General features: G+C 40.2%; 56 protein-coding genes and 2 tRNA genes (1 of these 58 running past the window's edge). 18 read left to right on the forward strand and 40 right to left on the reverse strand.

The annotated features are described in order from the left end of the window. Positions 1 to 74 precede the first annotated feature (74 nt). Positions 75 to 1,712, forward strand: coding sequence for a methyl-accepting chemotaxis protein (locus QL984_RS11945; protein WP_028834934.1), 1,638 nt, complete (start codon positions 75 to 77; stop codon positions 1,710 to 1,712). 80 nt (positions 1,713 to 1,792) lie between these two features. On the opposite strand, the gene QL984_RS11950 is transcribed toward QL984_RS11945, so the two are convergent. From QL984_RS11950 to QL984_RS11960, 3 genes are all read right to left on the reverse strand, one after another. Then, positions 1,793 to 3,328 (reverse strand): leucyl aminopeptidase family protein, encoded by a 1,536-nt coding sequence (locus tag QL984_RS11950; protein ID WP_290172803.1) that lies wholly within the window; start codon positions 3,326 to 3,328, stop codon positions 1,793 to 1,795. Between the two features lie 110 nt (positions 3,329 to 3,438). Beyond that, positions 3,439 to 4,494, reverse strand: a complete 1,056-nt coding sequence (gene dinB / locus QL984_RS11955) for a DNA polymerase IV (RefSeq protein WP_290172804.1) — start codon at positions 4,492 to 4,494, stop codon at positions 3,439 to 3,441. A gap of 72 nt (positions 4,495 to 4,566) precedes the next feature. Next, positions 4,567 to 4,743, reverse strand: a complete 177-nt coding sequence (locus tag QL984_RS11960) for a hypothetical protein (RefSeq protein ID WP_013464196.1) — start codon at positions 4,741 to 4,743, stop codon at positions 4,567 to 4,569. 316 nt (positions 4,744 to 5,059) lie between these two features. On the opposite strand from QL984_RS11960, the gene QL984_RS11965 reads away from it, so the two are divergent. The 3 genes from QL984_RS11965 (at position 5,060) to QL984_RS11975 (ending at position 7,612) form a co-directional block, all read left to right on the forward strand. Beyond that, the gene (locus QL984_RS11965) at positions 5,060 to 5,491 is read left to right on the forward strand and encodes a thioesterase family protein (protein ID WP_028834338.1); all 432 of its coding nucleotides are present in this window, start codon (positions 5,060 to 5,062) and stop codon (positions 5,489 to 5,491) included. Positions 5,492 to 5,503: 12 nt separating this feature from the next. Then, a complete protein-coding gene (locus QL984_RS11970) occupies positions 5,504 to 6,556 on the forward strand; it encodes an aldo/keto reductase (protein WP_290172805.1) in 1,053 nt (350 codons plus the stop codon). A 123-nt stretch (positions 6,557 to 6,679) separates the two neighbouring features. Then, positions 6,680 to 7,612 carry a hypothetical protein gene (locus tag QL984_RS11975; RefSeq protein ID WP_058154244.1) on the forward strand — a complete coding sequence of 311 codons (933 nt, stop codon included), beginning with the start codon at positions 6,680 to 6,682 and terminating at the stop codon, positions 7,610 to 7,612. Here the strand turns inward: QL984_RS11975 and QL984_RS11980 are convergent. The 3 genes from QL984_RS11980 to QL984_RS11990 form a co-directional block, all read right to left on the reverse strand. Further along, complete coding sequence (locus tag QL984_RS11980; protein WP_064662481.1) at positions 7,545 to 8,165, reverse strand: fumarylacetoacetate hydrolase family protein; 621 nt, start codon at positions 8,163 to 8,165, stop codon at positions 7,545 to 7,547. The genes QL984_RS11975 and QL984_RS11980 overlap by 68 nt on opposite strands. A 231-nt stretch (positions 8,166 to 8,396) precedes the next feature. Then, positions 8,397 to 10,913, reverse strand: a complete 2,517-nt coding sequence (locus tag QL984_RS11985; protein WP_290172807.1) for an exo 1,3/1,4-beta-D-glucan glucohydrolase — start codon at positions 10,911 to 10,913, stop codon at positions 8,397 to 8,399. A 16-nt stretch (positions 10,914 to 10,929) separates the two neighbouring features. Next, complete coding sequence (locus QL984_RS11990) at positions 10,930 to 12,195, reverse strand: sugar MFS transporter (protein ID WP_013464191.1); 1,266 nt, start codon at positions 12,193 to 12,195, stop codon at positions 10,930 to 10,932. Between the two features lie 251 nt (positions 12,196 to 12,446). Between QL984_RS11990 and QL984_RS11995 the strand changes: the two genes are divergently transcribed. Genes QL984_RS11995 through QL984_RS12005 form a run of 3 tightly spaced genes read left to right on the forward strand, consistent with a single transcriptional unit; the run spans position 12,447 to position 16,138 of the window. Continuing rightward, the gene (locus QL984_RS11995) at positions 12,447 to 13,781 is read left to right on the forward strand and encodes a GH1 family beta-glucosidase (protein ID WP_058154240.1); all 1,335 of its coding nucleotides are present in this window, start codon (positions 12,447 to 12,449) and stop codon (positions 13,779 to 13,781) included. A 15-nt stretch (positions 13,782 to 13,796) separates the two neighbouring features. After that, positions 13,797 to 15,125, forward strand: a complete 1,329-nt coding sequence (locus QL984_RS12000) for a glycoside-pentoside-hexuronide (GPH):cation symporter (RefSeq protein WP_058154239.1) — start codon at positions 13,797 to 13,799, stop codon at positions 15,123 to 15,125. A gap of 11 nt (positions 15,126 to 15,136) precedes the next feature. After that, the gene (locus tag QL984_RS12005; protein WP_138686742.1) at positions 15,137 to 16,138 is read left to right on the forward strand and encodes a LacI family DNA-binding transcriptional regulator; all 1,002 of its coding nucleotides are present in this window, start codon (positions 15,137 to 15,139) and stop codon (positions 16,136 to 16,138) included. Between the two features lie 32 nt (positions 16,139 to 16,170). On the opposite strand, the gene QL984_RS12010 is transcribed toward QL984_RS12005, so the two are convergent. Genes QL984_RS12010 through QL984_RS12030 form a run of 5 tightly spaced genes read right to left on the reverse strand, consistent with a single transcriptional unit; the run spans position 16,171 to position 21,691 of the window. Next, positions 16,171 to 18,132: a response regulator gene (locus tag QL984_RS12010; RefSeq protein ID WP_013464187.1), complete on the reverse strand. Its 1,962-nt coding sequence runs from the start codon at positions 18,130 to 18,132 to the stop codon at positions 16,171 to 16,173. A 25-nt stretch (positions 18,133 to 18,157) separates the two neighbouring features. Then, entirely contained in the window at positions 18,158 to 18,619 is a 462-nt protein-coding gene (locus QL984_RS12015) for a response regulator (protein ID WP_010390893.1), read from the reverse strand. A gap of 1 nt (position 18,620) precedes the next feature. Next, positions 18,621 to 20,105, reverse strand: coding sequence for a sensor histidine kinase (locus QL984_RS12020; RefSeq protein ID WP_013464186.1), 1,485 nt, complete (start codon positions 20,103 to 20,105; stop codon positions 18,621 to 18,623). Between the two features lie 18 nt (positions 20,106 to 20,123). Next, entirely contained in the window at positions 20,124 to 20,333 is a 210-nt protein-coding gene (locus QL984_RS12025) for a histidine kinase (protein WP_290172808.1), read from the reverse strand. 17 nt (positions 20,334 to 20,350) lie between these two features. Beyond that, the gene (locus QL984_RS12030) at positions 20,351 to 21,691 is read right to left on the reverse strand and encodes a sigma-54 dependent transcriptional regulator (protein WP_138686744.1); all 1,341 of its coding nucleotides are present in this window, start codon (positions 21,689 to 21,691) and stop codon (positions 20,351 to 20,353) included. A gap of 227 nt (positions 21,692 to 21,918) precedes the next feature. Here QL984_RS12030 and QL984_RS12035 point away from each other — a divergent pair, with 227 nt between their 5' ends. Next, entirely contained in the window at positions 21,919 to 22,434 is a 516-nt protein-coding gene (locus QL984_RS12035; RefSeq protein ID WP_024601537.1) for an NUDIX hydrolase, read from the forward strand. 28 nt (positions 22,435 to 22,462) lie between these two features. Here the strand turns inward: QL984_RS12035 and QL984_RS12040 are convergent, their stop codons facing one another. The 3 genes from QL984_RS12040 to QL984_RS12050 all read right to left on the reverse strand — a co-directional run bounded on the left by QL984_RS12040 (position 22,463) and on the right by QL984_RS12050 (position 24,639). Then, complete coding sequence (locus tag QL984_RS12040; RefSeq protein ID WP_138686745.1) at positions 22,463 to 22,969, reverse strand: YgjV family protein; 507 nt, start codon at positions 22,967 to 22,969, stop codon at positions 22,463 to 22,465. 62 nt (positions 22,970 to 23,031) lie between these two features. Then, positions 23,032 to 23,598 carry a Crp/Fnr family transcriptional regulator gene (locus tag QL984_RS12045; RefSeq protein WP_013464182.1) on the reverse strand — a complete coding sequence of 189 codons (567 nt, stop codon included), beginning with the start codon at positions 23,596 to 23,598 and terminating at the stop codon, positions 23,032 to 23,034. Between the two features lie 6 nt (positions 23,599 to 23,604). Beyond that, complete coding sequence (locus QL984_RS12050; protein ID WP_290172809.1) at positions 23,605 to 24,639, reverse strand: nitronate monooxygenase; 1,035 nt, start codon at positions 24,637 to 24,639, stop codon at positions 23,605 to 23,607. Positions 24,640 to 24,839: 200 nt separating this feature from the next. Here QL984_RS12050 and QL984_RS12055 point away from each other — a divergent pair, with 200 nt between their 5' ends. Then, positions 24,840 to 26,216 (forward strand): NAD-dependent succinate-semialdehyde dehydrogenase, encoded by a 1,377-nt coding sequence (locus tag QL984_RS12055; protein WP_013464180.1) that lies wholly within the window; start codon positions 24,840 to 24,842, stop codon positions 26,214 to 26,216. Positions 26,217 to 26,287: 71 nt separating this feature from the next. Here QL984_RS12055 and QL984_RS12060 read toward each other — a convergent pair whose 3' ends face one another. The 4 genes from QL984_RS12060 to QL984_RS12075 all read right to left on the reverse strand — a co-directional run bounded on the left by QL984_RS12060 (position 26,288) and on the right by QL984_RS12075 (position 28,739). Beyond that, positions 26,288 to 26,824 carry a DUF924 family protein gene (locus QL984_RS12060; RefSeq protein WP_013464179.1) on the reverse strand — a complete coding sequence of 179 codons (537 nt, stop codon included), beginning with the start codon at positions 26,822 to 26,824 and terminating at the stop codon, positions 26,288 to 26,290. Between the two features lie 132 nt (positions 26,825 to 26,956). Further along, positions 26,957 to 28,036 carry an endonuclease/exonuclease/phosphatase family protein gene (locus tag QL984_RS12065; RefSeq protein WP_290172810.1) on the reverse strand — a complete coding sequence of 360 codons (1,080 nt, stop codon included), beginning with the start codon at positions 28,034 to 28,036 and terminating at the stop codon, positions 26,957 to 26,959. Further along, positions 28,037 to 28,417, reverse strand: a complete 381-nt coding sequence (locus tag QL984_RS12070) for a hypothetical protein (protein ID WP_290172811.1) — start codon at positions 28,415 to 28,417, stop codon at positions 28,037 to 28,039. It abuts the gene before it with no gap. 73 nt (positions 28,418 to 28,490) lie between these two features. Then, positions 28,491 to 28,739, reverse strand: coding sequence for a TIGR03643 family protein (locus QL984_RS12075; RefSeq protein ID WP_013464176.1), 249 nt, complete (start codon positions 28,737 to 28,739; stop codon positions 28,491 to 28,493). Positions 28,740 to 28,882: 143 nt separating this feature from the next. Here QL984_RS12075 and QL984_RS12080 point away from each other — a divergent pair, with 143 nt between their 5' ends. Together QL984_RS12080 and QL984_RS12085 are read left to right on the forward strand one after the other, a co-directional pair. Then, positions 28,883 to 29,539 (forward strand): YoaK family protein, encoded by a 657-nt coding sequence (locus QL984_RS12080; RefSeq protein WP_290172812.1) that lies wholly within the window; start codon positions 28,883 to 28,885, stop codon positions 29,537 to 29,539. A 56-nt stretch (positions 29,540 to 29,595) separates the two neighbouring features. Further along, positions 29,596 to 31,665 carry a TonB-dependent receptor gene (locus QL984_RS12085; RefSeq protein ID WP_036956079.1) on the forward strand — a complete coding sequence of 690 codons (2,070 nt, stop codon included), beginning with the start codon at positions 29,596 to 29,598 and terminating at the stop codon, positions 31,663 to 31,665. 58 nt (positions 31,666 to 31,723) lie between these two features. Here QL984_RS12085 and QL984_RS12090 read toward each other — a convergent pair whose 3' ends face one another. The 5 genes from QL984_RS12090 to QL984_RS12110 form a co-directional block, all read right to left on the reverse strand. Beyond that, positions 31,724 to 32,863 (reverse strand): Na/Pi symporter, encoded by a 1,140-nt coding sequence (locus QL984_RS12090; RefSeq protein ID WP_013464173.1) that lies wholly within the window; start codon positions 32,861 to 32,863, stop codon positions 31,724 to 31,726. A 402-nt stretch (positions 32,864 to 33,265) separates the two neighbouring features. Further along, entirely contained in the window at positions 33,266 to 34,258 is a 993-nt protein-coding gene (locus QL984_RS12095) for a fatty acid desaturase (protein ID WP_036956077.1), read from the reverse strand. Positions 34,259 to 34,423: 165 nt separating this feature from the next. After that, on the reverse strand, positions 34,424 to 35,233 hold the full coding sequence (locus QL984_RS12100) for a transporter substrate-binding domain-containing protein (protein ID WP_036949852.1): 810 nt from the start codon (positions 35,231 to 35,233) through the stop codon (positions 34,424 to 34,426). Position 35,234: 1 nt separating this feature from the next. Beyond that, the gene (locus tag QL984_RS12105) at positions 35,235 to 36,515 is read right to left on the reverse strand and encodes a GGDEF domain-containing protein (RefSeq protein ID WP_128583177.1); all 1,281 of its coding nucleotides are present in this window, start codon (positions 36,513 to 36,515) and stop codon (positions 35,235 to 35,237) included. Positions 36,516 to 36,896: 381 nt separating this feature from the next. Next, positions 36,897 to 36,981, reverse strand: a tRNA-Leu gene (locus QL984_RS12110). A 271-nt stretch (positions 36,982 to 37,252) separates the two neighbouring features. Between QL984_RS12110 and QL984_RS12115 the strand changes: the two genes are divergently transcribed. Continuing rightward, complete coding sequence (locus tag QL984_RS12115; RefSeq protein ID WP_290172813.1) at positions 37,253 to 37,750, forward strand: RDD family protein; 498 nt, start codon at positions 37,253 to 37,255, stop codon at positions 37,748 to 37,750. Positions 37,751 to 37,864: 114 nt separating this feature from the next. Here the strand turns inward: QL984_RS12115 and lptG are convergent, their stop codons facing one another. Together lptG and lptF are read right to left on the reverse strand one after the other, a co-directional pair. Beyond that, positions 37,865 to 38,932, reverse strand: a complete 1,068-nt coding sequence (gene lptG, locus QL984_RS12120; protein ID WP_016900139.1) for an LPS export ABC transporter permease LptG — start codon at positions 38,930 to 38,932, stop codon at positions 37,865 to 37,867. Then, on the reverse strand, positions 38,929 to 40,041 hold the full coding sequence (lptF, locus tag QL984_RS12125) for an LPS export ABC transporter permease LptF (RefSeq protein ID WP_290172821.1): 1,113 nt from the start codon (positions 40,039 to 40,041) through the stop codon (positions 38,929 to 38,931). Before lptF ends, lptG begins: the two co-directional genes overlap by 4 nt. A 307-nt stretch (positions 40,042 to 40,348) precedes the next feature. On the opposite strand from lptF, the gene pepA reads away from it, so the two are divergent. From pepA to QL984_RS12140, 3 genes are all read left to right on the forward strand, one after another. Further along, the gene (gene pepA, locus QL984_RS12130; protein WP_290172814.1) at positions 40,349 to 41,860 is read left to right on the forward strand and encodes a leucyl aminopeptidase; all 1,512 of its coding nucleotides are present in this window, start codon (positions 40,349 to 40,351) and stop codon (positions 41,858 to 41,860) included. A gap of 172 nt (positions 41,861 to 42,032) precedes the next feature. After that, positions 42,033 to 42,479: a DNA polymerase III subunit chi gene (locus QL984_RS12135; RefSeq protein WP_013464165.1), complete on the forward strand. Its 447-nt coding sequence runs from the start codon at positions 42,033 to 42,035 to the stop codon at positions 42,477 to 42,479. Positions 42,480 to 42,537: 58 nt separating this feature from the next. After that, positions 42,538 to 45,390, forward strand: a complete 2,853-nt coding sequence (locus QL984_RS12140; protein ID WP_290172815.1) for a valine--tRNA ligase — start codon at positions 42,538 to 42,540, stop codon at positions 45,388 to 45,390. A 122-nt stretch (positions 45,391 to 45,512) separates the two neighbouring features. On the opposite strand, the gene QL984_RS12145 is transcribed toward QL984_RS12140, so the two are convergent. Continuing rightward, positions 45,513 to 46,802, reverse strand: a complete 1,290-nt coding sequence (locus tag QL984_RS12145; RefSeq protein ID WP_013464163.1) for an outer membrane protein transport protein — start codon at positions 46,800 to 46,802, stop codon at positions 45,513 to 45,515. A 282-nt stretch (positions 46,803 to 47,084) separates the two neighbouring features. Here QL984_RS12145 and QL984_RS12150 point away from each other — a divergent pair, with 282 nt between their 5' ends. Next, positions 47,085 to 47,405, forward strand: a complete 321-nt coding sequence (locus tag QL984_RS12150; RefSeq protein WP_081745107.1) for a hypothetical protein — start codon at positions 47,085 to 47,087, stop codon at positions 47,403 to 47,405. Here the strand turns inward: QL984_RS12150 and QL984_RS12155 are convergent. Both QL984_RS12155 and QL984_RS12160 read right to left on the reverse strand, forming a co-directional pair. Then, positions 47,365 to 48,582 carry an HD domain-containing phosphohydrolase gene (locus QL984_RS12155; protein ID WP_013464161.1) on the reverse strand — a complete coding sequence of 406 codons (1,218 nt, stop codon included), beginning with the start codon at positions 48,580 to 48,582 and terminating at the stop codon, positions 47,365 to 47,367. The two genes, QL984_RS12150 and QL984_RS12155, sit on opposite strands and share 41 nt — an antisense overlap. A gap of 284 nt (positions 48,583 to 48,866) precedes the next feature. Further along, a tRNA-Arg gene (locus tag QL984_RS12160) sits at positions 48,867 to 48,941 on the reverse strand. A gap of 237 nt (positions 48,942 to 49,178) precedes the next feature. Between QL984_RS12160 and QL984_RS12165 the strand changes: the two genes are divergently transcribed. Then, a complete protein-coding gene (locus tag QL984_RS12165) occupies positions 49,179 to 49,361 on the forward strand; it encodes a hypothetical protein (protein ID WP_008110377.1) in 183 nt (60 codons plus the stop codon). Here QL984_RS12165 and QL984_RS12170 read toward each other — a convergent pair. The 3 genes from QL984_RS12170 to QL984_RS12180 are packed head-to-tail and all read right to left on the reverse strand — an operon-like array spanning position 49,358 to position 51,070. Then, on the reverse strand, positions 49,358 to 50,161 hold the full coding sequence (locus tag QL984_RS12170) for a phosphotransferase (RefSeq protein WP_290172816.1): 804 nt from the start codon (positions 50,159 to 50,161) through the stop codon (positions 49,358 to 49,360). The genes QL984_RS12165 and QL984_RS12170 overlap by 4 nt on opposite strands. Positions 50,162 to 50,164: 3 nt before the next feature. Beyond that, positions 50,165 to 50,788: a nicotinamide riboside transporter PnuC gene (pnuC, locus tag QL984_RS12175; RefSeq protein WP_290172822.1), complete on the reverse strand. Its 624-nt coding sequence runs from the start codon at positions 50,786 to 50,788 to the stop codon at positions 50,165 to 50,167. Between the two features lie 30 nt (positions 50,789 to 50,818). Next, positions 50,819 to 51,070, reverse strand: a complete 252-nt coding sequence (locus QL984_RS12180) for a hypothetical protein (protein WP_008110382.1) — start codon at positions 51,068 to 51,070, stop codon at positions 50,819 to 50,821. A 100-nt stretch (positions 51,071 to 51,170) separates the two neighbouring features. On the opposite strand from QL984_RS12180, the gene QL984_RS12185 reads away from it, so the two are divergent. After that, entirely contained in the window at positions 51,171 to 51,410 is a 240-nt protein-coding gene (locus QL984_RS12185) for a DUF2960 domain-containing protein (RefSeq protein WP_290172817.1), read from the forward strand. Between the two features lie 70 nt (positions 51,411 to 51,480). On the opposite strand, the gene alr is transcribed toward QL984_RS12185, so the two are convergent. The 9 genes from alr to rpsF all read right to left on the reverse strand — a co-directional run. Then, the gene (gene alr, locus QL984_RS12190) at positions 51,481 to 52,560 is read right to left on the reverse strand and encodes an alanine racemase (RefSeq protein WP_290172818.1); all 1,080 of its coding nucleotides are present in this window, start codon (positions 52,558 to 52,560) and stop codon (positions 51,481 to 51,483) included. Then, on the reverse strand, positions 52,560 to 53,939 hold the full coding sequence (dnaB, locus tag QL984_RS12195) for a replicative DNA helicase (protein ID WP_016900130.1): 1,380 nt from the start codon (positions 53,937 to 53,939) through the stop codon (positions 52,560 to 52,562). The genes alr and dnaB overlap by 1 nt, the downstream gene beginning before the upstream one ends. A 112-nt stretch (positions 53,940 to 54,051) precedes the next feature. Continuing rightward, a complete protein-coding gene (locus QL984_RS12200) occupies positions 54,052 to 54,990 on the reverse strand; it encodes a DUF4097 family beta strand repeat-containing protein (RefSeq protein WP_290172819.1) in 939 nt (312 codons plus the stop codon). Positions 54,991 to 54,999: 9 nt separating this feature from the next. Next, the gene (locus QL984_RS12205; protein ID WP_290172820.1) at positions 55,000 to 55,479 is read right to left on the reverse strand and encodes a hypothetical protein; all 480 of its coding nucleotides are present in this window, start codon (positions 55,477 to 55,479) and stop codon (positions 55,000 to 55,002) included. Beyond that, positions 55,472 to 56,023, reverse strand: coding sequence for an RNA polymerase sigma factor (locus QL984_RS12210; RefSeq protein ID WP_016900127.1), 552 nt, complete (start codon positions 56,021 to 56,023; stop codon positions 55,472 to 55,474). Before QL984_RS12210 ends, QL984_RS12205 begins: the two co-directional genes overlap by 8 nt. A 223-nt stretch (positions 56,024 to 56,246) precedes the next feature. After that, complete coding sequence (gene rplI, locus QL984_RS12215) at positions 56,247 to 56,699, reverse strand: 50S ribosomal protein L9 (RefSeq protein WP_008110407.1); 453 nt, start codon at positions 56,697 to 56,699, stop codon at positions 56,247 to 56,249. Positions 56,700 to 56,735: 36 nt separating this feature from the next. Continuing rightward, complete coding sequence (rpsR, locus tag QL984_RS12220) at positions 56,736 to 56,963, reverse strand: 30S ribosomal protein S18 (RefSeq protein ID WP_002962753.1); 228 nt, start codon at positions 56,961 to 56,963, stop codon at positions 56,736 to 56,738. Between the two features lie 12 nt (positions 56,964 to 56,975). Continuing rightward, the gene (priB, locus tag QL984_RS12225) at positions 56,976 to 57,293 is read right to left on the reverse strand and encodes a primosomal replication protein N (protein ID WP_008466122.1); all 318 of its coding nucleotides are present in this window, start codon (positions 57,291 to 57,293) and stop codon (positions 56,976 to 56,978) included. Between the two features lie 43 nt (positions 57,294 to 57,336). Next, positions 57,337 to 57,671: the 3' portion of a 30S ribosomal protein S6 gene (rpsF, locus tag QL984_RS12230; protein ID WP_008110420.1), read on the reverse strand. It continues 7 nt past the right edge of the window; 335 of the gene's 342 nt are visible here — the last part of the coding sequence; its start codon lies beyond the right edge, outside the window — the gene reads right to left on this strand; it ends in the stop codon at positions 57,337 to 57,339.

Genomic DNA, 57,671 nt, shown 5'->3' on the forward strand with positions numbered 1-57,671 from the left:
AATAAAACCGTATTAGCCTATATTTTAACTATGCTTATTTAAGAGAAATAATGCTCTAATACGGGAACATGCATATGCCAAACCTCCGTCGTTTTACTATATTTCAACGTTTAGCCATTTTAGTAGGGATTGTAATTTTTGGTTTAATTGTATTGAGTATTTCGAGTTTAAGTAATCAATATAAATCGCTTAAAAATGAGCAATATCTAAAAACTAAAAATGTGGTGGAAACTGCTTATAGCATCATTACACACTACGCAGCGCTTGAACAAAGTCAAACACTCACTCGTGCACAAGCACAATCTCAAGCGATGGCCTCAATACGCTCATTGCGTTACGATGATACTAACTATTTTTGGATCAACAATTATCAGCCAGCCATGGTAATGCACCCAATTAAACCAGCCCTTGAAGGGAAAGATTTAACGAATAATAAAGACCCTGATGGCACCCCTTTGTTTGTTGAAATGGTTGATGTTGTTAAAAAATCCGGCGAAGGCTATGTGCCTTACAAGTGGCCAAAACCCGGCAGCGACAAACCCGTAGATAAAATTGCGTATGTAAAAGGCTTTAATCAATGGCAATGGATCATCGGCTCGGGCGTTTACCTTGATACCATAGACAACACCTTTTCGCAGCAACGTACTATTATCGTTATCAATGTAATGATTATGATCGTCGTTGTCGTACTTTTTAGCTACTTTATTGGTCGCAGTATTTTAACGCCGACTCGTTTAGCAGCAGAAATGATGAAAGATATATCTCAAGGTGAGGGGGATTTAACCCGTACTCTCAACGAAAATGGCAATGATGAAATATCTCAGCTTTCGAGATCATTTAATTTGTTTGTATCCAAAATTAGGGAGTCTTTGGTGCTGGTTGCCAAAAGCGCAAACGATGTAAACGAGCATGCCCATGCTGTAGATGATTCTAGCAAAACCAGCCAGTCGTTTATTGAGCTTCAAAACGACAGTAGCACCCAAGTAGCCGCGGCAATGGAGCAAATGACTCATCAAATTCATGATGTTAGCCGTAATGCCGAAGCTGCTGAGCAAGCCGCAAATGATGCTGCTAGTAATGCATCAACGGGTAAAAATGTAGTGTCGAAAACCATTACCGCCATTGAAACCCTCTCTAGTAATATAGAAACCGTGAGCAAAGTGACCGCCGACCTTGCTCAAGAGAGTAATAATATTGGCTCAGTACTTGATGTTATTAGAAGCATTGCTGAACAAACCAATCTGTTAGCGCTAAACGCAGCTATTGAAGCTGCAAGAGCAGGTGAACATGGAAGAGGCTTTGCCGTTGTAGCCGACGAAGTAAGAACACTTGCCAGCCGGACAGGTAAAAGCACTGATGAGATTCAAGCTATGATCGCTAAGCTGCAAGAAGGGGCTAAAGCTGCAGTTGAAGCGGTAAAATCTAGCCAAGAGATTTCTATTTCTACGGTTGAACAAGCCTCTTCAGCTAATGAATCACTTGATGAAATAGACAGGCTGGTATCGGTGATCACCGATATGAACGGCCAAATTGCTCGCGCCACAGAGCAGCAAACATCAGCCGCAGACGAGGTGAATTTAAGAATTAATGATTTATCACAATCTACAGAGCAATCATTGGGTAACACCAAAGATTTAACTCGCGCTAGCGACAAACTCAAACAAAGCAGTGTTGAGTTATCAAGCGTGGTATCGCGCTTTAAGCTTAGTTAACCTGAACTCCGGATAATAAATATCTTCCACCAATTAAAAAGCCCTGATTTTCAGGGCTTTTTAGGATTATTTATAGAAAATTATAAACAATAGCGGGCAAATAAACTGCTAACTGCCGCTGCAGTTGGTTTACCATGTTGCCAGTCGCCGCCTTCAACGCCACTACCAGCAATATCCATATGTACATAAGGAAGTGGTAAAGTAGATTCATTACCATGCTTATCTAATCCACCTACCACAGCTAAAAATGCCATAGGGAATTGATGGCCGCGCGCTGTGACAGAAGAAGCTGCATTATTACTAGAAAGCACATCGTCAGCTAAAGTGCGTGGTTTTATAAAATCATAATCTTCACGGCGTGAACGCGACACTTCAGCACCGTCAGCCCATAAATCACCACAATCGGCTAGTTGGCGTGAAATATTAGCACTACGCGCGGGCCCATTCTCAACATATGCGCCATAAGGCCCCATCGCGCGCGCAGCGTGCCCTGTCAAGGTTGCCACTGTAAACAACGTTGGATTTATTTCATTTTTAGCTAAATCTTTCATTTCACTAAGTAAATCACCCATCGCTAGACGCCCCTCGGCATCAGTGTTACCAATGCGCACTCGCACACCTTCACGGCTAGTAATAATTTCATCAGGAACAAAACAATCTGAACCAATTGAGTTGCGTACAACCGCTAAAAAGGCAATCACTTTAACCCCTTTAGGCTGATAATTGGCTACTGCTTTCATAAATCCAGCAACCGAGGCCGCACCGCCTTTATCGCGGCTCATGCCCGCCATAAAACCACCGACTTTTAAATCTGCACCGCCCGTGTCATAGACTAAACCTTTACCAACAAACATCAGTGTTCGGGTTACTTCGCCCTCAGGCACGTATTCAAGTTTAACAACGCGTGGATGATGACGCTCTACCGCATACGATGCGCGAGCAACGGTACTTAGCATGGGGTAATGCTTATCAATGGCAGCTAAATCATCAATCACATCAACGCTCACCGCACTGTTTTCAAATAACTCAGTACAATAATCAGCAAAACGAGGGGGGGCCATGCGTTCAGGCTCGGTGCCACATAAATCACGTGCGGCATATTGCCCCGCAGCTAACGCATTGACTGCTTTGATTGTTTGCTCATTGGCATCAATTAAGCCTATTTGAGTAATAGGTTCAATACCTTGACCATGAAACTCACGCGCTTCTAGGGGTTGCCATAATGCTTGGCATGCGCCTAAGTAAGCCACTTCAAGAGCATGTTGATAACGGCTATCCGTATTTAAAGCGGGTAAATAAATAGCAGGGTTAACACTACCTGATGCTTTTGCCTCATTAATGGCTAATTTGGCTGCATCAAAATAACGACGAACGTCGTCATAATCTCTGTTTAAAGGGCCTGTTGGCGCTAACACGACACGTTTACCGGCAATCACTAACAAGGTGACTTGATTGCCTATGCGAGAGTCTACTTGGGCTTGGTCTAAAATTGCATCACGCAGTGGCGTATTTGGTAAATGAGAAAAGTCGTTGCTGATAATAATAAGTGCATCATGCGATGTACAATCTAGGCTTGCACTTACCGGCTTAGCCAGTACTGCTTTTGGATATGCCATAAAAAAGGATCCTGTTAGAAAACGTAGTCCCTATTATTATTTATTTAGCAATTTATAACCAGTGTACTGCGATAACCTGCTTACTTACTGGCAACTTGGAGTTACACGTTTTACACATCTAAAATACTGAGCTGTAAATTATGCTCTGGTTGATTTTTAATACCCACGCCAATTCCTAATAAGCGCACCGGTTGTTGTAATCCACGTTGATAGGCTTTGGCGAGTAACTCTTTAAAAATAGCCGTGTTTAATTGATGCGCAGCTTGATCTGCTGAGGTCACTACAAAATTAGCAAATTTAACTTTAACACTTAATTTATTAATTTTATGTTGTAGTTGCTGTTTATTTAATCGAACCACGAGTTCATCTAACAGTTGCGGTAATTGTTCAAGGCATTCATCTAGGCTGTTTTTGTTGTATTCATAAGTATGTTCCACACTCAATGACTTACGTACCCGCTCGGTGGAAACGCGCCCTATATGCTCACCCATGCACTTTTGATATAACGACACACCAAAATTACCCACATGCTGTTGCATCCAATTAGCCCCTTTTTCGCGCACATCTTGCCCCGTGTATAACCCTTTTAAATTAAGCTTTTCTAGAGTTACTTTACCCACTCCTGGAATTTTACCTAATGGCAATTGGGCTAAAAACGAGTCAACCTGCTCAGGCAATACCACAAATTGCCCATTAGGCTTATTTTCATCACTGGCTATTTTGGCAATAAACTTTATTGGGGCAATACCTGCAGATGCAGTCAGTCCTGTGGTATTAAAAATATCGGTACGAATTTGCTCTGCAATTAACGTTGCACTGCCCTTAAAAGCAGTACTGTGAGTTACATCTAAATATGCTTCATCAAGCGAAAGAGGTTCTACAAGGTCAGTATAGCGGTTAAAAATGGCGCGGATCTGTGTTGATACTTGTTTATAAACAGCCATTCTGCCAGGCACAATAACTAAGTCAGGGCAAAGCTGTTTGGCATGATAGTTAGACATAGCAGAGCGCACCCCATACTCTCTAGCAATATAGTTAGCGGTAGAGAGCACTCCACGGCGACTATTTCCGCCAATTGCCAGCGGTACGCTTGCAAGCTTAGGATTGTCGCGCATTTCTACGGCCGCATAAAAGCAGTCCATATCTATATGAATAAACTTTTTCATCACACAATAACAACTGTTTATTTATACAGCCATTATTGTGGAATCACTTTTAATTAGCAAGCATGTTATTGCTTAAAAAGAGCGTTTACTTTTCTTTGGCTTATTAAAACAATACATCCAAAATAAAATTTCTAAAGAAAAGCCTAATAAAATCAAAACAATTGCCCCAGCCTCATTACCCATAGCGTAACAAGTAAACGACGCTATAAAAACGGTGCATGCCAATAACCAATTAATTATATTCTGCATAGTTATCTCCTTGTGTGTTAATAGTTACTATAGCCATGAATTTAAAGAGGTACAATTTTTACTCAAGGGTTTTTATTTAGCATTGTTGTTTTTTTAAGGTTAAGGTTTGTTCAATCTGAGGCAGTTTACTCGCGGCGCGAGGTTTATAGCCTAATTGTTTAAATAAAAAAGGCGCAAAGCTTCCATGTCTTGCTTACGTCCCTTATTTACATCCATGAGGGCAATACAGAGTAGCTCTACCCCTAGTTATAATTCCCTTGAGCTCATCCGACCATATTGCTAATCTAAATGCTTTAAAACTAAGAGCAATAAATACATGGAAACGTTTAAACAACAACACCCTATTCATACCGATATCACTGTGGCATGGGGCGATATGGATGCCCTACAGCATGTTAATAACTGTGTTTACCTGCGTTATTTTGAAATAGCCAGAATCGATTTTTTAAATAAATTAAATTTATTTGATACCATCAACTCAAAAGCCACGGGGCCTGTGATCAGTGAAAATAATATTCGCTATAAGCGTCCCGTTACCTTTCCCGACACATTGAGCGTAGGTATTACCATTAGTGATATTAAATCTGACCGATTTGTAATGAACTACAGTGTGTTTAGTCATGCGCAAAACGCGATAACAACCACCGGCATGTCAAAAGTGGTGATGTTTGACTTTAAAACAGGCCAAAAAGCCACGATCACTGAGCCATTGTTATCGGCTTTAAAAGCAAACTCTCAAACCGAATAATTAGGATTAGCAATGCAATATAGTCAATTAGGCAGTAGTGGTGTTAGCGTTTCAAGAGTGTGTTTAGGTAGCATGACCTGGGGAGTACAAAACACCCAACATGATGCCGACCAACAGATAGCCTATGCGCTTGAGCAGGGTGTGAACTTTATTGATACAGCAGAAATGTATGCTGTTCCTCCCTCTCCCGATACCTACGGTAAAACAGAAGAAATTATAGGCAATTGGATAGCACGTAATTCACAAAAACGAAAAGACATTGTTATTGCAACTAAAATTGCAGGGAATGGACTTTCTTGGGTACGTGATGGCGGCAATATTACCCGCCAAGCTGTTATTGATGCGGTTGATCATTCTCTAAAACGCCTACAAACCGACTATATTGATTTATACCAGCTACACTGGCCAAATCGCCGTACCCCTCACTTTGCTAGGCAATGGCCTGGTATGCTTAAATTTACCGAGGTAGATGCAAAACAACACACCGCTGATATGCTTGATATTTTAGAGGGGTTAGATGCGTGTGTTAAAGCAGGAAAAATTAAGCATTGTGGGCTTTCTGATGATACGCCTTGGGGAATTAGCCAATTTTTAAATTTATCAAAAGAGCATAACTTGCCAAAAATGGTGTCTATCCAAAACGAGTTTAGCCTAGTACATGCCAAAGATTGGCCTTATTTAATAGAACAATGTGTACATGAAGATATTGCTTATTTACCTTGGTCACCATTGGCCGCAGGGCTATTAACCGGTAAATACCTAAATGGAGCACGCCCTGAAGGCTCCCGCTGGACATTTATGCAGCGTAACGGTATTTTTCGTGATACGCCACAATCACAACAGGCGACCAAAGAGTATGTTGAACTTGCCCATGCACACGCTATCACCCCAGCTCAATTAGCGCTGGCTTGGTGTAATCAAGTCGATGGAGTGACATCATCTATTATTGGTGCCACTACTATGGCGCAATTAAAGGAAGACATTGATGCGTTTGACCTAACACTGAGCGATGACGTGTTATCAGCGATTGATATCATATTCAGAAAAAACCCAATGCCTTACTAATGAAATCAAGCAAAGGGTAAATGTTATTCAATAATGTTGATTCTTTGCTATTCTTTATGTTTATTTTTTAAGCGCTAAGGTATAATTAAATACAGTCATTTAATAAAGAATTATCAGCTTTTTATGGATACAGCTCGTTATTTCTGCCTGCTATTTTTAATATTCTCGAGTAACAGTATTAGCCAATCTAAAAATCAGCTTACTGAAATTTTATGGCTACAAAGCAACACACCACCTTTTCACTTAGACTCAGGGAATACTCAAATGGGCTTGTGTGATAATTTAACTAAGCAACTAATCAGTAGTATAAAGGATGTAAAACATACTCGATTATTTGTTCCACAAAAACGAATTAATAAATATATCAAAGAAGGCAAAAATGTCTGCTTTCCATGCGTAATCCATAAAAAGAGCACCAACGAAGTCTATACATACTCACGTCCTACCTCTATCTACCCTGAGTTTAGTATTATTACAACTAATCAAAAAGCAGAAACACTTACTAAAGCACATGGTAATCCTATAAATTTAATTAGTTTACTTAGCGATGAACGCTTTACCTATGGACAAGCCGCAGCACGACGTTTTTCACCACACATAAATATGATTATTGAAAACTCTTTGAGCCATCATAACGTGTCCTTGAGCTTAAGTAGTGATAATGAGAGTGGCGTTGTGATCGATAGGTTGAGGCATGGCTTTTTAGACTACTCGGTCGATTATCCTTTTATGGCCAGTTACTTTAACCAGCAACAACACCCTATAAAAATCGTTAGTATACCCATAGCTCAAAATACGCGCTCATTAATCAAAGGAGCTGTAGGCTGTGCGACTAATGCGCCTAATGATTTTGCTAATCAGGCAATTAAGAAAATTAATGCGGCATTAGAAAGTACCATACTAGAATCAGCGGCTCATCAACTAAGCCAGCGACACTGGCTAAGTGAACATATCGATAATTTTGATAAACAATATTATCAACACATAATTAACTTTGACTCACAGACCAATGATGCTCCAATAAACACTGCTGACCAGAATAAAGAGCAACGTTGAACTCTCGTCCAGTACTAACCATCCCTACGCCAGCAGGCGTGCCAGTCATAATAATGTCGCCTTCTTCGAGGCTCATAAACTGACTAACCTCAGCCAATATTTGTGCAGGTTGGTGCAACATAAGTTGGCTATCACCATGTTGAACCGGCTTGCCATCAATATGTAATTCAAATATAAACGATGTCATTTCTGGCGTTAACTCAATAAAATCACTAAATAATGCTGAGCCATCGAATGCTTTAGCACGTTCCCACGGCAAGCCCTTTTCTTTTAAACTGCTTTGCAAAGCTCGCTTAGTCAAATCGAGTCCAATCCCTACCCCTGCAAGCTGCTTATTTTTAACCACAAAGCATAATTCAGTTTCATAATGCAACGTATCACCGTTATGGGAAGAGAGTAAGGTATTAGTGATCGCGCTATTAGGCTTATTAAAAATTACCATTTGCTCAGGGTGTTCGTTGTTTAATTCAGCAATATGCGCACTGTAATTGCGCCCCACACAGACTATTTTTGAAGGCTGTATGCTCTGCGAAGCCAGCTTTATTTGATTCATTTTCTCACCTGTTAATTACATAACGCTTTTAATATTTCGGCATACTCTCAAATAATTAACGCAAAAGCGAATGCAGTTTTATTATGTTTTTATGATAACTATTGAGCTGAATATAATCAATCACATAGAATGGAATGAAAGTAAGAAGGGACTAATTTGGCAGGTTTTTGTACCACGCTTTTAAAATAAAAAGCAGGTACTCTCAGTACCTGCTTATTAATAGATTATTGACTACTTACAAGTAACACTACCTTGCTCGGCAGCATTTGCTGTAATAGCCAGCTTAGCAATAGATACATGCCAATCACCTTGCGTGCTTAACTGCCAAGGGGTGAACACTTGTGCTAAATCAACACCTTGCTCTGCAAAACAACTTAAGTTGATGTTTAATGTTTGCCATTGACCTGATTGCTCAAGGTTATCAGTAATATCAAACTTACCCTGACAACTCTCACCACACCCCATACCAACCCATAACGGACTAGCCGCGGCTTTATCTACTTTAATTTGTATTTGCAGCTGACCATTGTTTTCAACGTATGAACGTAAGTCAGATGGAAACGCAGCGGCTAAATTAACGCCAGCCAGTGCTTGGCCATTAAAACGAATAGCGCGTGCATCTTCTTGCACCTCTTTATCAAATGTTTGGATGCTCACCGCACCTAATGACTCGCGACTGCTCGCCACCGTTTTTTGTTGCTCACCACTTTTTAAAACCAGTGACCACGGAGCTTTAATTGCACGCTCAAACAATACTAAATCATCCAGTTTTTCAGCCTGTTGAGTTTGCTCCACCAAGTCATCTTTTAAAACATTACTATCGTTGTAAGTTAAACCAAAACCATAAGGAAGTAATGGGCTGTAAGCTTCGTCGTTACGGTTTTCATTATCAATTGGATTATTAGGCCATGAAAACGATAATTTCCCTTTAAAGTCATGATTAATTGAACCGTCTGCATTTTTAAACAAGACATCGCTAATAGCATCGCCTTCACTACCTGGAAGCCAAATAGCAACGAACGCATCACTGGCGTTAAGCTCAGCATTAACCCACATAGGGCGACCGCTTATAAATAATGAAACAACAGGAATTCCCGCATCTTTAAACTTACGCAGTAGCGCTAAGTCGCTTTTATTACCGCGCTGGTATTCGAGGTTATCAACATCACCATTACCCTCTGCGTATGGTTGCTCACCAAACACCACAATGGCAACATCAGGGCGTGCAGTATATTCCCCTTCAACGCTCAGCGCTGCACTGCCACCAGCTTGCTCTACAGTGTCTTTAATACCTGCATAAATAGAGCTGCCACCAGGGAAATCACTGTTTTTATTACCTGTACCTTGCCACGTAACGCTCCAACCACCCGACTGCATACCTATGTTATCAGCCCCTATGCCTGCGACTAATACGTTGGTTTTAGGTGATAATGGCAGTAACTGCTGCTTATTTTTAAGTAATACTAAAGACTCGCGTACAGCCTGTTTAGCCACTACACGGTGATCGCTACTACCAATAATTTCAGTTTTTCCAGACAGGGGACGCTTCGCAGGGCTTGGTTTATCAAATAACCCTGCACGCATTTTAACGCGTAAAATACGCGTTACTGCATCATTAATTCTACTGAGTGGGATTTCACCGCTATTAGCTTGGTTAACCAAGTTGCTAAATAATGGTTTCCACTCATCCGGTGCCATGTATACGTCTAAGCCCGCATTAGCCGCTTGAGCACAGTTACTATTAGAACAGCCTTTAACCTGCCCGTGGCCATTCCAGTCACCGACAACAAAGCCATCAAAACCCATCTTATCTTTAAGCACATCGGTCAGTAAATATTTACTGCCGTGAATTTTTTCACCATGCCAGCTATTAAACGAGGCCATTACCGTTTGTGCACCTGCACCCAAACCACCAACATAACCTTGAGCATGAAGCGCAAATAATTCTTCTTCAGAGGCGATATTATTACCTTGATCATCGCCATTCACAGTACCGCCATCACCTAAAAAATGCTTAACCGTACTGACTACCCGCGTATCTGATAAAAAGTCTTCATCAACAGCGCCTTGTAAGCCTTTAACAATTGAGGCTGAATATGCTTTTACTATTTCAGGGTCTTCAGAATACCCCTCGTAAGTACGACCCCAACGATCATCTCGCACTACGGCAACCGTAGGTGCAAATACCCAGTCAATACCGGTAACCATAACTTCACGCGCCGTTGCTGCGGCAATTTTTTCAATAAGTTCAGGGTTGTTCGCCGCCCCTAAACCAATATTATGCGGAAATAAAGTCGCACCAATCACATTGTTGTGTCCATGTACCGCATCAGTGCCCCACATTGTAGGAATCGTGCTGCCATCGAGGGAATCATCAATAGACGCTTGATACATCTTTTCAGCTAAATCAACCCAGTCTTCGGGGGTTGCATGTTTATTGTTATTTGGAAACGAGCCACCGCCGTTTAAATAGGAGCCAAAGCCATATTTACGCATATCTTCAACCGTAATATGACGAATTTCAGGTTGGATCATTTGCGCTATTTTTTGCTCTAGTGTCATGGTCTTTAGCATATCTGCGATTTTTTGCTCCATTTGAGCATCGCTTTTAATACCGGTTTCTATTGTTGGCCAAATTTCTTTTTGATTTGTCGCATCGCTAGCACTGTTAGAGGGTTGCGAACAACCGCTGCTGGCTATTGCTGCTAGCATCAGTGCAGTGACTGAAAAAGTTCGTTTAATAATCATAGCATTCACCTAAAACTCAAAGACGAGTTGACGTTGTTTTTTTTGCACCAAACAGCGCGAAGTAAGTAATATATAAATAGCAGCCAATAGGCAGTATAAGCGCTAGTTGCACACCGATATTGTCAGCCAGCATACCTTGTAGTAATGGAATAATAGCTCCACCTACAATCGCTAAGCATAAAATACCCGACCCCTGTGAGGTGTATTTACCCAAGCCTTGAAGCGCTAAACTAAAAATAGTAGGGAACATAATAGAGTTACACAGACCAACCAATAAAATAGCCCACATAGCGAGTGACCCTTGACCTGTCATTGCAATTAACACTAACACACCGGCCAAAATACCATGACAAGCTAACACCTTGGCTGCATTTAATTTTTGCATAATCGCAGCGCCAGCAAATCGCCCTATCATTGCACCTGCAAAATAATAGCTAATATAATGTGCAGCTTGTTGCTCTGGTAAACCTGCAATATGGTCAAGGGTTAAAAAGCCGACTAAAAAGCTACCAATCGCAACTTCAGCACCTACATAAACAAAAATACCAATAGCGCCCAAAATAAGATGGCGATATTTCCAAACACTGCCTAAGTCAACAAACTCAGTGTCACCTTGATTTTCAGCTTCACTATCAATCGCTTTACCGAGTTTAGGTAACTTCAAAAAAGCAAAAATAATAGCCAGTGTTAGTAAACTTGCACTGAGCATTAAGTAAGGGAACTTAACTTCTTCGGCTGTAGCTTGACTAATTTCAGACAAAATCAACCAACTACCAAATAATGGCGCAACCGTTGTTCCTAAAGAGTTAAAAGCTTGGGTCATGGTTAAACGCGAAGACGCTGTTTTTGCAGGCCCTAATACGCTTACATAAGGGTTAGCAGAGACTTGTAAAATAGTGATCCCTGAAGCAAGCACAAATAAAGCAAGTAAAAATAGTTCGTAAACATGTGCCTCTGCAGCGGGGTAAAATAATGCACACCCTATCGAAGCAACAACCAAACCAACAACAATACCAAATTGGTAACCTATTTTACTAACGAGTTTTCCTGCAGGAATTGACATAACAAAGTAGGCACCAAAAAAACAAAATTGTACCAACATTGCTTGGGTGTAATTAAGGGAGAACATTCCCTTTAAATACGGAATTAAAATATCGTTCAGGCAGGTAAGAAAACCCCACATAAAAAACAAGGTCGTAAGCGATGTTAACGCAAAGGTGTGTGTAGACCCTGGTTTTTGGCTGTTTTCTGCTGCCGGTAGTGGCTGTGTGATATGTGCCATAGTATAATCTCTAATTATTTATAATTATCAGATTGTTACCTCTATTTAATTGCGTTTAGTAAAACTTAAAAAGCAGATAATAGTTGCAACACCAAATGTAAGCGCTTACATTTATAGCATACAGAGAAAATTTATCAATTTATTTACAAATAATATTGTAAGCGCTTACATTGCTGTATTATACAATTTCTATTGCTTAGCTAATTACGGTAAAGCGCATTATTATTGCAAGCTTAAGGACGTATCTCATTGTGTTTAAAACAATTTCTTTGCCAGGCACGTCAGCCCTTTTAAAATCGCCGTTTATTTTTGGTGTTGCCACGGCCTCTTTTCAAATAGAGGGAAGCCACAACACGCGCCTACCATGTATTTGGGATACTTTTTGTAGCAAACCAAACACCATTGCAGATAACAGTAACGGCAATCACGCCTGTGAGCATGTAAAATATTGGCAACAAGACGTTCAAATGATTGCCGATTTAGCCGTTGATGCCTATCGACTTTCTATTTCTTGGCCCCGCGTTTTACACCAAGATGGAAGTTTAAACATTCAGGGCATGGCGTTCTATAAGTCATTACTACAAGCTCTTAAAGCACGCAATATTAAAACTTATGTCACTTTATATCACTGGGATTTGCCACAACATTTAGAAGACAACGGTGGTTGGCTAAATCGCGATACCGCGTATCAATTTGCTCATTACGCTCATATAGTAACTCAGCAACTAGAGGGCTTAGTGGATTCTTATGCGACCTTAAACGAACCGTTTTGTAGTGCCTACCTAGGCTATGAAATAGGGGTACATGCACCAGGCATAAAAAGTCAAAAAGCAGGACGCCAAGCGGCACACCACTTATTACTCGCCCATGGACTTGCGATGCAAGTGATACGCAAAAACTGCCCTAAGATAGAGGCCGGTATTGTGCTTAATTTTAGCCCTGCCTATCCATTTACTCCTGACGATGAACGCGCTGCTAAATTAGCTGATGACTATCATAACCAATGGTATATTCAAGCAGTGCTGGAAGGCCGCTACCCTGAAGTGATTAAGGAGCTTGCAAATGATGCAAAACCTGATGTTGCAAATGGCGACATGGCAATTATTAGCCAAAAAATCGATTTTTTAGGGGTTAATTACTATACTCGTATCCATTACAAAAATACGCCAGATCATTGGTTTAGCGAAGCTCCTTTAGAAAATATTGCCACCACTGATATGGGCTGGGAAATATACCCACAGGGATTGTGTGAACTCCTACTTGCATTAAATGATCGTTACACGCTACCCAAAGTATATATAACTGAGAACGGTGCAGCGATGGCCGATGTATTAATAGATGGAAAAGTAGATGACATACATCGTATCAATTACTACCATACACACCTTAATGCCGTTCATAATGCCGTTGAGCAAGGCGTTAATGTGCAAGGCTACTTTGCATGGAGTTTAATGGATAATTTTGAATGGGCCTATGGCTATGAAAAACGCTTTGGGCTAGTCTATGTTGATTACCAAACTCAACAACGCACCTTAAAACAAAGCGCAATTGCGTATCGTGATTTTCTTAAACAGCGCCAAAAATAATAATGAGTGGCTTTTATGCTGAGTAAAAAAGAAAAAATAGCTTATGGCCTAGGTGACACGGCAAGTAATATTATTTTTCAAACCGTAATGCTATTTTTAACCTTTTTTTACACCGACATTTTTGGTATTTCGCCTGCTGTTGTTGGTACCCTTTTTTTAGTCGTCAGAGTCATTGATGCAGTTACAGACCCAATAATGGGCGCCCTGACCGATGCCACTCATACAAAATACGGTAGCTACCGACCGTACCTACTTTGGCTTGCCATCCCCTTTGCTGTTATAAGCGTGATTACCTTTACTACCCCCGCGATGGATGACGGCAACAAAATTATTTACGCGTTCGTTACCTACACCTTGCTAATGTTGGTTTATACCGCAATTAACATTCCTTATTCGGCACTTGGCGGCGTACTCAGTAGCAATCCTAACGAACGGGTTTCTATTCAATCATATCGATTTGTGTTTGGCATGCTGGGGGGGTTATTGGTTACGAGCTGCACTTTACCTTTAGTAAAGTGGTTTGGGGAGGGTAATAACGAGTTGGGCTATCAACTCACCATGCTGGTTATGAGTTGCCTTGGTGTAGTGTTATTTCTAATTTGTTTTCGTTACACCAAAGAGCGGGTGATCAATCCACCACATAAATTATCTTTAAAAACACAACTTCACGTTTTATGGCAAAATCAGCCGTTTAAAATATTGTGTATGGCAGCACTGATATTATTGACCAGTATGGTGCTGCGCACGACATTAGCTATTTACTATGTAAAGTATGTTCTTGGAAAAGAAGATTTAATCACCGAATTTGTGACTTTAGGTATGGTCGGTAATATTATAGGCTGTGCGTGTGCGCAACCTTTAAGTAAACGCTTAGATAAAAAAACGGCTTATATTTATCTGCAATATATTTCTGCCATATTGAGCTGTTTTGCTTTTTTTGTCCCTAATGAGCAAGTTTTACTCGCCTTTTTAATGTATTTTTTATGGTGCTTTTTCACTCAAATGGCGACACCTTTATTGTGGGCAAAAATGGCAGATGCTATTGACTACGGAGTTTGGCAAAATGGTCAACGACTCACAGGTATGGTTTATGCAAGCGTGGTATTTTTTATCAAATTGGGGCTCGCATTAGGCGGCGCTATAGCGGGTTGGTTACTTGCGTATTATCAGTATCAAGCCAATGTAGAATTAAGCGAAGCAACTAAAAGCGGTATTTTAACCTCATTTACACTCTACCCTGCTATTGGCAGTATACTTGTGGCTTTAATAATGACTAAATACAACTTAGATAACAAAACCATAAAAAAAATCACCGCCGATTTAACACAAAAAAGTAATTTGTAACAAGGAATAGTATGGCCACCATTTATGAGGTGTCAAAGCTTGCAGGGGTATCACTTGCCACTGTTTCAAGAGTAATGAACAACAATGCAAACGTAAGTGATGCAACCAGAAAAAAAGTGACTTTAGCGATGGAAGAATTAGGCTACCGCCCAAATTCTATTGCGCAATCACTGGCCTCTAATTGCTCTAATAGTGCTGGCTTATTGGTTTCTGAGTTAAAAGGTCCTTTTTATGGCCCTATGATGAGCGGCATAGAAAACACCCTCAGAAAACAAGGTAAACACGTTATTATTACCGCAGGGCACAGTGACGCAGAGCGAGAACAACAAGGCATAGAGTTTTTAATTAGCCGTAATTGTGATGCACTTATTTTGCATGTTGAAGCGGTTAGCGATGAATATTTAATAAAGCTGAGCAAAGGTAAAACACCATTTGTTTTACTCAATCGCCATATTCCTGAGCTCGCCGATCGCTGTATTATTCTTGATAATATTAAAGGGGGCTATTTAGCGACTAAATACATTCTTGAGTCTGGTCACAAAAACATTGCTTACATTAGCGGTCCTTTATGGAAAAAAGACGCTCAAGAGCGTTTAAACGGACATAAACAAGCACTTGCTGAACATGCCATTGAGTTTGATGAAAACAGTTTGTATGAAGGTGACTTTATAGAGGACAGCGGCTACGAAGGATTTACTGCTCTTTATAAAAAAAATCCCGCCATTACCGCCTTAGTGTGCGCCAATGACGAAATGGCAACGGGTGCAATGGTCAGTGCCAGAGAGCATGGCATTGAACTACCCGCACAACTTTCAATAATAGGCTACGATAACGTGTTCTTTACCCGCCATGTATACCCCCCTTTAAGCACTATTAATTACCCAATAGATGAAATGGGAAAAGTAGCTGCACAGTGGGTACTGAGCCATGTATATCAAAAAAGCGTACAGCCTATTCAAACTTTATTTCAGCCCGAATTAGTCATACGCCAATCAGTCGTTAATATTACCTAGCTAATTATTATATAAATTGGCAAATAGTGGCGTTAAACAAGTTTACTTAATAACGCCAAGTTTATTGGTTTAAGCAAAACTTGCTCTATTTCTAGCTGCCTAATGTGTACGGCATCAGGCTCCATTCCACTAATAATAACTCGTTGAATATCAGGATAGTGTTCTTTAATAAAGCCAGCAAGCTCTAAACCTGAACCATCGGGTAAATGCATATCGAGTAATACTTTGTCGTAATTACTGTTATGCTCAAGCGTCGCCTTACAGTCTTTGACACTTGTTGCTATATCCGTGTCTACATCCAAACTTTCTAATAATAACTGAGTAATTTGTCCAGCATCAGCATCGTCTTCCACTAATAAAAAACGCTTTATATTAGTATTATGTTTTGGCGTTGGCTGTATCGATGAAACACGTTGTGTTTTTTTCCCCAGCACTGACTCTAAGCATTGGTACAGTAAGTTTGAATCCACAGGTTTGGCAATCATATCGTCAAACCCTAGCGCGGTTAGTTCGTTATGAATACCTTTCATGGTGGCCGCGGTTAAAGCAATAATCGCCCCTTTAAATCCTAACTTTCTAAGTTCAATGGCTGCTTCTTTTCCGCCCATCACCGGCATATGAATATCTAAAAATATAATATCGTAAGCGGCGCGCCCCTCTACGAGTTGCTTTTTAACCTTATCAAGCGCTTGTTTGCCATTATCAGCATAATCTACATCTGCACCCGCTGAGCCAATTAAATGGCCAACTAACACGCGTAAATCGCGTAAGTCATCCACCACCAACACTTTGCCACTTACTTCGCATGGCGCTACTTTTTGCTGCATGTTGGGGGTTAAATCAAGTTTTAATAAATTGCGCTCTACCTGTCTGATATCACCAGGGTATAAGGAAATGGTAAACGTTGAGCCCTCACCTACATAAGAATCTAATGAAATAGTACCCTGCATACGACTAAGTAGCTCGGAACAAATAGCTAATCCCAAGCCCGCACCACCTACTGAGCGCGACTCTACATCGGCAATTTGCTCAAAAGGCTTAAAGATGAGTGCTTGTTTTTCTGGAGCAATACCCAAGCCTGAATCTTTAATGCTAAAAAAGAGCATTTCACGTTCAGCCACCGTCTCTGTCCATGCGTTAACGATAATTTCGCCTTGCTCGGTAAATTTTATCGCATTATTTATCAGGTTAATGAGAATTTGTCGTACCCGAGTAGCATCTACACGAATAACTAATGGCAAAGGCTCCAGTGATTCAAATTTTAATGATAAGCCTTTATCAAGGGCTGATACACGCATTAACGTAAACACGTCGGCCATTAGGCTATCAAGATTAACATCCCCCAAGCTTAGCTCAAGCTTATCGACTGCAATTTTAGATAAATCTAAAACATCATTCAGTAAGCTCAATAAGTGTTTGCCATTACGATAAATAACGCCCAACTCATTTTCAGCTTGCTTGCTAAAATCACTGAGCATAAGTAGTTCGGTATAGCCTAAAATAGACGACAAGGGAGTTCGCAGTTCGTGGCTTAAATGCGCTAAAAAGCGGTCTTTTGAACGGTTTTCAGCCTCCGCTTTTAAACGCTCCACCCGCTCATCTTCTACATCGCGGCGCGCTAATGCATAACGAATAGAACGGGCAAACCGGCTACCACTCATTTCACTTTTAACTAAGTAATCAACCGCACCAGCATCAAGCGCAGCCGAATCTAGCGCATCGTTAGATTGCCCCGTTAACATGATAATAGGCCCACAAAAGCCATTCTTAATCGCTTGCTTTAAAACACTTAAGCCATCTGAGGCACCTAAGCGATAGTCAAGCAGGCAAATATCATGCTCATTTTTACTTAGTACATGTATTGCCTGCTCAGGAGAGCTTATCCAGTCTATGTCAAACACATGGGAACTGAGCTGCTCTAAATAGTCACGAGTTAAAATATAATCATCTTCATCGTCTTCAACTAATAGCAGTTTCGTTGCCTTTGCTAACATAGCGTCTCCTGTTTTAATAATATGCTTAATCGTTAAACGTGCTTGGTAGCTCTACAAACTCAACCCAGTATTTACCCAGCGTTTTCATCAACTCAACTAACCCGTCAAACGTAACCGGCTTAGTTATGTAAGACGCAGCGCCTAGGTTATAACCTTTAACCATGTCTTCTTCTTGCTTAGAAGTAGTTAAAATAACCACTGGGATGCCCTTTAGGTTTGGATTTGCCTTAATAGCTTCAAGCGCTTCACGACCATCCATTCTCGGCATGTTTAAATCAAGTAAAATTAAGCCTGGTCTTGGCGAGATGCTTTTATCTACAAACTTGCCTTTGCGCTCTAGGTACTCTAAAAGTTCAACACCGTCTTCAACAAAATGTAATTCATTTAAAACGCGGCTTTCAGCAAGCGCATCTTGGGTTAATAAACGATCATCTTCATCATCGTCTGCCATTAAAATGGTAATGGGTTTTACGTTTGTTAATGGCATATTATGCCTCTCCTTGTAATGTGAATAACTCTGCATCCACAGGTAGTTTAATAATGAAGGTTGCGCCTTCGTTAGGGGTGCTTATTGCTGTAATAGTTCCGCCATGTCGCTCTACAATTCTGCGACACACAGATAATCCAATGCCGGTTCCTTTATATTCTGAACGGCCATGTAAACGCTGAAATGGCACAAATATTTTATCCGCGTACTCATCAGAGAAGCCGATACCATTATCTTTTACGGTAATGACATGCCAACTTACTTTACTATTATGGTCTTCACTAAACTCGCTAATTCGTTCAAAGCTAATATCAATAACAGGGTTTACGTTAGGCGCTCTAAACTTCACTGCATTTGAAATTAAGTTTAAAAACAGCTGATGCATTTGACTCGGATCAGCCTGAATGATTGGCATATCAACCGTTATCACTTGCGCATTAGACTCATTAATGGCTATTTCTAAATCGCTTAAAATATCATTAAGTATGCTATTTAGATTGGTGTCGGTAAAATCTTTACCTCGAGTTGTTACTCGAGAGAACTCTAATAAATCATTAATTAAATTAGACATCCTTTGTGCGGCATTTTTCATGCGAGCAATGTAATCTGCGCCTTTTTCGCCCAACTCGTCTTTAAACATGCTTTCAAGCCGATCACTAAATGCTTGGATTTTTCTTAGCGGCTCTTGCAAGTCATGACTGGCAACAAAAGCAAACTCTTCTAACTCTCGGTTACTGCGACTTAACTCATCAGAATATAACGTAAGTTCTTGGGTACGTTCGGTTACTTTACTCGCTAAGGTTTCGTTTTGCATTTCCAGCTCGGCGCGATACACGGCCGCATTTTTTAAATTCAGCCTCGCCAATAAAAACATACCCAAAATCAATAATGCGCTGGTAACTGCAGTAATACCAAAAGTGATCTTTGCTTCTTTTTTAATTTGCGCTAATTTCGAAAAGTGACTGACTTTAAACAGTAGTTCGCGCTCTTGAATATCATTAACTCGCTCACGAATTTCTCTATATAAGTCGCGTCCTTCATGTGAATTAAGTATTAGTAAGGCGCGCTGCTCTTTATCATGTAATGCTAATTTAACCGTTTTTTTAAGCTCAGCTATTTTAGCTTCAACCAAGAGTAACAGCTGTGCAATACGCTCAGCCTGCCCGTCAATTTCAGAATGTAAGGCGCTCACATGGTTCGTTTGAGACTTTATTTGTGCGATAGCATCGTAGTAAGGCACTAAATAATCATCCGTTTGAGTTAATAAATACCCACGCTGCCCCGACTCAGCTTGCACTACCGAAAGGTGCAATTGCTCTATCGCCGTGCTTAACATATTAGTGTTATCTAAACTTTGCTGAGTACGCGTTAAGCCTTGTATGGTATTAACCGCTAAAAATGCATTACCTACAATAATGCATAGTATTATGGAGATAAATAACGCCCATACTACATTTGCTTTGCCTTGCTGTTTGCGTTTAATCATTTATCGTCCTGGTTTTTATTATTTTGAGTCTGAAATAAGCTGTAAACTGTCACTACATGCTTGGCAATTAACAATTATTTTATCGAGTGCGGCGAGTGCTTTTTCGACGGGCATATCGTTTTCAAGTACTAGCTTGATAAGCTCAGCATTCATTGAAATACGATTTAACGGTGCCCGCGCATCATGTACTAATTCGTTTAAAGACTTTATTTGTTTAGTTAATGCCATACTATCCTCATGTTATTTTATTTATATTCGCCAATGCCACCATATGCGTTAAGGCGGTTATAAAGCGTTTTAGTACTTATACCTAACATTTGTGCAGCCAATGTTTTATTACCTTGTACTTTATCGAGTGTTGCATGAATAAGCTCTTTTTCAACTTCTTCAATGGTTTGTCCTGCAGAAACCTGATTTTCCTGAGCTTGATTATTTACTCGTGAAAAAGGTGACTCTAGGTTATCAGGCAGTGCCACATCGCTTGTTTGTGGATCGCTCATAATAAAAGCGCGATGAATTGCATGACGAAGTTCACGTACATTACCTGGCCAGTCGTACGTTTGCAGCTCTTTAAGTTGCTCGTTAGCCCAAGCAAACGCTGTACCATTTTCATCATTCAACTGCTCTAAAAATGCTTTTGAGAGTAATGGAATATCTTCTTTTCGCTCTCGTAGTGGCGGTATATCAATTGGAAAAACAGCGAGCCTAAAGTAAATATCTTCACGTAAAATATTATTCTGCGCTAAATCGGTAAGGGAGCGATTAGTCGCTGAAATAACACGGCAATTTACTGGTAACTCACGATTACCGCCAACCCGTGTTACTTTTTTAGTTTCAAGTACACGCAGTAAATTAGGCTGCATATCAATCGGCATTTCAGTGACTTCATCAAGAAATAACGTTCCGCCATCGGCTTGTTCAAACACGCCCTCTTTACGGGCAATGGCACCGGTAAATGCGCCTTTTTCGTGACCAAATAATTCACTGCCAATAAGCTCTTTTGAAAGGGCGCCACAGTTGCTAGCAACTAAAGGTCCTTCGCATTGACTGGCATTATGAATAGCTTGCGCTACCACCTCTTTACCTGCTCCGCTTTCACCCATAAGCATAACGTTAGCATTGGTTTTAGCTACGCGCTCTATCATAGTATAGAGCTTTTGCATTGCCTCAGATTCACCAATTAAGGTATCAAAATGATGGGTGATAGCGTTTTTCTTAGCTTTTTTAATAGTTTTTTTAGGACCATTTAAAACCAGTTCTAAATCTTCTCGCTGCAGCGGCTTTAATAAATGCGTTACATTGGGCTCACACATATCGGCTAAAATCCCCTTAACCGATGGGTGCCCTGAAATAAGAGTGACTTTAGGAGATTGACCAATCATTTTTAAATGATCTAATAAATGCAAGCCGCTACCATCGGGTAACATGAAATCCAGTAATACATGATCAAAGGAATTATTCTCAAACCACTGATGCGCTTCTTCTAAACTGGTTGCAGTTTGAATATTATGCCCAAGAAACTCAACAATATGACAAATAACATCACTAAATTCGATGTCGTCATCAACTAAAAGTATATTTAACATGATTAATCCCTATGCTTTTTTATTATTCTACTCACCCCTTTAAACAAATGAAAGGTATTCAGAGCAGGACTAAAACAATGACATTTTATTTTTTAATAGTTCGCCATTATAACTACAGATATATGTATAAACGCTTAAATTAACAATCTTTTCAGTTAATTACTTTTTAACAATGAAGTAATTAATACAACCAACTGATATAATTTACCTTTATTGCTGGAGTCGTTATGCGCCTATTAAAAACCACTATTCACCCCACTATTAATATTACTCATGGTCGTCAGTTTACTCGCCCTACTGCTCGCGCAATTGTATTTAAACAGCAGTACATTTTATTAATGTACACTCAGCGCTATGACGATTTTAGTTTACCCGGTGGTGGCGTAGACTTACACGAAAGCATTGAACAAGGACTTATCAGAGAGCTTAATGAAGAAACTGGCGCGCAAAATATAAAAATCTGCAGTGAGTTTGGCCTCTATGAAGAATATCGTCCTTGGTACAAAGATGACTTTGATATTATTCATATAAAGTCATACTGTTATGTATGCGAAATTAACGAACAACTCGGCCAAGCACAGCTTGAGCACTATGAGCAACAAAATGGTATGCAAGCTAAATGGGTAAATATTTTTGAGGCGATAGCTCACAACGAACGCACATTAGCTAATAGCGATAAACAAGGATTGTCGATTATTCGAGAAACCTTTTTATTAAAAGAAATTGCCAAACAGTTCTTTTAATAAGTTTACATTGCTGCATTTTACGTTCCTACTTGAGGTTCAGCAAGACTTTTTTACTAATATAAAATCGATATAAACCAAATAAGTTACTACTTAAAAATAGGCTTTCCATAATTATTGCCACAGGGGAGCCAGCAAAAATATTATGCGTTATCCAAAAAGAGGTTCCCACCACCATACATAACCTCAAGTGCAAGTCTCTATTTTGAAATGAAGCAATGGTTTGTATTAATGTTGCCACCAGCGCAAAGCCACTAAACCAATCTTGCCATGTTAAATAAACGGCTAAACAACTCACTGCCATAAATCCAAACATGGCCCAAGTATGCTTAAAGTATATACAGTAAAAATAACGTACCGCGGCAATAAGCATTAAGCAGCCAGCACTGTTATAACCCAAAATAAAAAAGTGGACTGAGGTTAATAACACAGAGGTAAATAAACAACATAAGATAATGCGTCGGGACTTAAACTGAAATGAAGCTAAGTCGAGTAAAGTCGCGACGGCAACCAATGATTGGGCAATTAAAAACATAACACTCCAAGGCACTTAAGGCATAAAAATGAGGAGTGTATAGTGCTTTATATAAACAGCACTTAACTTAAGTTAAGTCGCTTACGAATTCGTGATAACGAAATGGCCGAAATACCTATATACATAGCCACTTGGCTTAAACTTAACTGCGCCAACCAATGCGGTTTATGTTTAAGCAAGTAACAGTAGCGCTGCTCGGGGCTGTTGAGTAATAAAAATGCTTCTTTGGCTTCTTTAAATATTAGTTGCTGCGCAATTAGCTTCTGCTTAATGAGTTGGTACTGTGCTTGCTCAAATAGTGTTAGCGGTACTTTAATTACACTTGCCTCATTAATTACTTTTAATTGATAAAAAGCGGGGCTTGAGGTCATCCAATTGGCAAACAGCAATGCAAACTCATTTTTAAAATAAAACTCTTTGCATTTTTGCCCGCCATCAATATCATCATGAATAGCACCTAAAACCCCCTCCACAATTAAATAGCCATAACGCTGTACATCGCCTTGGGGCAATAACACGGTATTGCGCGCGACAAGCTGTTGAGGGTAAATACCTGCCAATTGTGTTTTAAGCGTATTTATAAGCACTTCGTAACTATCGCCAAGCGATAAAAGTGGGTTATCAGACATTAAACTCTACCATTTTCCCATTAAAATATGCGTAATATCCGCAGCTGATACCCCCACCCGAGGCACATACTTTTGGCCACACCATAAAGGCGAAAAATCACTTTGGCCTGCTTTTTCAGCGCATGTTCTTAATGCAGTTATTGCGCTACTAGCGTGAGGAAACGAAGGCACGCCCTCAGACATAGTACCTAACTCGAGCATGACGCGGTTTTGAATCCCCCGCGCAGCCCGACCTGAAAACAAAGTAGTTAGTGCGGTGCTATCTTGAGCCTGCTCTAAAATAGCTTGCTGATGTAAAGCAGATGTTTTTGCCTCTTTACATAATAAATAAGCGCTACCAACTTGAACTCCACTGGCTCCCAGCGCTTTCATATGCTTTACATCATCTGCCGTTGCAATACCTCCTGCAGCAATAATCGGTAATGATAAATACTCAACACAACGCTTAACTAACTGCTCAGTGGTTTGTTGCAAGCTTAAATCCATTGATAAAAAATGCCCTCGATGCCCTCCAGCTTCTAAACCCTGAGCAATAACAGCATCAGCGCCATTTTCACTGAGCCAAATAGCTTCATCTAAAGTGGTCGCCGTTGAAATTACTTTAGTGCCCCAGCTTTTTATTTGCGCCACAATAGCGTGCTTAGGTAAACCAAAATGAAAACTCACAACTGCCGGTTTATAGGGTGCAATAATATCAACAACGGCTTGGTTTATAGGCTGACGGGATGCCCCTGCGGTTAAACTTTGCGGGTCAATTTCATACTCTGCAAAATAAGGGCTCAGCATATTATGCCATTGCTGCTTTTGTTGGCTGGTGTAATCAGTAACCGAGTGACAAAAAAAGTTTAGATTAAATGGTTTATCTGTTTTTTGAGTAAGTAAGTCGAGCTGTTCAACTAACTGTGCTGGCGATAACATAGCACAAGGCAACGACCCTAGCCCGCCAGCTTCACAAACGCTTGCAGCCAATTCAACGTTTTGTACGCCCGCCATAGGCGCTTGAATAAGAGGTAAATCGATATTAAACAATGACTGTATCATCTAACTACTCCCTGTAACTTTTTCAACAACTTGCAGTATTTACAGAACCATAGCAAAAACAACGAACAAACAAAATCTAGATTTTTGTATAAAGTAATATAAAAACCATTATTAACAAAAAGTTATGAATTTTTATAAACTATCGCCCAACTGGCTTTGGTTTTGCACCTACCCTATTACATAATTTGTTAGGAGGTAAAATGAGTAACACAGTAGATACGATCAATCCAGCAACCGAGCAAGTCATCAATAGCTATACGCTGCTTTCTCAAGCTCAAGCAGAACAAGTGATCGAAAAGTCTCATGAAACATACTTAACATGGCGATTAACCTCGTTTACTGAGCGCGCTAAATACTTGAATAAGCTAGCCTCTTTATTTGAAGAGCAAAAAGAAGCGCTTGCTAAACTGATGACCGAAGAAATGGGTAAAGTGTACGAACAAGGCTTTCAAGAAGTGCAGCTTTGTGCTGACATTTGCCGTTATACCGCAGAACATGGCGCCGATATGCTGAGCGACGAAGAACGCGATATGCAAGGCGGTCGTGCAATTATAAGTTATCGCCCTACTGGCGTGTTGCTAGGTATTCAGCCATGGAACTTCCCACTTTATCAAGTTATTAGATACAGTGCCGCAAATATTATGGCGGGTAATACCACGGTATTAAAACACGCGGGCAATGTATTTGGTATGGCTGAAAAAATAGATACCTTATTTAAACAAGCTGGGTTCCCTGAGCATTGCTTTAGTAACTTACTAATTGACGGAAAAACAGCCAGCGCACTTATTTCTCATGAACACATTAGTGGCGTTACCTTCACAGGAAGTGATGGCACAGGTAAAAAAGTAGCTGAGCAAGCCGGTAAGCACGTTAAAAAAACGGTATTGGAGCTTGGCAGTAACGATGCTTATGTTGTACTTGATGATGCCGACCTCGCACTAGCAGTTAAAACCTGTTTGCAGGGCCGCATTATTAACAATGGGCAAACCTGTGTGGCTGCCAAGCGCTTTGTGGTAGTTGACTCATTATACAATGACTTTAAAGAAGCGCTGAGCCAGCAATTTAAAGCAATTAAAATGGGCGACCCTATGGATAAAGATACGGAACTGGGTCCTATGGCACGCGAAGATTTACGCGACAAAATTCATCAGCAAGTGCAAGACTCGGTAAATGCAGGCGCAAAAGTAATTGTAGGCGGCGAAATTCCGCAGCAAACAGGCTATTACTACCCGCCTACAGTACTAGAAAATTTATCACCAGGGATGCCTGCATACGATGACGAATTATTTGGCCCTGTGGCATCTTTGATTAAAGCCAAAGATAATGATGACGCTATGCGTATTGCCAACGACTCCCGTTATGGACTAGGCGGCGGTATCTTTTCAAAAGATGAGAAAAAAGCCATTGAGCTGGCTAAAAAGCATTTTGATACCGGTATGATCAACATAAACGGTTACGGACTGGCACAACCGAACTTACCATTTGGCGGTGTTAAAGACAGTGGCTATGGCAGAGAACATGGCGGCTTTGGTATTCGCGAGTTTGTGAATGTTAAAAGCATCATGATTAATAGCTAATATCAGGTATCTGGTTAATAAAACTAAACACCGCGCTTGTAATAAGCGCGGTGTTTTTTTGTCTGATGAATCTAAAAACCTGAATTGGGCTGTTTTAAAAACTCGCGTTCTTCTTCTGTAGACTCCCGCCCCAGTATTTTATTACGATGCGGGTAACGATTAAATTTATCGATAATCGCTTTATGTTGATACTCAAAGTCTAAGTTATTTTGAATACCTAATCCCTTATATAACTTAACCGCTTCCTTATGAATTAACTTCGATTCGCTGTGCATAAAAGGCATATACAAAAATACTCGCTGCTCATCCGTCAACTTCTTATCAAACCCTTTTGTAATGGCCGATTGTGCTAACGCTAAAGCCATTGAATCACAGGCGAATGATGCTGGCTTGTCACGATAAATATTGCGCGAGAACTGATCAAGCACGATAATTTCAGCTAGGCTGCCTAATGCACTCTCACGCCATTGAAATAACTCACTCGCACTCGCTTGCTGGTGTAATTGGCCAAAACGAGCCTGAATCATCAAATCAAACGCCTCATCTTTTTGCCACCACTGCTTAGGCTCAAGCTCTGTAAACCAAAAGTAGATAATTTTATTAAACATAATGAATCTCTTTGCTAATTAACACTCAACTAAATAGCTCGCTATATAAAATCCCGCAAATTTAAAAGCACGCCCCTAATGTATTAATTTTGCCTTTCGCCTAAAGCCTTTAACCTAATACCTGTACTTCATCTAGCCTTTTTCAAACCTAGGCACTTTACGTTTATCGGCTTTGCTCATAGCAAGCTCTTGTATGTCTTGCTGTTTAAGCTCGCTGGGCTTTGTTTCGAGTGATTGCTGATTAGCATCTTCATAAACAAGTTCGGTAAGCAGAGCAAAGTGATCGGAGCCATATTTAGCAAGACGTTTGATACGCTTTACAGTAAAACCTGTAGAGTGGAATAAGTGATCGAGCGGCCAGCGCATAAAAAAGTAACCAGCATGAAAAGTGTTATAAAAGCCCCGTCCTTTACGTGGGTCTAAAAAGCCACTGATTTGCATAAATAAACGGGTGCTGCGTGACCAAGCTACATCATTTAAATCGCCGGCGACTATCGTCGGGCGGCTTGGATTTTTAAGCGCTTTAGCCACCATTATTAGTTCGCTATCGCGCGGACGCGATGAATCTTCTTCGGTTGGGCTCGGTGGGGCAGGATGAATAAAGTGGCCTTGCATTTTTAGCCCTTGATGATTTTCAAACAAAATATGAATAGAGGGAATATTATCTTCTATGAGTTCACAAATTTGTGCATCGAGTATGTTAAATTTACTAAAGACATGCATGCCGTAGCGGTTATCTTTTGGGCACTGTACTTGATAAGGGTAGTTTTTTTTAAGCACGGACAATTTATCTTGCCACCAACTATCGCTTTCTAAGGTGATAAGTAAATCGGGCTGATATTTATCGACTAAGTTAATTAACTGCTCACTATGTCGATTCGACATCAGTACATTAGCGGATAAAATCCTGATGCTATGATCACTACTTTTTGGCGCTGTTAATACTTCTTTTTTAGCAAACCAAGTGTAGGGATAAATCCACTTAGCTTGAAGCGCACAAATAATTAAAGCAACAGCCGCTATTAATGAGTATGCAATAAAGTCGATTTGCCACATACCTATTAGTGCAACGATAATTACAGCGCTTGCTAGGTAGCACACCTGCAAGCGCACAAAGTCGCAACTACGGACTAAATAGTGCTGACTGTATGACAGGGGTAATAAGGTTATTAATAACAACAAGCCAGTAACTATGACCAATACAGTGAGCATTTATAAATCCTTATATCGCTGTAAAATAGAGAGTATTTCACGAGTGTCGTGCACTAGATGAATAATAGTGCGATCAACTTCTATTCGCACCGTGCCTCGTTCTTGATCTATTACTCTAGCACGCTTATAAATATCACGCTCGAGGATATCGCCTTGATGATAACCGGTGTGCCACCCTGGTGGAGTCCACCCTTGACGAATTAAATGCCTTGCTTGTTTTTTAGAGATTCGTTTTTTGTCATGGTATTGGTTATATTTATGCTTTTTCCAGTGGTGTTTATTAGCATGCTTATTTTCATGTTTATCTTTGTGTGGCACTGCAAATGCGTTTGTTGCCGTTAGCGTAAAAACCATTAATAAAATACTGATTAGTGTTTTCATGGCTGTTATCCAGTGTGATCATAACTGAAGAGTATTAACGGCTAAGCCTGAACATTACATGAAATGAGAAAAATTAACGCTGCTTGTACTGTGTTTTACAATGACTGCGCATAATCGCTGGGTCGCGTAACTTTAGGTGTTTTGTTTTACGCCCAGCATGGCGTTTACGCCATACTTTAAATGAGCCGCTAGATATGTGGTCACGCATAAAATTAACTAATTGAGAGTAATTTAGCCCATACAGATTTTCAATGGCTTCAAATGGCGTTCTGTCTTCCCATGCCATTTCTATAATGCGTGATTGCTGTTCTTGGTTAAACATATTAATTCCAAATTTGGTTAATACGCAAAAGTTAAATTTAGCGATCATCACTTGCTTGTGATGTTAAAAATATAATCTCTTTTCATTTATTAACTTTAATTAAGTGTATGATTAATCTACACACTGAAACCGGAGCTAAAAGGATGTTTACAAAACTACCTAAGTGGGTCGAATATGGTGCGTTTACCCTCGCTTTTATTGCCGGTATGGTAAACGCAGTAGGTTTATTAGGGTTTGAACAGCAAGCAATTTCTCATGTTTCAGGGTCGGTGACTTCATTAGCTATTGAACTTACTACCAACATCAAGGCGGCATTATTTTTAATTGCGATTGTACTGAGTTTTATACTTGGCTCGGCATTAACAGGCTTAATGCTTTCAGGCGGTTCACTTAAGCTAGGCCGCCATTACGATACGCTCTTATTTATTGAGGGTATTTTACTGCTGTTAAGCGCACAGCTACTTCAATATTCTTACCCTTACGCACTTACACTCGCTTCTGCGGCCTGCGGCTTACAAAATGCTTTAGCCACTAACTACAGCGGCGCTGTAGTGCGTACCACTCATTTAACCGGTATATTTACCGACCTAGGGTTAATGTTTGGAAAAGCCCTAAAAGGACAAACATTCGATACTAGAAAGTGCATTGTTTTTGTATTAATTATTGCCGGTTTTTTAACCGGCGGAGTGGTAGGCGTATTGCTATTTAAACATTACTCAGTGCTGACTTTAGTTGTGCCCGGCATTTTTTGTATTGTTTTATCGATTACTTATCGGGTTTATAGGTTGAGTGTGCTTTAACCAATTCACAAAATCCCCTACCCTAAACTTATCAAATTGCCGATGTGCTGGAATTTATGAAATATTACTATTTACCCCCTTTATTGTTATGCAGTCAGTTAAGTTTAATTAATAGTGCGTGTGCTGAAGATACCACGCAATCAATTGAACGTATCACCACCACAGCATCACGTAGTGAAGCGCTTTCCACCCCATTACCTTTGGTGATCAGTGTATTAAGCGAATCACAGCTTGAGCTTATTGCCCCTACCCATGTAGAAGAATCACTGCAACGCGTTGCAGGTGCCAATGTACAACGTGGTAATGGTCAAGAGTATTTACCCGCCCTGCGCTCGCAGGTGCTTTCTGGTACGGGGGCTTGTGGAGGGATTTTAACTGCTGAAGATGGTATTGCACTTCGTGCAGCTGGGTTTTGTAATATTAATGAGCTGTTTGAAGCACATAGTGAGATGGCACAGCGTATTGAAGTATTAAAAGGCCCTGGCTCTGCACTGTATGGCTCAAATGCAGTGCATGGCGTAATTAACGTCATTACACCAGACACGACCCAAGGTGGTGGTTTACTGGGTGTTGATTATGGCTCTTACGGTTATGCTCGCTATAAATTGCGTGCAGGCCATGCTATGGATAATTCAGGGTTCGGTATTAATGCCAGCTTTACCGATGATGGCGGTTACCGAGATGATGAAAGCGTTAAACAACAAAAAATAAATGTGCGACATCGATATGCTAACAACAACTTAAGTTTAATATCGGGGTTGACCTATACCGACTTAGACCAACAAACCGCAGGATATATTAGTGGCTTTCAAAGCTATAAAGATGAAGATATTGCACAGCAAAATTTTGATCCTGACGCCTTTAGAAAAGCCCGATCGCTTAGGGCTTGGAGTAAAGTAAGCTGGCAATTAGGTAAGAACACGCTTGTTGTTACTCCTTATATTCGTGACCAAAGCATGGACTTTTTCAAACACTTTTTACCCGGTACTCCGCTCGAAAAAAACAGTCAAACGGGGTTTGGCCTACAATCGCTTTATCAACATTATGTGAACGACAATACGAACTTAAAGCTTGGCTTTGATGGTGAGTTTACCCAAGCCGATTTTTTACAAACCCAAGATAACCCCACCCAAGGTTCTGCGTTTTTAGTAGCCACAGTGCCGCAAGGTAAACATTACGATTACCAAGTCGATGCCACCTTATATGCTCCATTTGCCGCTATTGATTGGCAACTAAATAATTGGCTTATAACCGCAGGACTGCGTTATGAGCACATGCAATATGACTATCAAAATAATATGCTTGCAGGGCGTACAAAAGAGGATGGCAGCGAATGTGGTTTTGGTGGCTGTCGTTATAGTCGCCCAGAGAGCACTAAAAACAGCTTTAGTAATCTTTCGCCAAAACTCGGGGTGAGCTATCAGCTTAATATTAACAATACACTATACGCTAACTTTTCAAGAGGCTATAGAGCCCCACAAGCAGCTGAGCTTTATCAATTACAACGCGAGCAAAGTACTGCCGACTTAGACACAGAAATAGCTAATAATGCTGAGATGGGTATTAAAGGGGTGTACAACAATACTCGCTATGGCTTATCGATGTATGCGATGAGCAAGCACAATACCATCTACCGCGACAGTGACTTTTTTACTGTTAATGACGGCCAAACTCGGCATCGCGGTATTGAGCTTGAATTAGCGCATAGCTTTAATCAGCACTTATCTGTTAATTTTGCAGGCACCTATGCCAAGCACACGTACTCGAATGAGCAAATTATTGGCAGCATTAATATTAAAGGTAACGATATTGATACCGCACCTCGAAAGGTTGCTAATATCGATTTTAACTGGCAAGCCAACGAGAGTATTAGCCTTGCGCTGCAATGGCACTATGTTAGCCGCTACTTTACCGACCCTGAAAACTTACATGAATATCAAGGGCACGATATTTTAAGCTTGCGCGGACAGTGGCAAATTAGTCCACAGCTATTACTGAGTGCCCGAATTATAAACTTAACTAACACAGCCTACGCTGAGCGCGCCGATTACACCAGCTTTACTGGGGATCGTTACTTCCCAGGTAAACCACGTAATGCCATGTTGTCTGTAAGTTACCAGTGGTAAAACAAAAAATGCGCTATATAAATTATATAGCGCATTCCTTTTATACGTTTATTTCTACTTATCGAACGGCCAGTACAATTAAACCAGGCACCACAAAGAACGATCCTAGTATATAGCCTAATGCTGCTGATTTATTATTTGTACCAATTTCGGCTAGCTTTTCAGCAAGTTTTAGCGGTATTTCACGCAGCACAGGAACGCCGTAAATAAGTGCAACTGCAAATACATTAAACATAACGTGTACCAATGCAATTGTTAGCGCAACCTCAGCCATAGGGCCTGTAATTGATGTGGCCGCTAATAAAGCAGTAATGGTTGTACCAATGTTAGCTCCCAGTGTGAATGGGTAAATTTGACGCGTAGTAAACACACCACTTCCAGCAAGTGGGATCATCAAACTGGTTGTCGTTGATGATGACTGAACCATAATTGTTACTGCCGCACCTGATGTGATACCCGCGATAGGCCCGCGCCCAATGGCTCCATGCAGTATATCTTTTGCAGTGCCAACCAGCGCTTTTTTAAGTAATTTACCTAATGTAGTTACGGCAAATAAAATCAAACAAATACCTGCAATAACCATCGCTGCACCTAGCATTTTTGTATCTAAAAAACTAAATGCATCTTTTATTACGCCCACAGCTGGTTTTACGAGTGGTTTAATAAAGTTGTAGCTCTTTAATGATAAGTCGGCATCACCAATAAATAAGTGCGATAAAGCAGCAGACATTTTTTGCAGCAAACCAAACATTATTTCTAGCGGTAAAAATATAATAACGGCAAATAAATTAAAGAAATCATGAACAGTTGATGCCGCAAATGCACGTTGGAACTCTTCTTTAGAGCGAATATGGCCAATAGACACTAAGGTGTTAGTAATAGTGGTACCAATATTTGCACCCATCACCATTGGAATAGCAATACTTAACGGTAAACCGCCAGCAACTAGCCCCACTATAACTGAGGTAACCGTTGATGATGATTGCACTAAAGCGGTTGCTAAAGCACCTAATAATAATGCGATAAACGGGTTGGTTGCGAATGCAAAAATCTCTTTCGCTCCCTCAGTACCGCCCGACGCTAATTTAAAACCACCACTGACAGTGCCAACGGCTACAAGGACTAAATAAACTAAAAAGGCGATAGCAGCCCAGTTAAGCGTTTTTATTAATAGCGTATTGCGCTTTGATTCACTCATGTTTAAATCTCAGTTTTGTCTTACCGATTATGGCATTTTGATGACGTTTTTGTTTCAGAGCGCATTAGAACACCTAAATATTACAGAAATATTTCAATTCGATTAACGTGCTTTTTTATTCATAACATAAAAAAATAAGGGTGAAAAATTGAGTATAAGGCAAGCCATAACTTTAAAAACAATCAATTAAAATCAAAAAATTAAACTTAGTATTCAATTACATAACAAAGCGCTAAGTGGGATCAATTAAGGACTAAATTTAAAAAGGCCTGAGTAATAGATTAAGTTGGTATTAAAGGGAAGTTTTATAAGCTTTATCTGACTTTACTAGGGGTATTGCCTAGCCTTAAGCTAGGCAAGGTTACTAAAGCAGCAATCTCGAAGATTGAGTAAAAACAAGTTTTATGATTGATACAAATTAGCTTTTTTTATACTAGCAAAATCATTAAAACGCACACCGTGCTGGCGCATCACTTCAAGAATTTTTTTGCTAATCATTTGACGTAAATAAAACGGCTGATTCGGCACAAAATGATGAATAGTATGAGTATGCCCAAAGTTAAAACAAAACAAATTAAACGGCATAAACAAACGGCTAGTAATTACGTGAGTTTGCTCAAGCATATTATTAACACCGCCGTAATAATGCATACTGGAGGTAACAAAATTAAGTGAGCTCGAACGTACAATGTTAGGCACTATCAGCACCACCATTAAAAACTCGAACACATTCATTACATCGAGCAATAATGCCGGTGAGTCAGCCGCAATCGGGGTAAATAAATTAATTAAATGAAACGCTATCACACTGTATAAAATAGCAAAATAAGCAGTAGTAATTGGAAAACCTGCGTTAAACACTTTAAAAAAGCTAAATCCTTTAATTTCTTTACTAAAACGTTTTGCGTTAATTAATAAACCAAGCAATCCATCAACAATCACCAATGCACGTAAAAACGGGTTTTTAATACCATTACCTACCAAACGTTCTTCTAAATCTTGCTCAGTGCCCGACGTTTTGTGGTGATGCAAATGCATCTTGCGACGATACCACGGGCTAATCGTATTAGGGCGCATCAACCACACAGTAAACATCATAAAATTGTGTAAAAAAGGCTGGTTGCTAAAGTACTGCTTATGAATAAGATCGTGCTCAAGCTCGTGCGAAATAGAGGTGGCTATAGCGGCTAATATAATACAAAGCCAAGCAGGGATAATGGCAAAGTAATACAAAGTACCAACCCCAATTAACGCACTTAGCGAGAGCAATAAGATAGCCATTCCCAAGGTGTTTTGATGCATTAACAATGGATGTTTTTGACGAAGCAGCGCTTCTTCCGTCTTAATCGCTTTAACAATGGCTTGAATATTCTGTTTTGCGGTCAATTGAGTCATGATGTTTTATTCGCAACAAGAGGTTGAGGTATATAATATCCGAGTAAAAAACTCAGTACAAAGTAATTTAATACTAATTAATTTACGGGGAAAAAAAGTATAAGATCATAATCAAATTAAATATCTCACTTTCTTAGCACGTGCTATTGGGGCATTTTAAAGCACTTATAAAGCCACATTATACTTTTTAAGAAGCATTTTTTGTTTATCTCCTTTGATAGATAAACGGCCACTGTTCCATATATTTATTAGCGTTTTCCTTCTTTCAGCGGGCATTTTATTTGAAAAAATAGGTATTTCAACCAATTTATTTTCTAAGCCTGGACGCACTATTTTTAATCCATTGTTCCAATCAAATCGATTCAACATGTACTGTAAAACCAGCATATTATCTGCATATAGATCGATTCTGCCCGCTTTAATCATCTGAAAAATCCGTTCTACCACATCGCTAGAGCCCGCGATTACTTCCACTAAATCAGAATTATTTGGATCATCAATATAATTTTGATAATCAACACTTACCGAGCTGTAATCCCACCCAGGCCCTGTTGCAACACGCTTTCCTTGTATAGATTGAATCCCATCATAGCGCCAGGATTCATCCTGCCTAACAACAAAAGCAGTTGGATATGCAAATGTTGCCTCTGTGGCGTACTCGAAACCCACTTCGGTGTCTTGCGAAAATAAATATTCTGGCAACATATCGCAAAGACCATCCGCAACCATATCGAGTCCCCTTGCCAAAGGCACTTCGTAATATTCTAATTGATAGCCTTTTGATGTATATATTTGCTCTAGCATATCAATCACAAAGCCGCGGGCAGGAAAACCCTCTGACGGAAATATGGTCATAGGAGGCCATTGGTCGTAGCAAACTTTTAATGTATTGGCATGACTAAAATTACCTATACCCAATGCTAACAATAAGGATATAAGCAGCACTTGAGAGATCTTTTTTTTACCTTTAAACATTCTATTTTTCAACACGATCACGTCCTTTGTCTTTAGCGCAGTAAAGCTTCAAGTCAGCGACTTTGAATAACTCAATAACTGAGCAGTCTTTTAGCTCGGATGAGGCAACGCCTATGCTTACAGTATAGATTACAGTTTCACCATCAACTTCTAAGGTTGAATCAACCACAGCCTTTCTTATTTTACTAGCGAGTTTGAATGCGTTATCAAGCCCTGTGTTTGGAAGAAATAGTGCAAACTCCTCTCCACCCACTCTACCAATAAGGTCAGACTCTCTTATCATGCTCTGAACTGTGTCGGTAAAATGAATAAGCACCTTATCACCAACAAAATGTCCATACGTATCGTTAATGTTTTTAAAGTAGTCTAAGTCAATTAAAATAAAAGATGCGGGTAATTTCTGTCGCTGAGAAAGTTCTAGCAAATGATTTGCTGTATCAAAAAAGCTCCCCCGATTTAAAGTACCCGTTAGAGAGTCTCTTGTTGCAAGCGTTTTAAGTTTTTCATTTAATACTTGTAGATCTTTTGTACGTTTTGTAACGGCCTCTTCCAGCCAATCTCGTTTAGATTTTTCATCCTCGAGTAATCGCTCCCGATCCCTTTCCATACTAAAGAGCATCGTATTCATATGATCTTGGAGCTGGCTGAGCTCGTTGTTTTCAATATGTGAAAGATTGATCCGTTTACGTGTATTTTTACTTGATTGGACCTCATTAACTTGTTGCATCAATTCTTTTAAAGGCCTGGCTAGGTAACGTTCGAAAGCCCAAATAAATAACCCAAACAAAATTGATAATTTTATCATTGCCGTAATAGCAATTAAGAAAAAACCAAATAAAACACGATCTAAAACCACCTCAGACGATGAATAGAGCACCAAAGTGCCAAGAAAAATCCGTTTACCATTAAGCGTCCAATACAACTCAGATTTAGTTTCAAAAATTGAGAGAGGAAGTGAGGCTTGAGTGTAAGAACGTTTAGAAATCATGCTTTTGCCATGTTTGTCAAAAACATCAACTCCCTCAATAACCGGCATTTTAATAAGCCCATCAACGAGTACACCTAACTGTGTTTGGTCATATTGCCACAAACTCGTCGAAACAGGACCCTGAACAGTTTCTTGCAACTGTTTTAATTCATAGGAGATTGAGTTTTGTGTTTTTAAGTATTCAGTTAAAAACTGCATGCTTGTTATGAGGCAGGTTACAAACAAGTAGATAGAGAAAATAATGCGCATCATTTTTTTAGATAAACTGTTTGGACTACGGTAACTTGCAAACATTAACAATGGCACTTCTTAATAAACTTTATAGTTGAGCTTAGGTTAATTACATTCTTAATGGAAGCAAAGAACAGCATAAGGAATAAGTGTTCTCATTTCTGGCGGCTTTAGGCCACTCAAATTTAAGGCATAAAAAAACCCCAACTAATTTAGTCGGGGCTATAACGTATATAGCTGAATAAATAATTCATCTCTGAAGCTGCATCCATCGTTCATTCATGAACTCACTTCGAGTCACTGCGAAACTACGTTTCGGTTCACTCTCACCCAGCGGCCGGACTTTTACTTATAACAGCGGCACCTCACGTGCCGCTCAAGTTCAGCCACTCAAATTTAAGGCATAAAAAAACCCCTGCTAAATCTAGCAGGGGCTATAAAAAGTGGTACCAGCGGCCGGACTTGAACCGGCACGCCTTGCGGCAGGGGATTTTGAATCCCCCATGTATACCAATTTCATCACGCTGGCATCATTTTTCTTTAACCTTCTAAACACGAGAAGATAAAGAAAAACCACTTAAGAGTGAAAGATTATGTACCCTCTTCCATCTCATTGCTTGGCATTATACAAACAATGAGCAAAGCGGCAAGCGTTTTATGTATTAAGTATGATCAACCGCTTAACATTTAGGCAACCATTAACATTTGAGCCAATACCGAGTTAAGCACGTAGCGTAATAGGTAGTATTTGACGGCTTATTTGCTAAACTATCGCGCACATTAACAGTGAGAGTATATTTATGTTGGCTGAGTTTCCACGGGCAGGGTTTTGGCGCCGTTTTGCGTCATTGGTGTACGATACATTAGCTATTATCGCTTTTGCGATGCTAACGGTGGTACTGTATTTATTTGCTATTCAAGGGCTTATTTCCCTTGATGTTATTGCTCTTAATGGCGCTGAAGATGTCTCAGCACGTATTCAGGACTCACTGTTACTTTCAGGGATTCGCAGCTCACTGTTAGTTCTGGTTGGTTTGGTGTTTTTTGGTTATTTTTGGACTAAAAGCGGGCAAACAATCGGTATGCGTGCGTGGCGATTAAAAGTACAAACCAACCAAGGAAGTTTAATTAGCTGGCCACAAGCCATTATCCGCAGTATCAGCGCATTGCTGGGTTTAGGTAATTTAGTGGTATTAGTGGATTTTAAAAATAAAAAAGCACTACAAGATTACTTATCAAAAACCGAAGTGGTTACGCTCACCAAAGAAGAAAATAAACGCGTTTATCGCGAACTATGATATCAATCCGCAATAATACTTAATTAAGCGAATTGGTATAATCTCAAGTTAAAGCATAAAAAAACGCGGCGCTTTTTACAAAGGCCGCGTTTTTTATTTAAGCTTTAAGTCTAGCTACACCCGCTTATTCATTAAATAAGCTGCAAACCCAGTAAATAAAATGCTCGGTAGAACAGCGCCTATAATTGCAGGAATTTGATACACCATTACCACAGGGCCAAATATCTCGTTGGTTAGGTGAAACACAATACCGGTTACCACCCCCATAATAATTCGTGCCCCCATAGTTACAGTTCGCAGCGGACCAAATATAAACGATAAAGCAACCAACAACATTACGGCAATAGACACGGGCTGCATTAATTTACGCCAGAGCGCTAAATCATAGGTGCTGGTGTCTTGCTCATTTTGTTGTAAATAAGCTAAATATGACCATAGTCCTGAAAACGACAGTGATTCTGGTTTTACCGATACCACGCCTAGCTTTTCGGCGGTAAGCTGCGACGGGTAAAACTCTTCAGAAACTTGTTCAGTGGTAATTAACTCTTCGCTGATCATCACTTTATTTACATCGCGCAATAGCCAACCACTATCTCGCCCTACGGCTTCTTTTGCTTTGGTGATTTGTGTTAGTGATAACGATTTATCAAAATGATACATGTTAACGCCGCGCAGCATGCCATTTTGGTCAACATCTTCAATGTTAATGAAGTTATTACCGTCTTTAGCCCATACTCCTTTTTGCGCATTAAACACATCCCCACCATGAATCGCTTGATTACGCATTTCCTTAGCGTGCAGCTGTGCAGCAGGAGCGCCCCACTCGCCTAAAGCCATTACGCACAATGCCATAAAAATAGCTGTTTTCATTACTGAGCCAATAATTTGTAAACGCGACATCCCCGCCGCTTGCATTACTACCAACTCACTATTTGAGGCAAGCGCTCCTAATCCAGTTAAGCCACCAATAAGTGCAGCCATAGGAAAAAACACCACTAAATCATCTGGAATACTGTAAATAGTGTACAGCATGGCAGTCATTATATCGTAGCTCCCGCGCCCTACAGATTTAAGCTGCTCAATAAACTTTATTAAGGTACTAATACCCACTAGCACCATTAACGCAAACCCTGTGGTTTGCAAAATGCTACGGCCTAAGTACCAATCAAGTGTTTTCATCATAGGTTTTGCTCCCGCTTAGTGACGACAGCTTTAAGCCAAGCACCCAATGGACGACCTCTAATAATTAATAAGCTACCAATAAATAATGCACTTAAATGAATCCACCACAGTCCAATTGATGGCGGAATTTTGCCATCCTCTACTGCAAATTTGGCCGCATTAAGTAAAATAAAATAACCTAAATACAAGCTGATAGCGGGTACCAATTTTGCAAACTTACCTTGGCGAGGGTTTACTACACTCAAAGGCACGGCCAGCAAAGTTAATAACGGAATGGAAAGTGGGATCGCTAGACGCCACTGCCACTGTGCAATTGCTTCGGGAGTATTAATTGAAATAAGTTCACGGGTTGGCACAGCTTCTAATTTACGACGTTGATGCTCTATTTCTTGTTCGCGAATTTGTACGCTGTAACCATCAAACTCAGTTAAGTTAAGCGAAGGCGCTTCGCCATCAGTTTCGTAGCGTTTACCATCAGTAAGTACTAACTGCTGCTCACCACTTTGTGCTTCAATTACAACGCCTTGCTCAGCGTATACTAAACGCGCTAAATCGCCTTTTTCACTATCTGGCAACTGCGCAACAAATACTTTATTAAGTTCTTTGCCGCCATTTTCAATATTATGAATAAATACCACGGCTTTTTCGTTACCGGTTTGTTGAAAACGCCCAGCTCTAAGCGCCGATAATCCAGCATCCGCCTTTGCTTGCTCTTTTAATTGATATTCTTGCTCGCTAGCCCAAGGTGCAACATACAAGGTAAGTACCGCGGCGAGTAACGCTAAGATGACACTAGAAATAAGCGTAATGCGCACCACATACCACTCACTCACGCCACAAGCTTTAAGTACCGTCATTTCACTGTCAGCGTAAATACGGCTATAAGCTAAAATAATTCCTAAAAATAAACTCAGAGGTAAAATTAATGATGCTAACTGTGGCAACTTAAGCGCAATCATTGCGAACACGAGTTTTGCTGGGATGCTCCCCTCTGAGGCATCACCAAGAATAACAACAAACTTTTGCGACAAAAATATGGTCATTAAAGTTAAAAATACGGCGACCTGCGATTTTAAAACCTCAGTGGTCAAATAACGGAAAATTAGCAACATTCGCCCCTGTTAAACATGGAATTTCAATATAATAATAAAAAACGATGAGTGAACTAGTTAATTCACTCATTTTAAATGAGTATTAAGCACATATTATAAGCCATCAATATTAATTATCCTACCTAACATCACGATATAATGTTGCATTAGTTACCCTTAAGCATATAAAGTTCAAATACACAGTAAGAGTCGAGTAAAATCTACTAATATTAGCGCTAGAACTAAAAATTTAGGTAAAAAGACTAGAAAACACATTTTTAGTCCCAATTTAGCTTCTATAGATGACTCAAAATCAGGAGTGACAATGGAATTCAACGTAAAAAGTGGTAGCCCAGAAAAACAACGCAGTGCGTGTATTGTTGTGGGTGTATATGAACCACGCAGGTTATCCCCCATTGGTGAACAACTTGATAAAATTAGCGATGGTTATATCTCTAATTTATTACGCCGTGGCGACTTAGAAGGTAAGCCAGGACAAGTACTACTATTGCATCATGTGCCCAATATTTTAAGCGAACGTATTTTACTTGTTGGCTGCGGTAAAGAACGCGAGCTTGACGATAAACAATATAAGCAAATTATTTCTAAAACTATCAACACGCTAAACGAAACGGGTTCAATGGAGGCCGTGTGCTTTTTAACTGAACAACATGTTAAAGGGCGTGATACCTATTGGAAAGTACGTCAAGCTGTTGAAACAACAAAAGATTGCCTTTACACCTTTAATCAGCTGAAAAGTAAAAAAGTAGACCCTCGCCGCCCACTACGTAAAATGGTGTTTAATGTGCCTACGCGCCGTGAACTTACTATAGGCGAAAGTGCTATTGAGCATGGTTTAGCGATTGCAGCAGGTAGTAAGCTGTGTAAAGACGTTGCTAATATGCCGCCTAATATTTGTAATCCAGCGTACCTTGGCGAGCAAGCCAAAGAACTGGAAGCTAATTTTGATAACATCACTGTTGAGCTAATTGGCGAAGATAAAATGGCCGAACTAGGAATGAACTCATACCTAGCAGTAGGTCGTGGCAGTGATAACGAATCAGTTATGTCGGTAATTAACTACAAAGGCGCAGGCGATGACCAAGCGCCTATCGTTCTCGTTGGTAAAGGCTTAACCTTTGACTCAGGCGGTATTTCATTAAAACCAGGCGAAGGCATGGATGAAATGAAATACGACATGGGGGGCGCAGCTGGTGTTATTGGCGCTATGCGCTCGCTTGCACAAATGCAGCTACCTATAAACGTAATTGGAGTTTTAGCCGGCTGTGAAAACATGCCAAGCTCAAACGCCTATCGCCCAGGAGACATACTAACAACTATGTCTGGGCAAACGGTTGAAGTACTTAACACCGATGCCGAAGGCCGTTTAGTATTATGTGATGCGCTGACCTATGTTGAACGTTTTGAACCAGAAACCGTGATTGATGTTGCAACCTTAACCGGTGCATGTATTGTTGCTTTAGGTGCCCATGCTACGGGTTTATTAGCTAATCATAATCCACTGGCGCATGATTTATTAAAAGCGTCTGAGCAAAGTGGCGATCGTGCATGGCAACTGCCATTATGGGATGATTATCAAGATCAACTTGAAAGCCCGTTTGCCGACTTTACTAATTTAGGTGGGCGCGCAGCAGGTACTATTACCGCGGCCTGTTTCTTATCTAAATTTACTAAAAAGTATAATTGGGCTCATTTAGATATTGCCGGTACTGCATGGCGCAGCGGCGCTAAAAAAGGCGCAACAGGTCGTCCTGTTCCTATGCTGACTCAGTATTTATTAAACCGAGCTGGTATTAGCGAAGCAACTCACGACTAACAAACTAACACAGGGCTTCACAGCTCAATGTAGAGTATAAAATAAGGCGCTTTTAAAGCGCCTTATTTATTGGGTATTAATTGAAGCAAACCCCGTTATATGGCAAAATCCCCTTCTTAATTTGTGTGTATTTAATAACAGCACAATCAATGTCATGGGAAATCCCGATACAATGAACATGAATGCCCAGTTTTTCATTTTAAAGCAACAAGATGAGTCATTAGCTAAAGCCGATGATCACTTTGCTTTAGCAGCTCAAATAGCTGGGCAACAGTATCGGCTTGGTCAACGCGTATTTATTTTTGTAGATAGCGAAGAAACCGCCAACAGCATTGACGAAACTATTTGGACATTTGATGCCGACAGTTTTGTACCTCACAATTTACAAGGCGAAGGCCCAAAAGGCGGCGCACCTGTAGAAATAGGCACAACACCACCCGTTGGTAATCGTAAAGTATTAATTAACTTGGCCAATCACTTACCGGATTTTATTCGTCGGTTTAACCAAGTTTTTGATTTTGTACCCGTAGAGCCCGTAGCCAAACAAGCCGCTCGTGAGCGCTTTAAAAAACTACGCCAACTCGGTGCCAATATCACCACGCAAGATATTAATCGCTAACGCTCACTGCGAACAAAGCTAACTAACTCATTTAAGTACTTATTTAAGGTTCTGTGTAATGGATAAAACCTACAATCCGCAAGATATTGAACAGTCTCTCTATCAAGACTGGGAACAAAAAGGCTATTTTAAGCCATCTGGCCAAGGCACCCCATATTCAATTATGATCCCGCCGCCAAATGTCACGGGTAGCTTACACATGGGCCACGCTTTCCAAGATACTATCATGGATACCTTAACGCGCTTTAAACGTATGCAAGGTAACAATACGTTGTGGCAAGTAGGTACTGACCACGCAGGTATTGCCACACAAATGCTAGTAGAGCGTAAACTTGCGGCAGAAGAAGGTAAAACACGCCACGATTTAGGCCGTGATGCATTCATCGATAAAATTTGGGAATGGAAAAACGAGTCTGGTGGCACGATAACCAAACAATTACGTCGCCTTGGTGCTTCTGTTGATTGGGACCGTGAACGTTTTACTATGGACGATGGCCTATCAGAAGCTGTTAAAGAAGTATTTGTACGCCTTCATAAAGAAAACCTAATTTACCGTGGTAAACGCCTAGTAAACTGGGATCCAAAATTACACACTGCGATTTCTGATCTTGAAGTTGAAAACAAAGACAAACAAGGCCACATGTGGAACCTACGTTACCCACTTGCTGATGGCGTAACTACACAAGACGGTAAAGACTACATTGTTGTTGCAACCACGCGCCCAGAAACCATGTTAGGTGACTCAGGTGTGGCAGTAAACCCCGATGACGAGCGCTATCAAGACCTAATCGGTAAAGAGATTTTACTACCGATTGTTAATCGTCGTATTAAAATTGTTGCCGATGAGCATGCCGATAAAGACAAAGGCACGGGCTGTGTAAAAATCACGCCAGCGCACGACTTTAACGATAACGAAGTAGGTAAACGTCATCAAATGCCGATGATTAATATCTTTGATAAAGACGCGGCTATTTTAACAAAAGGTGAAACATACACCTTTGACGGTAAAGAACTTGAGTTTGATGCACCCATTCCTGAGCGCCTGCATGGCCTTGACCGTTTTGACGCACGAAAAGCTATTGTTACTGAATTTGAAGAGCTAGGCCTACTTGAAAAAATTGAAGACCACGACTTAACCGTTCCTTACGGTGACCGCTCTGGTGTGGTTATTGAACCACTGCTTACTGACCAATGGTATGTGCGTGTTGCACCTCTTGCAGAGCCTGCAAAAGAGGCTGTTAAAAATGGCGACATTCAATTTGTACCTAAGCAATATGAAAACATGTACTTCTCATGGATGAACGACGTACAAGATTGGTGTATTTCACGCCAACTTTGGTGGGGTCACCGTATTCCAGCTTGGTACGATAGCGAAGGTAACGTATACGTTGGCCGTGATGAAGCAGAAGTTCGCCGCGATAACAACATTGCAGATAGCGTAGCACTAAGCCAAGACGAAGACGTTCTTGATACGTGGTTTTCATCTGCACTTTGGACATTCTCAACTCAAGGTTGGCCAGAAAATACTGATGACTTAAAAACCTTTCACCCGTCTGATGTGTTGGTAACCGGTTTTGATATTATTTTCTTCTGGGTTGCGCGTATGATCATGATGACGCTGCACTTTATAAAAGATGAAAATGGTAAATCACAAGTGCCATTCAAAACAGTTTATGTAACTGGTTTAATACGTGACGACAACGGCGATAAAATGTCGAAGTCAAAAGGTAACGTACTTGACCCACTAGACATGATTGACGGCATTGGCCTTGAAGACTTAGTACAAAAACGTACTGGTAACATGATGCAGCCTAAACTTGCCGCTAAAATTGAAAAAGATACCCGCAAAGTATTTGCAAACGGTATTGAAGCACACGGTACCGACGCACTACGCTTTACTTTAGCAGCCATGGCATCAACCGGTCGTGATATCAACTGGGATATGAACCGTCTTGAAGGTTACCGTAACTTCTGTAATAAATTGTGGAACGCAAGCCGTTACGTATTAATGAACACAGAAGAGCAAGACTGTGGCTTTAACGACAGTGAAAAACAGTACTCGTTAGCTGATCGTTGGATTTTAGGCCAATATGAAGCAACGGTTAAAACCTACACCGAACACCTTGATAACTACCGTTTTGATTTAGCGGCGAACACGCTCTATGAATTCACCTGGAACCAGTTCTGTGATTGGTACTTAGAGCTGACTAAGCCGGTATTATTTAAAGGTAATGAAGCACAGCAACGCGGTACACGTCATACCCTTATTACCGTACTTGAAAGCTTACTGCGTTTAATGCACCCAATGATGCCTTACATCACAGAAACGATTTGGCAACGTGTTGCGCCACTTGCAGGCCTTGAAACAGCGGGTACCAGTATTATGGTTCAGGGTTTCCCTGTTTATAACCAAGCCAATGTTGATGCACAAGCAATGGACGATTTAGAGTGGGTTAAGCAATTCATTTTAGCAATTCGTAATATCCGTGGTGAAATGGATATCAGCCCAAGTAAACCACTTAGCGTTTTACTGGCTAACGCATCAAGCGATGATGTGCGCCGTATAAACGAGAATGAATCATTCCTAGCGTCATTAGCTAAGCTTGAAGCTTTTACCCTGCTTGAAAACAAATACGATGCTCCAGCGTGTGCGACCTCTTATGTTGGCAATCTTGAGATTATGATCCCAATGGCGGGCTTAATTGACGTTGAAGCCGAGCTTGCACGAATTAACAAGCAACTTGAAAAAGCAGAAAAAGGGCTAGCCCAAGTGCAAAATAAACTCGCTAACGAAAAGTTTGTTAACAACGCACCTGAAGCCGTACTGGCTAAAGAAAACGCTAAGCTAGCTGAATTTACAGATGCTAAAACTAAGCTACTTGAGCAAAAAACGAAGATTGAAAGCTTATAATTAAACCGTTACGGATGGCTTATGCTATTCGTAAACAGTTAATTTATAAGTATAAAAAAAGCCGCTTACTTCATTTGAAGTAAGCGGCTTTTTTGTGTCTAGGCTCTAGGCTCTAGGCAGCATTAGAACGTGTAGTTATACTGAGCACCAATAAGTACTGCATGACCTTTTGATTCAAAAGACCATTGCTGAGGTAGCGTTTCGCTTTCTACTTTTTCAGTGAACTTTTGCGTTTTACCACGTAATACACTCACACCTAAATCAACATTTGAGTTTTGATCAATCGCGTAGTTACCACCGAACGAGAACCAGAAACGGTCTGTATCAGGGATAGAAATTGATAAATGCTGTTGTGACACTGGCGACTCATCAAACGCAAAACCAGCGCGAAGCATTAAGTTTTCGCTGTACTGGTAATCAGTACCAATTGAGTAGCGCATTGCATCAGAGAAATCTTCTGTTTTTTCGAAGGCACTGAACTTATCGCCTGTAGGCGCAGTAACTTGTGCTTCTAATGAATCAAAGCTGCTCCAACCTGTCCATAATACGCTGTAGTGAACGCCTAGCTTTTCATCTAACTGGTGAGAACCAGAGAACTCAGCAATTGCTGGCAATGTGATTTCAACAGAGCCTGGTAAAACTTGATTTTGAAGTGGTGATACTGGAAGCTGTGTAAAGTACTCGCCTTCAAAAGTGATGTCTGTTTCTGTGCGGTAATTAAAACCAAAGCGGCTATTTTCATCTAGCTGATACATTAAGCCAACGTTTAAGCCGTAACCCATATCATCACCTTCAAGGTTAACCGCATCAGCACTTGCAGGAATAGATGCAATAACAGGGTTTACAGGAGGTACGAAACCAAACTTACGGATAATCTTCGCTTCTGCATAAATTGCATTCAAACCAATACCAAAGCTAAACTGCTCTGATACTTTATAAGCAACACTTGCGTTCATGTTTACAGTAACAATTTCAGTTTCACCGGCAATTTGGCCAGCTGCGTAATCATCGTTAAATTCAGTCGCTAGGCCAAAGTTAGAAAAAGCACCAAAACCAACCGATACCTTATCGTTTACTGGCATAGTGAAATAACCCGCTGGAATAATCGCACTTGGTGCAATGCTGTCATCATCTAGTGCGCTGTTATCTAAACCGTAGGCATTACCTGTGCCTTTAAGGCTAACATCAGGAATGACAGCCATAGCTGCAACACTAAGTTGCTTCTCTTTAAACAACGTCATTAATGCTGGGTTACGTGAAACCACAGACGCATCGTCTGCTACAGACGCTTCACCTGCGTATGCACGACCTAAACCAGATACGTTTTGCTCAGCAAGCTGAAAAGCCGCTGCAAAAGTATCAGCTGAAACAAATGCCAGCGATGCCGCAATAAGAGTTTTAGTAAATTTCATTGTTGTGTCCTTAGCCAAACTTACTGTTTGGATAGCTATGTGTGTTGTTATTAGAGTTTCAAACCTGCGTACCCTACCTTAATTTTTTATAAAAAACCTTACTAAAACGTTAAAAAAGGCCAAAAAACACGTTTTTTAACGACAATTTAACAACTATTTAAAACTCATCGGACAAGAAGTGTGGTATTAGAGTATATACTCTAATGATATTAATTCTTATTTGCATTGACTTGAAATAGTTTGCAATTTACACTGCAAATAAAATCACAAAGGGAGAAAACTGTGATCATTTTACTTATTCTTGCTGGACTTATTTTTTGCGGCATTAGTGTTTATTTCTTTTATAAGGCAAATTATTGCGCGTGTACGCGTGCTGGGAAATGTGACAATCCTGTCAATCAATATTGGCTCGCAGCCATTGCCATGGCGATTATTTCTTTGGTTTTTTGTTGCTTAGCGCTGCATGTAGAATTAGGCACATTACTGTGGTTAACGCTGATGGGAAGTTGTTTTTTGGGTGGCTATATTTCTGTTAAAACAAACGAAAAAAGAAGATGTAACGCTAAAGCAGTAAATGCTCTTTTAAAAGCCGAGGCAAATTAATCTTATAATCAGCAGGTTTAACACTTGCCTGTATTTTTATCTCGTTATTATTTAAGCTTAAATCTATATCTTTTGCGGTAACATGATGGTTATGTTTAGCGTTGTAAAAAAGCTTCACTTTAGGTTTGATAGGGTTTGAATGATTGCCCTCTAGCACCAACGCTAATCGCTCATTGGTTAACTTAACAATAGTCCCTACTGGGTGTACACCTAAACACTTAATAAATAACTGTACTAACTCTGCATCAAACAGCTGTTTGTTAGCTAACAAATAGCGAAGCGCATTAATTGGCTCATCACCCTCTTGATGCGGTCTATCTGCTGTCAATGCATCGTATACGTCTACAATAGCAATGATCCGAGCTGGGCGGCTTAATTTGCTTCCATCTACACCTCTTGGATAGCCTGAACCATCAAGACGCTCATGATGATTTACAATCATATCAAGCATTAAAGGCGTAATACCTTTTCCGCCTTTTAACAATCCTAAGCTTTGTGCGACATGCTTTTTTATTGCCGTCATTTCGTTACCTGTGACTTTTCCTGGTTTGGAAAATATCCCTTGCGGTAACTTAGCCTGACCTAAGTCATGCATTAAAGCCCCCATTGCAAGCTCTTGCACAACAGCGCGTTTATAACCTAAGTATTTAGCAAACACCGCTGTAAAAATGGTGCAGTTGATCATATGACGCCAGTTGTAACTGTGCTTATCTTTGATCCGAGTTAAAATAGTCATAGCGTGTTCATTACGAAATACAGAGCTCACTATTTCATTACTTATTTCATTGAGCGCTTCAATATTAAGTGACAAACCTGATGTTAAATCACCAAAAATACTTTGTAGTTTTCTGTTGTGCGCATCATAACTCACACTGGCTTTTGCAAACTCTTGCTCTAAGCTTATAGCAACCTTTGCCTTAACTGGCTTATCTTGCTTAGCTACAGGAGCTTGTGGTTTTTGTTTTTCTTTGTATTTAGCTGGTACGGCGACATCACTTTTTGTAAAGTCAATGAGAAGCTCAAGCACCCCTTCGGTAATTAAACGCTGAATGATTGATTTATCACGAACCAAACCACTGGTTTTAATTTTTATGCCATCCACACTCTCCTGCTGCTTAGTAACGCTATTTACGTACATGCCTGGAACGAGTTCTGATATAGGTAAGGTGATTAGCATAAAAATGAGGGTTTCTATAATTAATGAATATATACTTTAAATAGCATTATTTAGCTATAAAAGTCTAGCTTTTGAGTTCAGGGTAATAATAAATGATTAACATCAATAATTATACGCACCACCAAGAATAAATCATAAGCTCAGCAATGAATATACGCCTAAAGGTATAAAATAGATTGCTACATATTTTATTATCGAAAATTAAATAATGTAAGGCAGCGGACTAATTTAAATAATTGTAGGTATTTTGAGAAAGAAACAGGAAATGATACTTTAAACGCAAATGGCGCTCTCGGTAGGGATCGAACCTACAACTTAGCCTCCGGAGGGCCACGTGATATCCATTTCACCACGAGAGCACATTTGTTGCCGCCACATCAACTCGCGATATCAATGCTTTAGCATGCGCAATAATAAAGGCATCTTTGTATAAATGCCAGCATGATTCGTTTACATGTCTATAATTTAAACTAATCACTTCACAAAAGGTAAAAAAAGCGCTATTTGTTTATATTCTATAAAAAAACAGTAACGCTTTAGATACATATTATCTATTATTGTCACTGAACGGAAAGATTAAACACGAGGAAGTAATTATGAAGTTAATGTCAACAGAGCAAGTTGCTGAATTTTTAGGTGTAAAAGCAGAGCGCGTTAAACGCCTTGCTCGAGAAAGCCTATTAATCGCTAAATCAGAAGATGATAACGGCGAAATGCAATTTGACGCTGATGAAGTAGCAAAATACAAAGAGCTTGCGGAACGCTTTGGCGGACTTTAACCCTCCATTAAAGCAATAAGCTCGTCCAGTTGCGCGCGCAATACAACAACCTGATTGTTTATAGCGCGTTGCTCATACCAACCTATACATAACAGTAAGTAAACTAACTGATAGCAATTGAGTTTATGCATAGATAAATAAAATTGTTCTGATAGGGTGTGCGTTTTGTAATTGTTAAGCAGAGCCTGCTTGCCTGAAGCATCTAATTTAAAACTAACCGCTAACGCAGCAAGATCAAAATACACATCATTTGTTTGAGCATACTCAAAATCGATTAAATAAACGCCTTGCGGGTTTACCACGATATTTTCTTTGACTAAGTCGTTATGGCAAAAGCCGCTATCTACGGGCATGTTGGCTATGCTTTTTAATGTCTTGTCTATGAGCTTTTCATACTGTTTAAACACTAATAAATGCTGATAGGCTTGCAATTCCAAAGCTATATTCATTGCCTCATTATTAGTTGTATACGCATGAAGCTTAACAAGTTTAGTCAGTAGCGGCATCGCCAAATAAGACTGCGCGACGTCGCCATCAATATAGTTAAAAGCTGCGCGCTTATTTTGCTTATCAAGCCAGATGGGAGCAGAGCAAACTTGTTGTTTACTGAGCTCATACTGGGCATGTAACCCTACTTGTGGCCAATACGATTTATAACACTTTAATAAATAAGCTTGGCTGTCAGTACGGATCAAAAAGTTATCGTTGCTTAAACCGTTAACCAAATACTCTGTTGAGGTTATTGTGCTCGGTACTAAAAACGCGCTACAAATATTAACTAACTGAGAATGCTGATTCATAGATTAAAGTTGCGCCATGTGCTTGGCTTGGCTTTGCTCGTATTCTTCGTACCACGTTTTAAATCCCCATGCTGCCATAACGGTATAAAATACAAATAAAACAAGGGTTGGGTAATAGCCTTTTTCATAGTACAAATACATAGAGGCCGCATCAATGACTATCCAATAGAGCCAATTTTCTAGTACTTTTTTAGCTACCAGATACGTAGTAACCACAGCAAAGCAAGTTGTGAAACTATCAAGATACGCAAAATCTGCATGCGTATAGTTTTGCATTACATAGCCAATTGCTAATGACACTAATGCAGTCAGTACAATTAAAATAATATGTCGGTTTACCGGCCAGGATGTAATTAGTCGCTGCGCTTGATTAGCCTTGCCTTTGCGCCACACGACCCAACCAAACACCGCCATATACATATAATAAAAGTTTAGTAACGACTCCATTAGCAGCGCGCCATTCCAATACATAATGGTATAAATAAGCGTACTAAAAAAAGCCGCAGGCCAGCACCATAAGTTCTCTTTAATGGCCAGTAATAAATACGCCATCGACAAAGCAACCGCAATATATTCCCAATGCGACATAGCAGTAAAACCACTGAGTATTTGCGTTACAAAATCCATCATTATAAAACGACCGTGTTTGTTAAGAGGTTATTCGGGAGATAAATCGCCCGAAATAAATTTACACACAAATATAGCTTTACCAAATTGCTCATATGAATGTTTAATTTCTGTGCTGATCACTTGCATAACTAGATCATAATCACCAAATATTTGGGTCGACATCGTATTAGTGATCACTTTGAGTTCTTCGTAGGCATTAACTCTGTCGATAAAGCCTTTAATAAAAGGAATGTAATCTTGGTGGAGCGGGTATTTACTGATCTCTACTGATAACTTCATTTCAAACTCACCTTTTTAATTATTTGATTTCAACTAATCATTCAACGCAACTTAAATACAGTGTAAAATTACACTAACACTCAACTTAAATGAGCTCATTATGGCACGCAGAATTACCTACACTTTTAAAAATCAACCGCGCGAAATTAACTTCGCCAAAGATAAATACCACGATATGTATCAGGCTATTGCGGCTGCCGAAGGTATCGATTTAACTAACTACTTAAGCATGGTACGCCAAATTGAAATGACCTCTAAAGGGTCATCGGCTGTGCGTAACTTTCGTGATCAAGAATTTGCTCGCATGGGCTTTAGCGATATTTACTTTATAAAAGAGTAACGATACCGATTAAGTGAGCATCACGATCATTCTAGCAATGTAAACTTAATGGGTATTTTTAAAATAAATATTAGCGCTGGTACTCATAACTTACGCGCGGTGTAATATTACACAATAACTCGTAAGATATAGTATCAGCACATTGTGCAATTTCTTCTACCGGCAACTCAGGGCCCCACATTACTACCTCATCGCCGACTTTGATGCCATCAGCATTTTCACCAATATCAACACTGATCATATCCATAGAGATGTTGCCAGCAATACCATAACGTTTGCCAGCAATCACTACTGGGGTACCATGTTTAGCATGACGCGGATAACCATCACCATAGCCCATAGCAACCACTGCAAGCTTAGTTGGCTGAGCACTTTGCCAACTACCACCATAACCAACACCTTGCGCAGCATCAACATCGCGAATTGCAATAACCTTAGTGGTTAAGCGCATCACCGGCTTAAGCTGATGATCTTTGCCTGAAGTGTTAAGCATTGGTGATACACCATACATCATCAAGCCTGGACGCACCCACTCGCCATGACCGGCAGGCCAAGCAATAATACCGGCCGAATTTGCTAAACAATGTGCTTGTTGTTTGCCTTGCACTAATGAATCAAACAAAGCAATTTGCTCAGCTGTTTTGGAATCATTAACATCATCGGCACTGGAAAAGTGCGTCATTAAATTGATTGTATCTTTAGCGTTATTAGTCGCTTGCAAGCGCTGATAAAAATCATTCAATTGCGTTGGTGCAACCCCTAAACGATGCATACCCGTATTGATTTTTAACCAGCAACTGATTGGTGCATCGAGCTTTGCATTTTCAAGTGCTCTGAGCTGGTTTTCATCATGGATTATGGTTTGAAAGTTATTGGCTAATAAAATCGGCAAGTCATCTTGATGGAAAAAACCTTCCAACAACACAATAGGCTTGGTCAGCCCGCCTGCTCGAAGTGCGAGCGCTTCATCTATTCGTGCCACTGCAAATGCATCGGCATCATTAAGGTGCTGCGCTATTTTAACTAAACCATGGCCATAAGCATTGGCTTTTAATACCGCCATAACTTTACTGTTAGGCGCAAACTGTCGCACTTGCGCTAAATTATGAGCAAGTGCTTGTAAGTTAATTTCGGCAATAGCTAAGCGCATTAGTAATCATCATCTACAGCAGGCCCCGCGTAATTATCAAAACGAGAGAATTGACCTTGGAAGGTTAGGCGCACTTTACCAATCGGACCGTTACGCTGTTTACCGATGATAATTTCTGCAACACCTTTATCAGTACTGTCTTCGTTGTATACTTCGTCACGATAAATAAACATGATTAAATCGGCATCTTGCTCAATAGAGCCCGACTCACGCAAATCTGAGTTAATTGGGCGTTTATCAGCACGTTGCTCTAGGGTACGGTTAAGCTGCGATAGTGCAACAACCGGACACTGTAATTCTTTTGCTAATGCTTTAAGTGAACGTGAAATTTCGGCAATTTCTAAGGTACGATTATCTGACAAGCTAGGTACGCGCATTAATTGTAGGTAATCGACCATGATCATACTAATACCACCATGATCGCGGGCAATACGACGTGCACGTGAACGTACATCAGTGGGTGTTAAGCCTGAGGCGTCATCAACATACATTTTGCCTTTTTCCATGAGTAACCCCATGGTTGATGAAAGGCGCGCCCAGTCATCGTCATCTAGCTGACCAGTACGTACTTTGGTTTGGTTAATTCGGCCAAGGGACGCCAGCATCCTCATCATAATTTGTTCAGAGGGCATCTCTAGTGAGTAGATAAGTACAGGCTTGTCTTGGGTCATTGCTGCATGCTCAGCAAGGTTCATCGCAAAGGTAGTTTTACCCATCGATGGACGTGCTGCTACAATAATTAAATCTGAGGGCTGCAGACCAGTCGTCATTTTATCTAAATCAGCGTAACCTGTGCTTACACCGGTAACACCATCTTGTGGTGACTGATAAAGCTCTTCTATTTTATCAACGGTTTTTTCAAGTATATTGTGAATGCTTTGCGGGCCATCACTACTTTTTGTACGTTGCTCAGCAATTTTAAATACTTTGCTCTCAGCAAAGTCGAGTAAATCGTGACTTGTGCGCCCTTCTGGATTAAAGCCTGCCTCAGCAATTTCATTGGCAACACCAATCATTTCACGCACAACTGCACGTTCGCGTACAATGCTAGCGTAAGCATCAATATTAGCAGCACTTGGGGTGTTTTTAGCAATTTCGGCTAAATACGCAAAGCCGCCAATCCCTGAAAGCTGATTATTTTTTTCTAAACTTTCAGAAATAGTAATTAAATCAATCGGATCGCCAATTTCAGCCAGTGCTGTCATTGCCTCAAAAATAAGCTTATGGGTACGGGTATAAAAGTCCTGTGACACAACAAGTTCAGCTACGCGATCAAACGCTTGATTATCAAGCATTAAACCACCTAAAACAGATTGTTCAGCTTCTATTGAATGGGGAGGAACTTTAAGAGTGTCGACTTGCTTATCTGGTTTGGCCATAACTTCACAGTACTAAAATTGAATGGCTCTATTCTATCGACTTGGCGGGGCTGTGCAAATAGCAAAGCAGGAAATCTTTCCTGCTTTTTGTAACTTAAAATAAAATGGATGATTATTGGCGCTTAAGTCCAATCGTCCCACTTATGGTATTCATTTCTACACTGGCATCGGTGCCATTAGTATTAAACTTAATTCCACTTGCTGGGCCATATTTGGCTTTTTGCACTTGGTCGCTCGTTAGCTGGTTGTCAATTTTACCGCCGGCATGGGCTTGCACTTCAAATTGTGCCGATAAATCAGCTGGAAAGTAAAACTCGGCATTGCCACTTACAGATTCAAAACTTACATCAGCATCACTTAAAAGGCGATTAATACGCACTTCAACTTCGCCATTTACAGTGCTTATTTGTAACTCTTTGATTGCATCGAAGGTAAGATTGATATCACCGTTTACGTTTTCTAAGCGAATATCATTGGCAGTCGAGTTTGATTTTATATTCCCATTAACCGCATTAAAACGTACTTCTCCGTTAGATTGCTGATCATCAATTGCGCCATTTACAGTTTCAAATTGCACTTTACCACTGAGTTTTTTTGCGTTGATGTCACCGTTAACACTAGTAAGCTTAATATCGCCGTTAAGATCATTTACAGTAATGGCGCCATTGACTACATCAATTTCAGTGCCTCTTTTTAACTCTTTTGCAGTTACCGAAGCGTTAACCCCAACATACTCCAGCGCACTGCTTTGCGGCATGAAAATAGTTAGCGTTGAGCCATTATTGTTATTATCCCAGTTTGAAAGATCAGGCATTTTTACAATAAACTGAGTTTTATTACCTTGTGTTTTAAGAGTGTAGCCTTGTGCTTTATCATCAAGCTCGCCGCTCACTTTAAATTGATTTTTCTCCCAGCCCATAATATTTACATTGCCGCGCTGATTTTCTATATGAATAACGCCACCGTTTGGTACTTCAATTTGTTGTTCTATTTTTTCACCGGCAAATACAGCCATTGGTAATAAAGCGATTCCAAGTATTATTGCTTTCATTTATTTCTCCTAGATTTGTTGCCAACGCGGTGCATGCACCTTGTTAATTAAGTCGAGTTGTTGTTGATATACTTGCGCTAACATAGACAGTAGCGCCTTATTTTGTGGTTCATTTTCAAGTGTTTGCTTTATAGCCTGCTCAGCATCTTCAAGTTCTTGTAGCTGCACTTGCCAGTTATCTGTTAGTGCAGCTTGGCTTTGGTATTGAACAAGTAAACTTTGTTTTTGCTTAGTAAAAAAATCACTCATCGCCACAGCGGTATTTGTCTCTGGAGATGTAAAAAACACCATAGTGCTAACCAAAGCAGCCACACAACATGCCGCAATAGCAGTTAGCTTCGGCCAAACTACACTCTTAACTGTACTTGCCTGCTTATTAGTCATTATGGCGCGCTCAACCCCATCCCAGAGCTCTTTATCGGGTGTTATATTTTTATTTAATTGTGTTAGCGACTCATTTAAGTAGTCATCAAAATTTGTTTTACTCATTTTCGTACCACTGTTTTAATAATTGCCTTGCACGATGATATTGCGCCTTACTAGAGCCTACAGCCATGCCTAGCAAGGTTGCTATTTCTTCATGCCTATAACCTTCAACGGCATACAGTACAAATACCATTCTTGCGCGCTCAGGCAGCCTAACGATTAATTTATCTAAGCCATTTAAGCCATTGCAGTCATTTGCAGATTGCTCATCCATACCGCTTTGTTCAAAGCTAATAACTTTATTAAGCCAATGTTTTTGCTTACGCACATAGCTAATAGCAATATTACTGGTGACACTGTAAAGCCAGGTAGAAAATTGCGAACGCCCATCAAATTGCGCTATTTTGTGCCATACCTGTACAAATACTTCTTGAGTTGCATCTTGCGCATGCCCCTCATCGGCTATTAGCCTCAGGCATAAGCCATAAACTTTTGCTTTATGCATGTCATAGAGCGCTTTATAGGCTAACTGGTCGCCGTTTTTAACTTGATCAATAAGCATTTGCTGCACTTGATCAGTTATTGGCTGATTAGCGTCCATTAACATCGCAAATTTTTCCTGTTTATAATTATGTAATTGCAATTTAACTTATTAGACGTGAGAAGAAATAGAAAGGTTTAAATGAAATAAAATTTTTTTTGAAAATAAAGGTTTAACTTAGAAAAGTGTTTGATTTAATCCACAACAAACAATTTACTACTTCGGGTTATAAATTTTAGACACAAAAAAACCGTGCAAAGCACGGTTTTTTTTAACTTAATTTTAAAAATTAAGCTTCAGCAATAACGATTACTTTAATAGTAGCTGTTACGTCTGAGTGTACTGCGATTGCAACGTCAAATTCGCCAGTCTCACGGATAGTACCTAGAGGTAAACGAACTTCTGATTTAGCAACTTCAACACCAACAGCTGAGATAGCGTCAGCGATGTCACGAGTACCGATTGAACCGAATAATTTACCTTCGTCACCAGCTTTAGATACTAATGTAACTTCTGCTAATGCTTCAAGTTTGTCAGCGCGTGCTTGTGCTGCAGTTAACTGTTCAGCGATTTTTGCTTCTAGTTCTGCGCGACGTGCGTCAAACGTTTCAATGTTTGCTTTAGTTGCAGGAACTGCCTTACCTTGTGGGAAAAGGAAGTTACGTGCGAAGCCAGATTTAACAACAACCTGGTCACCTAGGCCACCTAGGTTAGCGATCTTATCTAGTAGAATAACTTGCATGTTTCTACACCTTTTAAAAACGTGTTAATCCGCTGCTTACTTATGTAAGTCAGTGTATGGAAGAAGGGCTAAGTAGCGAGCACGCTTAATAGCAGTTGCTAGCTGGCGCTGGTATTTAGCGCTAGTACCTGTGATACGGCTAGGTACGATTTTGCCACTTTCTGTAACATAGTTTCTAAGAGTAGCTAGATCTTTGTAATCGATTTGTTGTACGCCTTCCGCTTTAAAGCGGCAGAACTTACGACGTCTGAAATAACGTGCCATGAGATTAATTCCTCAAATAATTCTTTCTATATGCTGAGCATGCAAAACCAATTGGCTAAGGCCGTTACGACCTTCGTGGCGATTTAAAAAACCACTCACTTGCAATGCCTGCCCAACGTGCAAATGTTGAGTCTGTTGTTGCATTTGCTTACCACTGGCAACCACCTGAAGCCTCACATAACTATTACGGTTAAGATCTGCTTCAACTTGCATTGATTTATGTTCTACAACAAAAATACAATGCGGTATGCCCGCGGGGCTTTGGCTAAACTTGGGTGTTTTACAAACAACCCCCGATATAACCAGCTGATTCGTATATGGGCTAACCATTATAGTAACTGCTGACTACGTGCCATGCTAGGACTCAAAACAATTAAGCAGCTGGTGCTTCTTTCTTCTCTTCTCTTACAAGAGGAGACGCTTCAGTTACAGCGTTTTTAGTACGCATAACTAAGTTACGAAGCACTGCATCGTTGTAGCGGAAAGTAGTTTCTAGCTCGCTGATTACTTCAGTTGGTGCTTCAACGTTCATAAGAACATAATGAGCTTTATGAAGCTTGTTGATTGGGTAAGCCAGTTGACGACGGCCCCAGTCTTCAAGACGGTGGATAGTACCACCTGCTTCAGTGATAGAACCAGTATAACGTTCGATCATACCAGATACTTGCTCACTCTGATCAGGGTGAACCATGAATACGATTTCGTAAT

Origin of the sequence: Pseudoalteromonas sp. APC 3495 (assembly GCF_030407645.1) — a bacterium.
Lineage (GTDB): Bacteria > Pseudomonadota > Gammaproteobacteria > Enterobacterales > Alteromonadaceae > Pseudoalteromonas > Pseudoalteromonas tetraodonis.

Coding starts and splice junctions, on each gene's coding strand:
- QL984_RS11945 (WP_028834934.1), top strand. CDS start 75: ATGCCAAACCTCCGTCGTTTTACTATATTTCAACGTTTAGCCATTTTA.
- QL984_RS11950 (WP_290172803.1), bottom strand. CDS start 3,328: ATGGCATATCCAAAAGCAGTACTGGCTAAGCCGGTAAGTGCAAGCCTA.
- dinB (WP_290172804.1), bottom strand. CDS start 4,494: ATGAAAAAGTTTATTCATATAGATATGGACTGCTTTTATGCGGCCGTA.
- QL984_RS11960 (WP_013464196.1), bottom strand. CDS start 4,743: ATGCAGAATATAATTAATTGGTTATTGGCATGCACCGTTTTTATAGCG.
- QL984_RS11965 (WP_028834338.1), top strand. CDS start 5,060: ATGGAAACGTTTAAACAACAACACCCTATTCATACCGATATCACTGTG.
- QL984_RS11970 (WP_290172805.1), top strand. CDS start 5,504: ATGCAATATAGTCAATTAGGCAGTAGTGGTGTTAGCGTTTCAAGAGTG.
- QL984_RS11975 (WP_058154244.1), top strand. CDS start 6,680: ATGGATACAGCTCGTTATTTCTGCCTGCTATTTTTAATATTCTCGAGT.
- QL984_RS11980 (WP_064662481.1), bottom strand. CDS start 8,165: ATGAATCAAATAAAGCTGGCTTCGCAGAGCATACAGCCTTCAAAAATA.
- QL984_RS11985 (WP_290172807.1), bottom strand. CDS start 10,913: ATGATTATTAAACGAACTTTTTCAGTCACTGCACTGATGCTAGCAGCA.
- QL984_RS11990 (WP_013464191.1), bottom strand. CDS start 12,195: ATGGCACATATCACACAGCCACTACCGGCAGCAGAAAACAGCCAAAAA.
- QL984_RS12000 (WP_058154239.1), top strand. CDS start 13,797: ATGCTGAGTAAAAAAGAAAAAATAGCTTATGGCCTAGGTGACACGGCA.
- QL984_RS12005 (WP_138686742.1), top strand. CDS start 15,137: ATGGCCACCATTTATGAGGTGTCAAAGCTTGCAGGGGTATCACTTGCC.
- QL984_RS12010 (WP_013464187.1), bottom strand. CDS start 18,132: ATGTTAGCAAAGGCAACGAAACTGCTATTAGTTGAAGACGATGAAGAT.
- QL984_RS12015 (WP_010390893.1), bottom strand. CDS start 18,619: ATGCCATTAACAAACGTAAAACCCATTACCATTTTAATGGCAGACGAT.
- QL984_RS12020 (WP_013464186.1), bottom strand. CDS start 20,105: ATGATTAAACGCAAACAGCAAGGCAAAGCAAATGTAGTATGGGCGTTA.
- QL984_RS12025 (WP_290172808.1), bottom strand. CDS start 20,333: ATGGCATTAACTAAACAAATAAAGTCTTTAAACGAATTAGTACATGAT.
- QL984_RS12030 (WP_138686744.1), bottom strand. CDS start 21,691: ATGTTAAATATACTTTTAGTTGATGACGACATCGAATTTAGTGATGTT.
- QL984_RS12035 (WP_024601537.1), top strand. CDS start 21,919: ATGCGCCTATTAAAAACCACTATTCACCCCACTATTAATATTACTCAT.
- QL984_RS12040 (WP_138686745.1), bottom strand. CDS start 22,969: ATGTTTTTAATTGCCCAATCATTGGTTGCCGTCGCGACTTTACTCGAC.
- QL984_RS12045 (WP_013464182.1), bottom strand. CDS start 23,598: ATGTCTGATAACCCACTTTTATCGCTTGGCGATAGTTACGAAGTGCTT.
- QL984_RS12050 (WP_290172809.1), bottom strand. CDS start 24,639: ATGATACAGTCATTGTTTAATATCGATTTACCTCTTATTCAAGCGCCT.
- QL984_RS12055 (WP_013464180.1), top strand. CDS start 24,840: ATGAGTAACACAGTAGATACGATCAATCCAGCAACCGAGCAAGTCATC.
- QL984_RS12060 (WP_013464179.1), bottom strand. CDS start 26,824: ATGTTTAATAAAATTATCTACTTTTGGTTTACAGAGCTTGAGCCTAAG.
- QL984_RS12065 (WP_290172810.1), bottom strand. CDS start 28,036: ATGCTCACTGTATTGGTCATAGTTACTGGCTTGTTGTTATTAATAACC.
- QL984_RS12070 (WP_290172811.1), bottom strand. CDS start 28,417: ATGAAAACACTAATCAGTATTTTATTAATGGTTTTTACGCTAACGGCA.
- QL984_RS12075 (WP_013464176.1), bottom strand. CDS start 28,739: ATGTTTAACCAAGAACAGCAATCACGCATTATAGAAATGGCATGGGAA.
- QL984_RS12080 (WP_290172812.1), top strand. CDS start 28,883: ATGTTTACAAAACTACCTAAGTGGGTCGAATATGGTGCGTTTACCCTC.
- QL984_RS12085 (WP_036956079.1), top strand. CDS start 29,596: ATGAAATATTACTATTTACCCCCTTTATTGTTATGCAGTCAGTTAAGT.
- QL984_RS12090 (WP_013464173.1), bottom strand. CDS start 32,863: ATGAGTGAATCAAAGCGCAATACGCTATTAATAAAAACGCTTAACTGG.
- QL984_RS12095 (WP_036956077.1), bottom strand. CDS start 34,258: ATGACTCAATTGACCGCAAAACAGAATATTCAAGCCATTGTTAAAGCG.
- QL984_RS12100 (WP_036949852.1), bottom strand. CDS start 35,233: ATGTTTAAAGGTAAAAAAAAGATCTCTCAAGTGCTGCTTATATCCTTA.
- QL984_RS12105 (WP_128583177.1), bottom strand. CDS start 36,515: ATGTTTGCAAGTTACCGTAGTCCAAACAGTTTATCTAAAAAAATGATG.
- QL984_RS12115 (WP_290172813.1), top strand. CDS start 37,253: ATGTTGGCTGAGTTTCCACGGGCAGGGTTTTGGCGCCGTTTTGCGTCA.
- lptG (WP_016900139.1), bottom strand. CDS start 38,932: ATGATGAAAACACTTGATTGGTACTTAGGCCGTAGCATTTTGCAAACC.
- pepA (WP_290172814.1), top strand. CDS start 40,349: ATGGAATTCAACGTAAAAAGTGGTAGCCCAGAAAAACAACGCAGTGCG.
- QL984_RS12135 (WP_013464165.1), top strand. CDS start 42,033: ATGAACATGAATGCCCAGTTTTTCATTTTAAAGCAACAAGATGAGTCA.
- QL984_RS12140 (WP_290172815.1), top strand. CDS start 42,538: ATGGATAAAACCTACAATCCGCAAGATATTGAACAGTCTCTCTATCAA.
- QL984_RS12145 (WP_013464163.1), bottom strand. CDS start 46,802: ATGAAATTTACTAAAACTCTTATTGCGGCATCGCTGGCATTTGTTTCA.
- QL984_RS12155 (WP_013464161.1), bottom strand. CDS start 48,582: ATGCTAATCACCTTACCTATATCAGAACTCGTTCCAGGCATGTACGTA.
- QL984_RS12165 (WP_008110377.1), top strand. CDS start 49,179: ATGAAGTTAATGTCAACAGAGCAAGTTGCTGAATTTTTAGGTGTAAAA.
- QL984_RS12170 (WP_290172816.1), bottom strand. CDS start 50,161: ATGAATCAGCATTCTCAGTTAGTTAATATTTGTAGCGCGTTTTTAGTA.
- pnuC (WP_290172822.1), bottom strand. CDS start 50,788: ATGGATTTTGTAACGCAAATACTCAGTGGTTTTACTGCTATGTCGCAT.
- QL984_RS12180 (WP_008110382.1), bottom strand. CDS start 51,070: ATGAAGTTATCAGTAGAGATCAGTAAATACCCGCTCCACCAAGATTAC.
- QL984_RS12185 (WP_290172817.1), top strand. CDS start 51,171: ATGGCACGCAGAATTACCTACACTTTTAAAAATCAACCGCGCGAAATT.
- alr (WP_290172818.1), bottom strand. CDS start 52,560: ATGCGCTTAGCTATTGCCGAAATTAACTTACAAGCACTTGCTCATAAT.
- dnaB (WP_016900130.1), bottom strand. CDS start 53,939: ATGGCCAAACCAGATAAGCAAGTCGACACTCTTAAAGTTCCTCCCCAT.
- QL984_RS12200 (WP_290172819.1), bottom strand. CDS start 54,990: ATGAAAGCAATAATACTTGGAATCGCTTTATTACCAATGGCTGTATTT.
- QL984_RS12205 (WP_290172820.1), bottom strand. CDS start 55,479: ATGAGTAAAACAAATTTTGATGACTACTTAAATGAGTCGCTAACACAA.
- QL984_RS12210 (WP_016900127.1), bottom strand. CDS start 56,023: ATGTTAATGGACGCTAATCAGCCAATAACTGATCAAGTGCAGCAAATG.
- rplI (WP_008110407.1), bottom strand. CDS start 56,699: ATGCAAGTTATTCTACTAGATAAGATCGCTAACCTAGGTGGCCTAGGT.
- rpsR (WP_002962753.1), bottom strand. CDS start 56,963: ATGGCACGTTATTTCAGACGTCGTAAGTTCTGCCGCTTTAAAGCGGAA.
- priB (WP_008466122.1), bottom strand. CDS start 57,293: ATGGTTAGCCCATATACGAATCAGCTGGTTATATCGGGGGTTGTTTGT.